At 48.9% G+C, this 52,206-nt stretch carries 49 protein-coding genes (1 of these 49 only partly in view); 16 read left to right on the top strand and 33 right to left on the bottom strand.

Going from position 1 to position 52,206, the window contains the following annotated elements:
* Nucleotides 1-404 precede the first annotated feature (404 nt).
* On the top strand, nt 405-869 hold the full coding sequence (locus BMW65_RS18710; RefSeq protein ID WP_143053928.1) for a hypothetical protein: 465 nt from the start codon (nt 405-407) through the stop codon (nt 867-869).
* 87 nt (nt 870-956) lie between these two features.
* Here the strand turns inward: BMW65_RS18710 and BMW65_RS18705 are convergent, their stop codons facing one another.
* The 5 genes from BMW65_RS18705 to BMW65_RS18685 all read right to left on the bottom strand — a co-directional run bounded on the left by BMW65_RS18705 (nt 957) and on the right by BMW65_RS18685 (nt 8,052).
* Nucleotides 957-3,017 carry an IPT/TIG domain-containing protein gene (locus BMW65_RS18705; RefSeq protein ID WP_090607709.1) on the bottom strand — a complete coding sequence of 687 codons (2,061 nt, stop codon included), beginning with the start codon at nt 3,015-3,017 and terminating at the stop codon, nt 957-959.
* A gap of 10 nt (nt 3,018-3,027) precedes the next feature.
* On the bottom strand, nt 3,028-4,818 hold the full coding sequence (locus BMW65_RS18700; protein WP_090607707.1) for a Kelch repeat-containing protein: 1,791 nt from the start codon (nt 4,816-4,818) through the stop codon (nt 3,028-3,030).
* A gap of 17 nt (nt 4,819-4,835) precedes the next feature.
* Nucleotides 4,836-6,197: a WD40/YVTN/BNR-like repeat-containing protein gene (locus tag BMW65_RS18695; RefSeq protein WP_143053927.1), complete on the bottom strand. Its 1,362-nt coding sequence runs from the start codon at nt 6,195-6,197 to the stop codon at nt 4,836-4,838.
* A gap of 6 nt (nt 6,198-6,203) precedes the next feature.
* Entirely contained in the window at nt 6,204-7,538 is a 1,335-nt protein-coding gene (locus BMW65_RS18690; RefSeq protein ID WP_090607703.1) for a WD40/YVTN/BNR-like repeat-containing protein, read from the bottom strand.
* 130 nt (nt 7,539-7,668) lie between these two features.
* Nucleotides 7,669-8,052, bottom strand: a complete 384-nt coding sequence (locus tag BMW65_RS18685) for a hypothetical protein (protein WP_143053926.1) — start codon at nt 8,050-8,052, stop codon at nt 7,669-7,671.
* Between the two features lie 73 nt (nt 8,053-8,125).
* On the opposite strand from BMW65_RS18685, the gene BMW65_RS18680 reads away from it, so the two are divergent.
* Nucleotides 8,126-8,509, top strand: a complete 384-nt coding sequence (locus BMW65_RS18680) for a DUF4260 domain-containing protein (RefSeq protein WP_218145462.1) — start codon at nt 8,126-8,128, stop codon at nt 8,507-8,509.
* Between the two features lie 9 nt (nt 8,510-8,518).
* Here BMW65_RS18680 and BMW65_RS18675 read toward each other — a convergent pair whose 3' ends face one another.
* Both BMW65_RS18675 and BMW65_RS18670 read right to left on the bottom strand, forming a co-directional pair.
* A complete protein-coding gene (locus tag BMW65_RS18675; protein ID WP_090607749.1) occupies nt 8,519-8,863 on the bottom strand; it encodes a TfoX/Sxy family protein in 345 nt (114 codons plus the stop codon).
* Between the two features lie 92 nt (nt 8,864-8,955).
* Nucleotides 8,956-9,816, bottom strand: a complete 861-nt coding sequence (locus BMW65_RS18670) for an AraC family transcriptional regulator (protein WP_090607699.1) — start codon at nt 9,814-9,816, stop codon at nt 8,956-8,958.
* Between the two features lie 131 nt (nt 9,817-9,947).
* Between BMW65_RS18670 and BMW65_RS18665 the strand changes: the two genes are divergently transcribed.
* The 4 genes from BMW65_RS18665 (at nt 9,948) to BMW65_RS18650 (ending at nt 13,159) form a co-directional block, all read left to right on the top strand.
* Entirely contained in the window at nt 9,948-10,922 is a 975-nt protein-coding gene (locus tag BMW65_RS18665; protein ID WP_177181212.1) for an AraC family transcriptional regulator, read from the top strand.
* A 60-nt stretch (nt 10,923-10,982) separates the two neighbouring features.
* Nucleotides 10,983-11,990, top strand: a complete 1,008-nt coding sequence (locus BMW65_RS18660) for a helix-turn-helix transcriptional regulator (protein ID WP_090607697.1) — start codon at nt 10,983-10,985, stop codon at nt 11,988-11,990.
* A 76-nt stretch (nt 11,991-12,066) separates the two neighbouring features.
* Nucleotides 12,067-12,651 (top strand): MauE/DoxX family redox-associated membrane protein, encoded by a 585-nt coding sequence (locus tag BMW65_RS18655; RefSeq protein WP_143053925.1) that lies wholly within the window; start codon nt 12,067-12,069, stop codon nt 12,649-12,651.
* Nucleotides 12,652-12,823: 172 nt separating this feature from the next.
* The gene (locus BMW65_RS18650) at nt 12,824-13,159 is read left to right on the top strand and encodes a hypothetical protein (protein WP_090607692.1); all 336 of its coding nucleotides are present in this window, start codon (nt 12,824-12,826) and stop codon (nt 13,157-13,159) included.
* A 62-nt stretch (nt 13,160-13,221) separates the two neighbouring features.
* On the opposite strand, the gene BMW65_RS18645 is transcribed toward BMW65_RS18650, so the two are convergent.
* Genes BMW65_RS18645 through BMW65_RS18635 form a run of 3 tightly spaced genes read right to left on the bottom strand, consistent with a single transcriptional unit; the run spans nt 13,222 to nt 19,953 of the window.
* Nucleotides 13,222-14,574 (bottom strand): RagB/SusD family nutrient uptake outer membrane protein, encoded by a 1,353-nt coding sequence (locus BMW65_RS18645; RefSeq protein ID WP_177181211.1) that lies wholly within the window; start codon nt 14,572-14,574, stop codon nt 13,222-13,224.
* 31 nt (nt 14,575-14,605) lie between these two features.
* Nucleotides 14,606-17,812: a SusC/RagA family TonB-linked outer membrane protein gene (locus BMW65_RS18640; RefSeq protein ID WP_090607688.1), complete on the bottom strand. Its 3,207-nt coding sequence runs from the start codon at nt 17,810-17,812 to the stop codon at nt 14,606-14,608.
* 29 nt (nt 17,813-17,841) lie between these two features.
* Complete coding sequence (locus BMW65_RS18635; RefSeq protein WP_090607686.1) at nt 17,842-19,953, bottom strand: TlpA family protein disulfide reductase; 2,112 nt, start codon at nt 19,951-19,953, stop codon at nt 17,842-17,844.
* A gap of 568 nt (nt 19,954-20,521) precedes the next feature.
* On the opposite strand from BMW65_RS18635, the gene BMW65_RS18630 reads away from it, so the two are divergent.
* From BMW65_RS18630 to BMW65_RS18610, 5 genes are all read left to right on the top strand, one after another.
* A complete protein-coding gene (locus tag BMW65_RS18630; RefSeq protein WP_090607684.1) occupies nt 20,522-20,932 on the top strand; it encodes a hypothetical protein in 411 nt (136 codons plus the stop codon).
* Nucleotides 20,933-21,050: 118 nt separating this feature from the next.
* A complete protein-coding gene (locus tag BMW65_RS18625; protein WP_090607682.1) occupies nt 21,051-21,299 on the top strand; it encodes a hypothetical protein in 249 nt (82 codons plus the stop codon).
* On the top strand, nt 21,289-21,621 hold the full coding sequence (locus BMW65_RS18620) for a type II toxin-antitoxin system RelE/ParE family toxin (RefSeq protein WP_090607681.1): 333 nt from the start codon (nt 21,289-21,291) through the stop codon (nt 21,619-21,621). The genes BMW65_RS18625 and BMW65_RS18620 overlap by 11 nt, the downstream gene beginning before the upstream one ends.
* Before the next feature lie 370 nt (nt 21,622-21,991).
* Complete coding sequence (locus tag BMW65_RS18615) at nt 21,992-22,540, top strand: hypothetical protein (protein WP_090607679.1); 549 nt, start codon at nt 21,992-21,994, stop codon at nt 22,538-22,540.
* 46 nt (nt 22,541-22,586) lie between these two features.
* Entirely contained in the window at nt 22,587-23,579 is a 993-nt protein-coding gene (locus tag BMW65_RS18610; RefSeq protein WP_090607678.1) for a nucleotide kinase domain-containing protein, read from the top strand.
* Nucleotides 23,580-23,598: 19 nt separating this feature from the next.
* On the opposite strand, the gene BMW65_RS18605 is transcribed toward BMW65_RS18610, so the two are convergent.
* From BMW65_RS18605 to BMW65_RS18565, 9 genes are all read right to left on the bottom strand, one after another.
* Nucleotides 23,599-23,895 carry a nucleotide modification associated domain-containing protein gene (locus tag BMW65_RS18605; protein ID WP_090607676.1) on the bottom strand — a complete coding sequence of 99 codons (297 nt, stop codon included), beginning with the start codon at nt 23,893-23,895 and terminating at the stop codon, nt 23,599-23,601.
* A gap of 12 nt (nt 23,896-23,907) precedes the next feature.
* A complete protein-coding gene (locus tag BMW65_RS18600; RefSeq protein WP_090607674.1) occupies nt 23,908-24,918 on the bottom strand; it encodes a thymidylate synthase in 1,011 nt (336 codons plus the stop codon).
* Nucleotides 24,919-24,955: 37 nt separating this feature from the next.
* The gene (locus tag BMW65_RS18595; protein ID WP_090607672.1) at nt 24,956-25,885 is read right to left on the bottom strand and encodes a hypothetical protein; all 930 of its coding nucleotides are present in this window, start codon (nt 25,883-25,885) and stop codon (nt 24,956-24,958) included.
* Nucleotides 25,886-25,893: 8 nt separating this feature from the next.
* Nucleotides 25,894-27,078, bottom strand: coding sequence for a toll/interleukin-1 receptor domain-containing protein (locus tag BMW65_RS18590; protein WP_090607670.1), 1,185 nt, complete (start codon nt 27,076-27,078; stop codon nt 25,894-25,896).
* Between the two features lie 12 nt (nt 27,079-27,090).
* Entirely contained in the window at nt 27,091-27,858 is a 768-nt protein-coding gene (locus BMW65_RS18585; RefSeq protein ID WP_218145461.1) for a TIR domain-containing protein, read from the bottom strand.
* A gap of 15 nt (nt 27,859-27,873) precedes the next feature.
* Nucleotides 27,874-28,434 carry a toll/interleukin-1 receptor domain-containing protein gene (locus BMW65_RS18580; protein ID WP_090607668.1) on the bottom strand — a complete coding sequence of 187 codons (561 nt, stop codon included), beginning with the start codon at nt 28,432-28,434 and terminating at the stop codon, nt 27,874-27,876.
* 15 nt (nt 28,435-28,449) lie between these two features.
* On the bottom strand, nt 28,450-29,058 hold the full coding sequence (locus BMW65_RS18575) for an Nmad2 family putative nucleotide modification protein (protein ID WP_218145460.1): 609 nt from the start codon (nt 29,056-29,058) through the stop codon (nt 28,450-28,452).
* Entirely contained in the window at nt 29,049-29,540 is a 492-nt protein-coding gene (locus BMW65_RS18570) for a TIR domain-containing protein (RefSeq protein ID WP_090607664.1), read from the bottom strand. The genes BMW65_RS18575 and BMW65_RS18570 overlap by 10 nt, the downstream gene beginning before the upstream one ends.
* A 66-nt stretch (nt 29,541-29,606) precedes the next feature.
* Complete coding sequence (locus tag BMW65_RS18565; protein ID WP_143053923.1) at nt 29,607-29,843, bottom strand: hypothetical protein; 237 nt, start codon at nt 29,841-29,843, stop codon at nt 29,607-29,609.
* A gap of 414 nt (nt 29,844-30,257) precedes the next feature.
* On the opposite strand from BMW65_RS18565, the gene BMW65_RS18560 reads away from it, so the two are divergent.
* The 3 genes from BMW65_RS18560 (at nt 30,258) to BMW65_RS24280 (ending at nt 30,975) form a co-directional block, all read left to right on the top strand.
* Nucleotides 30,258-30,476, top strand: a complete 219-nt coding sequence (locus tag BMW65_RS18560) for a hypothetical protein (protein ID WP_090607660.1) — start codon at nt 30,258-30,260, stop codon at nt 30,474-30,476.
* On the top strand, nt 30,458-30,691 hold the full coding sequence (locus BMW65_RS18555; protein WP_090607658.1) for a PIN domain-containing protein: 234 nt from the start codon (nt 30,458-30,460) through the stop codon (nt 30,689-30,691). The genes BMW65_RS18560 and BMW65_RS18555 overlap by 19 nt, the downstream gene beginning before the upstream one ends.
* An 83-nt stretch (nt 30,692-30,774) precedes the next feature.
* Nucleotides 30,775-30,975 carry a hypothetical protein gene (locus BMW65_RS24280; protein WP_090607657.1) on the top strand — a complete coding sequence of 67 codons (201 nt, stop codon included), beginning with the start codon at nt 30,775-30,777 and terminating at the stop codon, nt 30,973-30,975.
* A 220-nt stretch (nt 30,976-31,195) separates the two neighbouring features.
* Here the strand turns inward: BMW65_RS24280 and BMW65_RS18545 are convergent, their stop codons facing one another.
* The 14 genes from BMW65_RS18545 to BMW65_RS18480 all read right to left on the bottom strand — a co-directional run bounded on the left by BMW65_RS18545 (nt 31,196) and on the right by BMW65_RS18480 (nt 49,829).
* The gene (locus BMW65_RS18545) at nt 31,196-31,513 is read right to left on the bottom strand and encodes a thermonuclease family protein (protein WP_262497341.1); all 318 of its coding nucleotides are present in this window, start codon (nt 31,511-31,513) and stop codon (nt 31,196-31,198) included.
* A 215-nt stretch (nt 31,514-31,728) separates the two neighbouring features.
* Nucleotides 31,729-32,844 carry a lactonase family protein gene (locus tag BMW65_RS18540; RefSeq protein WP_245747687.1) on the bottom strand — a complete coding sequence of 372 codons (1,116 nt, stop codon included), beginning with the start codon at nt 32,842-32,844 and terminating at the stop codon, nt 31,729-31,731.
* Nucleotides 32,845-32,898: 54 nt separating this feature from the next.
* Nucleotides 32,899-34,047, bottom strand: coding sequence for a mannonate dehydratase (locus BMW65_RS18535; RefSeq protein WP_090607653.1), 1,149 nt, complete (start codon nt 34,045-34,047; stop codon nt 32,899-32,901).
* Between the two features lie 12 nt (nt 34,048-34,059).
* Entirely contained in the window at nt 34,060-36,261 is a 2,202-nt protein-coding gene (locus BMW65_RS18530) for an outer membrane protein assembly factor BamB family protein (RefSeq protein WP_090607651.1), read from the bottom strand.
* Entirely contained in the window at nt 36,258-37,532 is a 1,275-nt protein-coding gene (locus BMW65_RS18525; RefSeq protein WP_090607648.1) for an MFS transporter, read from the bottom strand. The genes BMW65_RS18530 and BMW65_RS18525 overlap by 4 nt, the downstream gene beginning before the upstream one ends.
* 10 nt (nt 37,533-37,542) lie before the next feature.
* Nucleotides 37,543-37,980 carry a nuclear transport factor 2 family protein gene (locus BMW65_RS18520; RefSeq protein ID WP_090607647.1) on the bottom strand — a complete coding sequence of 146 codons (438 nt, stop codon included), beginning with the start codon at nt 37,978-37,980 and terminating at the stop codon, nt 37,543-37,545.
* Between the two features lie 21 nt (nt 37,981-38,001).
* Nucleotides 38,002-39,498, bottom strand: coding sequence for a mandelate racemase/muconate lactonizing enzyme family protein (locus tag BMW65_RS18515; protein WP_090607645.1), 1,497 nt, complete (start codon nt 39,496-39,498; stop codon nt 38,002-38,004).
* A gap of 43 nt (nt 39,499-39,541) precedes the next feature.
* Complete coding sequence (locus BMW65_RS18510) at nt 39,542-40,468, bottom strand: RraA family protein (RefSeq protein WP_218145459.1); 927 nt, start codon at nt 40,466-40,468, stop codon at nt 39,542-39,544.
* A gap of 61 nt (nt 40,469-40,529) precedes the next feature.
* Entirely contained in the window at nt 40,530-42,077 is a 1,548-nt protein-coding gene (locus BMW65_RS18505; RefSeq protein WP_090607642.1) for a SusD/RagB family nutrient-binding outer membrane lipoprotein, read from the bottom strand.
* A gap of 13 nt (nt 42,078-42,090) precedes the next feature.
* Entirely contained in the window at nt 42,091-45,444 is a 3,354-nt protein-coding gene (locus BMW65_RS18500; RefSeq protein ID WP_245747686.1) for a SusC/RagA family TonB-linked outer membrane protein, read from the bottom strand.
* A 170-nt stretch (nt 45,445-45,614) separates the two neighbouring features.
* A complete protein-coding gene (locus BMW65_RS18495; RefSeq protein WP_090607640.1) occupies nt 45,615-46,703 on the bottom strand; it encodes a FecR family protein in 1,089 nt (362 codons plus the stop codon).
* Between the two features lie 197 nt (nt 46,704-46,900).
* Complete coding sequence (locus BMW65_RS18490) at nt 46,901-47,956, bottom strand: sugar phosphate isomerase/epimerase family protein (RefSeq protein WP_090607638.1); 1,056 nt, start codon at nt 47,954-47,956, stop codon at nt 46,901-46,903.
* A 27-nt stretch (nt 47,957-47,983) separates the two neighbouring features.
* On the bottom strand, nt 47,984-49,156 hold the full coding sequence (locus BMW65_RS18485; RefSeq protein ID WP_245747685.1) for a Gfo/Idh/MocA family protein: 1,173 nt from the start codon (nt 49,154-49,156) through the stop codon (nt 47,984-47,986).
* A gap of 112 nt (nt 49,157-49,268) precedes the next feature.
* A complete protein-coding gene (locus BMW65_RS18480) occupies nt 49,269-49,829 on the bottom strand; it encodes a sigma-70 family RNA polymerase sigma factor (RefSeq protein ID WP_177181210.1) in 561 nt (186 codons plus the stop codon).
* Between the two features lie 171 nt (nt 49,830-50,000).
* Here BMW65_RS18480 and BMW65_RS18475 point away from each other — a divergent pair, with 171 nt between their 5' ends.
* Nucleotides 50,001-50,843, top strand: coding sequence for a peptidylprolyl isomerase (locus tag BMW65_RS18475; RefSeq protein WP_090607631.1), 843 nt, complete (start codon nt 50,001-50,003; stop codon nt 50,841-50,843).
* A 60-nt stretch (nt 50,844-50,903) separates the two neighbouring features.
* A protein-coding gene (locus tag BMW65_RS18470) for a peptidylprolyl isomerase (protein WP_394332226.1) crosses the window boundary here: on the top strand, nt 50,904-52,206 show its 5' portion. 23 nt of this gene lie beyond the right edge of the window; 1,303 of the gene's 1,326 nt are visible here — the first part of the coding sequence; it begins with the start codon at nt 50,904-50,906; its stop codon lies off the right edge, out of view.

Genomic DNA, 52,206 nt, shown 5'->3' with positions numbered 1-52,206 from the left:
AAGTTAGGGCAGCAGATGGAGCTTTTTAGCCAAAGGTATAACTCACGGCTTATTCTCATTGCTTGTCTTTATTCTTCTGAGTACAAACTAACGATACATTTATAGCCGCTGTTTTTCCTGTAGCTTCATTCCGGCCGGATCGACCCATTTTGTGGGCCACGGCCGTCGCCTTGGGCAATTGCCCCTTTAGCTGATTGCTCCCTGTTCTTTTTATCAGGAGAATTCCCCATTCATCTATAAAATCCGGCTTTTGGTCTAAAGCATTTACCGTTGGTCGGCTCCTACCTGCCGTTCGTCTAAAACCACCTAACTGCGCTGCAACGTTTCGGCCATACCGTCGTCATATCTACAAAAAACAAGAAAAAACAGTAACAATGATTTATTCACCATTAAAAGATATCATCATGAAAACGTTCGTATTAAGCACCCTGATTAGTGTAGCAGCCCTTGGAAACAGTTTTGCCAGCACACCAAATGACCCGTCAAACGACAAGAACACCGTCACCACGCTGAAGGAAACCGCAGCCTTCCACCAGCAAAACATGGTCGTACTCTACAACCAGTATGACCTGGCTGAAGCACGCATCAAAGCCAGCCGTGGCAACCATGCCGAGCTGGAGCGCGATCACAAATTTTTCGTGGGCGTGTACGAGCAGGACATCGCGGACGGCATTCGCGTGGAGCAGAGCAAAAAAGCCATTGAGGAAATAAATGCCCGCTATGCCAAGCTGCACGCCGAGCGCGATGCCTACGAAGCCAAGGCGATTGCAAAATTGCAGAAGCACTTGCAGGTAGCCCTCAAAAAAGAGGAAAAAGCTTACGCCAAAGCAAAGGATGCGCTGGCCGAAACTGTCACTGCGGCACGCTAAGGCAACACTCCCCGTTGGGATTCAATATATCACAAGCAGCCTTCCCTCCGCCGGGGAAGGTTTTTCCTTTTTCAGGAGCGCAGCTGACTACCTTAGTTGGTCCAGCTTTATTTCATACAATCCTCCGTCGTCGCCGCCTGCATTATTGTGGATAAACACATAAGCATTCCCACCCAACACAAATGCACTGCTGACCTCACCATAGCCCTCGTAGGGATTCGTGCTTATCGGTGTAGAAAGCGGTGCCCAGGTCTGCGAGGTTGGGTCAAACTGGAAGCAGGTACGTGAACTATAATCGTAATTGAAAGATTCACCGATAATGACATAGCCCTTGCCGTTGGCTACGAAGGCACTACCCCCCTTTCCTTCGATCGGCCCCCCAGCCGCCACGGACGTCCAGCGATCTGCGATACAATCATATTTACAAAACCTGCCACTACCAGTCATCACAGCTCCTGCACCAAGGTAGATATTATTCCCAATGGCAAAGGTAATGGGATAACCGATATCGAATCCCTCAAACAATGCATGGGGTAGTCCTGATTTGGAAGTCCATTGCTTTGTCTTGGTGTGGTACGCATACAATGCGAACGTCGCTTCGCCAGCTAAGAAGTCGGCAGGCCGGCAAAGCAGGTATACCTCATCGCCGACTGTAAAGAGAGCCGATATACTGGAACTTTTTGCCGGATCGGTGGTAAGCGGAGGCAAGGTTTCCCACGTGTTATTGCCTGGATGATATGCGCAGAAATAATCGGACTGCCCACTGAAGGCACGATATTGATAAATCCGCTCCCCGGTTGCCGCATAAAGGCCTCCGGGGCGGTCAGTCTTGGTATTGACTGCTCGCCAGCTGTAATCTGCCTGGTTGAACCGGTAGATCCGTATCTTTTCGTGATCGGCTACAAGCGCGTAGGCTACACCGCCGATGGTGAATACCCCGTTGGGCGTACTGTAACCAGTGGCCGTATTGAAGCCTTTGGAAACCATGGCCCACGGATCGGCAATAGCAATATCGCGATCGTGCGAATCACTGACATCCATAAGCTTTACCTGCAGGGTGGCCTTCCGGCGGGGATATGGCCCCGGAGGCACTTTCACTTTTAGTTCCGTAGCACTGCCACTGATAATTTCTGCCTGGACACCCTCAAAAAACACCTCGTTTCGGTGATATTGAGGGTGCAGGTACCGGGCTTTGATGGTCACCTCTTCATAGGTGGTGACGACTAGGGGCGCAGACTCAATAATAGGTGTTATAAGCTTGAAAGCTTCCGCAGACTGCACCGTCTGGGATTGGGCGGTCACCGTTAGCACATTCGATGACGCGGTAAGTTCCTCAGGAACCCTCACTTGTAGTGCCTGCCGTGTGGCCGATAAGACAGGTACACTGAAATCTCCGATACGTACAATGTTTTGCGTGCTATCGGTATCGAAGTGATCACCGAAAATGGTAATCATTTCGTTGAACGTAGCTTGGGGTGTGAAGGAGCTGATAACAGGTGTATACAACGCGAATTCGTTTGTGACCGTAGCAGAAAAATCCTCATACTGCCAACGGATGATGGGTTTCACCTCCTGAAGGTCTGCTGGTACGTATACCCTCACGACGCTATCATTTAATACGTTTGACTGTGCATAGGTATCACCAAACATGACCTGGAAATACCGAGATGAAAAATACTTGCCATAGATGTGCAGGCTATCCTTCAGGTGCGCCCGAAGCGGCGCAATCGAATCAATCTTGGCTGCTTTCGACCCCGTCGAGACAAACGCTTTGACATTATACGTGCTTAGCTGCGTGCTGTCATTCACAGTGAATACGCTGAAGTAGTATTTCCGATTCTTTTCGAGCTGCGTATGGAGATCAAACCGGATGATCCCTTTGGAAAGCGGCTTGTTTTCGATATAGTGGTATTGAGTTGTATAAGGTGAAAACAAACTATCCATTGATAAGACAAATCCATATTTGAGGGTAGCCCATGGAACTTCAAGCACTTCAGCGACAAGCTGTACACCGCCATCCTGAAACACATGGGCTTCACTCGCAATGATGGCCACCTCGTCTTTCTTGGGCGGATTGACGTCGTTCTTCTTGCAGGCGACTATCGTTACGAGCAACGTCAGCAAGCCAACTGTATACAAGCTTTTCATCGTTGAATGACTATTGATTGTCCATACTAAACTCCCAGACTTCTTTGCTTGCGTAAGTGGACCATGAAGCGTTGTCCATAGCGCCGCCAATGATATAAGCCTTCTGTCCGATTACAAACGATGAAAAACCAGAGCGGGCGGCTGAAACGACTTGCTCTACCATGCGCCAGGAGTTTGTTTCCGGCGTGTATTCCCACACGTCGCCAATCTGGCCGTAATCATAATACCCGCCATAGACGTATCCTTTGCCGTTGAGCACAAATCCCGTAGAAGACCTGCGGAACGTGCCGGGGAAAGGTGCCGCTTTAGACCATTTCTTGGCCGCCGAATCATACACGTCCATGTCATTGTTGTAACCCGCGTCGTAATCATGGCCCGTGGTTAGGTAATACTTATCGCCTATCACGAATGAAACGCCTTCATGATGCGCCTTATCAAGCGTGCCACGGTACTCCCAGCGGTCGCGGTTCATTTTATAGTACTCGACGACGCGAGCCTCATTCATCGTTACACTGAAAGCTTCCCCGCCTATTGAAAACCCGCTGATAATCCGCTCTATGGGCGCTTCCAACCAGACAAATCCCTGTGACCAGCGGTTGTCCGATGGTGTATAGGTGTACCAAGCTTTTCCAATGCCGTATTCGTTACTCATCCCACCTCCGACATATATCTTGCCGTCATGAATAAAATTCAATGATGAGTACATGTCGTCATTTGGGAACGTGTGATTGAGCAGTTGCCACTGATCAGCAGCAGCGTCGTAAGACCAAATATCATCCGGAGGGGGCAATCGCTCGATATCTATACGGCCCAGCGCTCCGAGTCCGAAATATCCAACACCATCCAACGAACTGGCAAAGGTATAATAGCGGGCAGACCCAGGAAAGTCCCGAAGTTTCCGCAGGTGCTTCAATACGGCCACCTGAAATTCGGAAGTAATGGGTTCACCAATGGTAGATACCGCCAAGGGCGCTTTGGTAGACATCGGCAGGTCGCCGACGACAAATTCAAGCCGGTGGCGGTCTACGGACACCACTTCAAACGTACGCCCGTCGTGCATGACTTTATTGAATGATGCCTGAGGATTAAAATTCTTACCGTATAACACAACGCGCTCGCCTACTGCCGGATAATAGTTAGACACCGAGTCCAAGCGAGGCAACTCAAAATACCATTGCTGCACATTCGTGGAACCATTGACATTGATTTCCACATCGGGCCGCTCCAAAACAACAGCGTCGGGTATTACAAAGCGGATAGCTTCTTTATCGGAATAAACAACAGTTGCTGGCACGCCGCCCACACTAACGGAAAATTGACTCGATGAAGAAGGAATATTTTGTATATGCACGGTAACGGTGTCACCCCATGTACCGAACGATGGCGTGACCGTGCGTACGACAGGTCCCCGGCTACCTTGACCTACAAACTGAATGGCCCGGCTGAAGTGCTGCTGACCGCCAACGACAACATAGGCGACGACCTGATAGGTGACACCCGCTTCGATGCCTGTCTCGGCCTTAAGCGTAAAGTTGCCATCAAGGTTGGGGCGTTCCGTATCAACGCGAAAAGCAGCCTCAGCAGTCTGCGGGTCTGCGCTTGCTGACCATACGAACCCCACCTGATCGATTTCCTCCCAGGATAACCCACCCAGTTGAGCAAAAAAGACCGCACCGGTCTCATCGACGGTCGTAACGGAGATATCGGCAATGTATTGTGATCCCTCCGGCATTTTTTCCTTTTTACAGCCTACAAACGCCAACAAGCCAACCAGTAGGCAAAAACGGTATATTATCTTCATAGCTTATGTTGAGAAAATCAATACTTTACATAAAGCCTGTTGGCCGATTGTAAGATGAAGCTGCCGTCGGGCTTCCGGTAGTACCCTTCGATGGGTTTGTCAAATCCAAGGTCAAGCATTCCCCAATTTGCATTTTTGCTATAAATGCCGTGCTCATCGTGCCACATGACGAGATACAGAACATCATTGCCCACAAATTGGATACCCTTGACGTATTGGTGCGACGCATTCCACTTGTAAATACTATGGGCCATACCCTCATAAGTTTCGGGGGATATAACCGAAATCGTGGCATCGCCCGCACCGATGTACAGCATCCCATCCGGTCCAATCTTAAAATCTTCAACTTGGTACTGCTTGTATTTATAATCTATCGGCACAAGTTGCCAAGTATCTCCCTGATCACCGGATACATACAGGTCGCTCCAATCATCAAAAAGATAAAGTTTACCGTTGGGATGTCGATTCAGCAACCTATAACGCTGAGACCGACCATTATTAACGACCAATTTACGCCAAAACTTGCCATTGTCCGTACTTCGGTATGGACCATCAACGTAAAAACTAACAAATAACTCATCATCAAATACATTGAACATCGTCGGATCCCGGTGATCCAACAACCCATCGTTTATAGGCACCCAGGTTACGAGATCTTCCGAATAATATACCCCGTGTTCCCTGGTGACCATGTACAGCCAGCCCTTGCTATTGAACTGTGCAGCACGCACATCTACGCCAACAGGCAAGTTTGAAAGCGGTTGCCAATTGATCCCGCCATCTACTGATCGGGAGATGGTCTGATCAATAAGGTACAGCACACCGTCGCGGCTAATGATATGGGCATTGAGGTAATCATTCAGTTGGCAACCGCACGCATGCCCCCACCCTTGCGGCTTCACACCACTGGCACTGACCGTAACGGAATCATCGGCTGGCCGCTGGTCATAATAAGCAGGGTCTGCCCGATACATGGAATCAACATAAAGCAGGATATCCATCTCCTGCACCGCATTGTCGCACCCCAGTTCCCACTGTACCCTGATATAACTATCCAGATCAACGGGCACCAAATCATCCGTATAGTAATAATGCTGGTCGATAAGATTGGTCGCTCCGTTGCCTTGGCGCTTCCGGAATCTGACGAGGTACTGGTAATGGGGAGCGTTGCCCTTGCCATAAATCTTGAAAACAATGGAATCTTTTAAGTACTCACCGAAGACTCCCGACTGGTTGTTGCCACTGATCAGTTCGATGACGCCAGCACGGCCATCCTGATTCCAGTCAAGCGGTGGCCCGGCACTTTCCTTCTTGCATCCGAAAAACAGGGCACCAAAAGCTGCTAAGCACAGCCAGTGCATAATAGGTGGTTTATTCATGCATTTTTACTGATTGCTATCCGTTGTAAGTGTTTTTAGGTCATAGCGCACCAACACGCCCCCGCCGTAGGCGAATACCGTGTGCTCATCCAGAAAATGGGCGCCAGTAACCTGATTCATACCATAATTGCCAATCAAAATGGTCTTCCAAGTATTTCCCCCGTCTCTGGTCTCAATGATTTCCCCTATCGCGGAAATCGCGTAGCCGTGGTCTGTGCCGAAAAACCGGAGGGCTACAATGTCATAAAATAAACCGGTGGATAACTTCGTCCAGGTATTCCCGCCGTCCCTAGTCCGGGTGATACCACCTTGTTGTCCACCGAAATATACTGTTTGCTCACTTACCGCATGACCAACGTACCACATATTGTTCATCGGAGACTCCTGAACATGCCAGGTGGTTCCTTCGTTTGTCGTCTTCAATAAGACACCAGCCTCACCGCCGACGTAGCAGGTAGCTGGAGGGATGCATGTAATGCAATAAAATGAATGAATTAGATCCAATCCTGCATACTGCTGCCAGTTTTTCCCGCCATCGGTGGTTTTGCTGAGCTTACCATTTATACCCACTGCCAACAAGGTATTGCGATCCAAAAAACCATAGCCCTTCGTGCTCAAGTGTCCACCAATGGGCGGTGTCCAGTCCTCGAAGGTAAATGTCTGGCCCCCGTCATGCGTCGTGTATGCATAGTCATTCGTGACGAACAGGTATCCAGTAGTGCGGTCATAAAAGGTAATACCATAAATGTCATCACGATTATCATCGACTATCGGACTTTTTGATTGCCACGTATATCCGCTGTCTGGAGAGTAGAGGACACCGACACCCGGACCCACGGCATAGGCTTCGCCATTGTCAAAGAAATGAACATCCGAGATACCAGCGTGAGCATGGAGGTACACGGTGTCCCATTTCGGAATGGCGCTAGCAGCAACGACGATAGAGTCAAGCACCGTACAGCCACCGATGGCATATATCCCATCGTCACAGTTGAAATATGCTTTTAGCGTTATCCGGTGTTCAGTCTTCTCGGCAGGAAGTATCCATAGGTATTTATAATAATTACTTTGCCCGTCATTTGCTTCTCCAACCAAGCGCAGCCCCTCTTGGGGAAAAAAATGTTCGGCTGTAACCCGGAGACGGTATTTAGCCAGGTCATTGGCGTTGTTGGGCGTAACCTTGATAACCAGGGTATCGGTGAGTTGGTGGCCAGCGAATCCATGTTGATGATCTCCTGAGATAGCAGATAAATTAACGGTGAAATCGGAAACCATTTCTTCCTCTTCCTTCTCAAGGGGCGATGCCTCTTTTTTGCACGAATAAGCAAATAAAAGCGACATTATGAGCACTATACAAACAGACAGGCGATGCTCGGTCATTGGCTTTAGGTTGATAATTGACTTGCTAACTATATATTAATGTTACAAATTTGCGTGAAACTGCGCAAAGGTAAATAGTTTAAGTGTCTTTTCAAATATTTTCCCTTTTCTCATATTCGTAGAAATACTCCGACACAGACGTCAAGGCACCGTCGCCTTGATAGCTTTCTATTCGTGAGGCCTTCCGCTGCTTATAGGAATAGCGCAAGTAATTTAACAATTTCAATCCGTCTCCAGCGTTGGAAAAAAAATGGAGTGTATGCGGCAATGACGACGGCAAACCACTCTCCTCCGAATCATAAACATGGTCTGTTATTTGACGCGGTTCCTTTGCCGTGCTATTGGCGTATTCCAACGTTCTAACCAAGCGGTAGTCCCCCTGATCAGGTTTATCCACCTTGTTTTTCCTGCATCCGGTAATGCAGATTGATACAAGGAAGCAAATGGCAAAACAGCGGATACGTATGTTACACATGGCGGTTGAAGGCTTTTAACATATGGAACACAGCCATTTTAAAACTACCTTTGACATTACAAAAATTACTGTCATGAAACAGGAAAAAGCGATGGATATCATCATCAAAATTGAAGAAGCGGCTATAACAGCAATTGCAATTTATTTTTTAGCTGCCTATAACCTCGGCATATCCATTTGGGTGTGGATATTGCTATTCTTCAGTCCCGACGTTTCCATGCTGGGCTACGTGGTAAACAGCCGTGTGGGAGCCTTCACCTATAATCTATTTCATCACCGAGCGGTGGCGCTAGCCGTATTAACCGTCGGTTATTTGATGCATATGGATGTCCTGATCACTTGTGGGCTGTTGCTGTTTGCACACGCTTCGTTTGACCGCATGCTGGGTTATGGCCTGAAATTCCCAGATGATTTTAAGCATACCAACCTGGGCTGGACGAGGAAGGCTACCGGTTAATTGGCATGCTCAACGTCTTGAGCTGGCCTTGGCCTGCGCGTTATAGGCAAGACATAATTCCAGCCAATAGCTAAAGTCTTCCGGTTGGCCGTACCCCTCAGGGCCGACATAGCAATATCCCGCAAGATTTTTTCCCTTCATGACCATGGGCCGGTATCCCCTGCGCTCAACGATCTCATCAAGATTGTCCGGATCAAACCGGCACATCAAGCTGTCTCCGCTGACGTTGATGCACATCTTGCCATTGACCAAGAACGCCAAGCCGCCAAACATTTTCTTTTCCTCGATAGCCATCCTGGGAATTCCCCTGAGGTATGCCCTTACTTGTTGAACCAAATCGTTGTCGTATGCCATATCTGTCAAGCCGATCAAGACCAAAGACTGTTTTATTTATCAAACTTATGCAAAAAAAGCTGAATTTGTGTTGCTATAGCGAGTCCGATGAGCTATCCCCTTACCGGAATCCATACTTCGCTGTAGGCATAATCTTTTTTCTGCCTGTCCATTTTGGTAAACGAAAATGAAGGTGCATCGATTACCTCATAGTTGGAAGAAGGCAGCCATTCTGCGTATATGCTGGCCATGGTCTGCTGCAAGGTAGCCGGGAATGGCCCTTCGTTTGGAAACACGGCCCATAAGCCGGCTTCAACGGGCACTTTTTCCAATCGGTCGCTTAGTTGGTTTTCGGTTGTCAAGACACCGATTAAATGCGTCAAATCGCCCTCTTCTTTCATAAACTTGGCATCCGCATCATAGGACACATTGACGACTTCATACGGTGCGATGTTTTGTAGAGCATGCATTTCAGCCTTTTGCTCATCCGTGATGCTTCGCGCAAGCGTTACAATCTCGTTGTTGACGCCCTCAAATTGCATGGGGACGCGTTTGCTTACACCGACGAAGTTAAACGCCGGTTTGTTTTCTATGCTAAATTCCATAGTAGTTCCTCCTTTGACCGTGATGATAAATGAAAGTTTGGGAAATGATTTATGGGTCTTCTCTTTAATGACGTCCGAAGGCAGCATCCCGCTCCACTTTTTAAATGCCCGGGTGAAGCCGTCCATTGACTGGTACCCGTATTTGAAGGCCACATCGGTTACCCGCTCTCCAGCCAGTAAATCCTTATTGGCTTCCGACAGTTTCCTGTTTTTGACGTATTCGCTAAGCGTCAGCCCGGAAAGGTAGAAGAATACCTTCCTGAAGTGAAAGTCCGGAACTTTGGCATATTCGGCAATAGCTTCAAGTGATAGATCCTCCGTGATGTGGTCTTCAATGTAATCAATTACCCGATTCAATTCGTTTAGCATTTTTCCTTCGTTTGATGCAGCAAAATTACCATTGCTTTTTTTCCGCTGCTCGACTTCTTTGCATAAAATATGTCGAATCGTTAGGCAAAAAATCGTATCTTGCTCTCACATTTACCTATCAAGCCAGCCTAATGGAAAAGAAAAACCGCCCGATAGATGTCTGTCTTCACTTTCCGTCGCTTTCGCTTCATCGCGGCAATCTGCAAGTTTCGCACACCTCTTCCCCTGCTATACAAATCCGGTTGAAGCAGCGCCGGATTATCCACTACCTATTGATGGAATTGCATTTGCATCCAGAAACCTCCTTGCGCATGGAGATCAATATCACGGAAGTAGGGCTGTATTATTTCCTGATTTCCGAAGGTAATTTATCAATAGTGCGACAGGGAGCTGAGGATATCAGCTGGCAGGCCAATACTACGGAGTGCCAGGTATTCTACCTAAAACCCGGCCAATACTACGTTCAACTTGAATCTGGAAAACATTCGATAACTTGTTTTGCAGTGCCGGTTGCCTGGTTTGAGCTGCTAAGCCAAGTTTTGCCTGTGCTCAATAGCTACATCCAGCAAATGCATCGCCACCAAGTTGCCATTATTTTCCCAAGACACCGGCTCGCTGAGGCTATGGCTACCTGGATCGCCGATTTAAAAAACCTAAGGCTAACAAGCCGACTGGATCTTAATGACTTCCATTCACTTAACAATATCCTGGCACAGTACGACCAACATTTGCAGGAGCTGCTGGACAAATCGCCACGGAAAACGTATCAACAAATTGTTGTTGACTTTTATACCTATAGTATGCGCCATATGATCGGCGGCCCATTTCACACAGTAGCACAAATTGCAGCCGAAATCAATTGCACGCCCAAAACACTGGCAAGGGCATTTGCTGCCGTCACAAATCGTGAAATGACCCCTGCAAAATTCTATCATACGCTTCGGATGAAGACGGCCGTCCGGTTGCTGACAGCGGGCGAACCCATAGCCCAAGTCGCCGAACAACTGGGCTACGCCGATACACCTTCATTCTCCAAGGCTTATTTCAGTTGCTTCGGGCACAACCCTTCATTGGCTAAAAACAATCCAAATGCTGTCCCAAAATAACAACTCCTATTGCCGGAAAATGACAACGGGCAACGCACCATCTCCGCATAATTTAGCGAGGTGCCACAAGCCTTCCATATCACCTTTCCGTTTGAAGTCGTCGAGCGCCGGTATCGGCCTGGTATACATGCTCCGCTTTGCACCCATCCCATCCCCCTTGCGTTTACTATCGCCTACCATCGCCCTACCTTATCTGACTTCCGGTTTGTACGTCAGTATTATGCCAATACCCTTCTGACGGTAGATCTGTTGGAAGGAAAATGTCCCGATCCGTTTACACTCATTATACATCAGCAAAACACACCGACTTATGTATTTGCTGTCATGCTTGAAGGGTCGGCCCGCTATGATCATAAGGGCAGCCAAAAATCTGAAACCCTGCTCCCCGGCACGGTTTATTTCGCCAGGCTATGTGCCACAGCATATCCCATCCGTCTTCTTGAAAACACCTGCAGGATGTTGTTTATTGCTGTCCATGCCGCGCAACTGGCCGTTATCGGAGAAGATTTTGACGAGCTGGCCGACCTTCTGGGCGGTAGCGCCTTGTCTGTAGGCGACCATTTCAGCCCTCCGATACAGGCAGATAGCGTCTTCATGCGACGCCTTATCAGGCTTATCAGCCCCGAGGGTATCAAGCGCCGTAAGGATTTCAATGAGCATCTCCAACAACGGCTGTCCGGTGTCTGCTCGGCCATCAAAGGCTTATTGCGTGGCAAGGGACAACACCACTACGACGACGAAACATTGGAAAAAGTCTTGGCCCATATCAGCGAGCATGAGTACCTGCATGGGCAACCGCCCACGCTGAGGGCCGTGCTCAAACACGCGCGTGCATCGGCAGATAAACTCGAACAGCTCTTCGGCGAAAAACTGGGCACCACGCCCTCGGCATACCTTCTTGGCCGTAGGATGGAGGCCGTCCGAAAGCGATTGCTCCAAACCGATGATCCCGTATACAAAGTGGCAATGGATTTCGGCTACAGCGATGCGGCCGCACTCAATAAACCCTTCAAAAGACATTTCGGAATCAGCCCAGGGCAACTGCGTAGGCAATATCGAAATGGTTAATTTCCCGATCAAAACCCAAAATAACTATCGGTATTCTAACAACTAAGGAGGGCCAGGCCCACCCTACCTTTGGGTCATGATCACTATTAGAAAACATATCGCATTGCTCCCCATGTTCGTAATCCGGCTTTCGCTTGTGGTGTTGTGGCTGCCCGTCGCAGCGGAAAAGCTGTGGGATTTGCAAAAATTCCACGGCACCCTGCTGCGGCAGCCCTTCCCCGCCTGGTGGGCCGATACCCTGTATTGGCCGCTGCCGGTGCTGGAGCTGGCCACGGCCGTGCTCATTGCCTGGCCGGATAGCCGCAGGCGAGTGCATCACGGTATGTGGCTTTCGGCATTGCTCATGCTTGGCTTTACGCTTTTCATTCTCTTCGGTGTGCTGGGCTGGTACGAAAGGCGTCCGTGCGGTTGCGGTTCGGTCATCAGCGGATTGTCGTGGGAGGATCACCTGTGGTTCAATACGGCATTCCTGCTGCTTTCCATCTTTGGCATTTGGCTCACGCGGCCAAAGCACCCGGCAGGCCATCCACACCGTAGATACCGCAAAGCACTCCGGCTTTTCCGCCGCAGGCGCATTGCCCGCCAATTATACCGTTACCGTGCCGTTGCCATCCGGCTGCGTTTTCCAAGGAAGATGGCCGTATTCCGGCGTAGGGCCTGATGACAAACCCCTACCCTGCCTGCGTCCGTTCCAAGGCGAACGGATGAGTGCACGTGGCCGGAATCTCCACGTCAGTGACCGGACGAGTGTAACGGCTTTAACCAGCCATTAAGTTAAATCAAACCTTTTTTTGGGGTGCTTTTTTTCCAACTGCGAAAGAAAAGCCCATAACATGGTAAATAAAACCATCACATACTTTAAACAGTATTTTTTCATGCTGGCCTTAGCGGCCACATTTGTAGGGTTCTCGGCGTTTAAATACGTACATCGCACAAATAACCATCAGACAGAAAAATGGTTCATGTACGACGGTGAAGGGCCAATCAACGAACCATCCAGCTATCAATTGGGCGACGGTAACGGAGAAACAGAGCCGGACTGCGGCCCTGCAGGCCTGATCCGGTGTGCGGTATTTGTTGAATCAGATGGGGGATCTCCCGAACTTCCCGATGAAGATGCCCTTGCTACAGTTGGTTCTTCAAATATCAAAACAAGGACAGCTGGCTAAACGGAATTACTTCCAACATTAGTTCAGGGGGCGTCCGCGGAACGCCCCCTTTTTATTTTTCACTATTTATTCTGAGGAATTCCACTTGACTCAATCACTTTCAAAGGTATTGGGAAAATGTAGCCGCCATTATCGGGTGATAACCGATACGCTTGTCCATTGACCGTGCGCATGATCTCGACTGCGAATCTTGGATCATTGTTCAACCGTCTCAAATCCGTCCAACGCAAACCACGGAAAATAAGCTCTTTACGACGTTCCTGAAGCACTATATTCAACGCTTCTTCCGCATCAGCGGCATCGAAATCTATAAAGGAGCCCTCGATATACCGCTTTTCCAGCAGTTCATTCAGGTCTTCCATTGCTTCCTTCCATTGCCCCAGCCTTGCACGGCATTCTGCCCTTATCAGATACAATTCATCGGTTGCAATGCCGGTGAATAGCCCCCTCGCTCCGTTGTAACTTCCCCTGAATTCGATGTCGTCGGATGCATGAGGCTCGAAAAAGAGCGTTTTCCGTAAGTCATTGTCTGCATAGCTTCGGTATAGCAGGGTATCGACCTTGGCCGATGGGTAACTCAGTCCCGGCCACCCAAAAGCTGTACTGTGGTAAACAACTTCTTCATTGAATTGCTCAATTGGATTGGCAAGAGACACGTCCTTTGTGTTGAAATCCATCAATTCCGAATTGAGCCCCAAAAATTCATTGGCATATTCAAGCGCTTGGCCATATTCGCCCATCACCAGATAAGTTCTGGCCAATAGGCCCAACGCAGCTAATTTTGACGGCCTTGTCACGTATTCCGTATGTATGGGCAACAGTGGCACTGCCCCTTTCAGATCCCCGACAATCTGCTGATAAGTCTGCTGCAGGGAGGCCCGCACCGAAGGCTGGTCGATCGCCGGCTCCAACCGCAGTACAACGCCGAGGTCCGTCTCGGCCGCTGATGCGTCATACGGTTTGGCAAACAGTTGGGCCAATTCATAAAATGCCATTGCCCGATGGAACAAGGCTCCCCCTTTTACCGCGTCCCATTCCATTCCGTTAACTAATGTCCTGTCTACCCTGCCGATGCCATCTATAATCACATTGGTGTGCAGCAATGCCGCATAGGTATTGGTCCAGTCGTTCGTATCGAAGTCATTGAATACATCACGCTGCCATGTGTATGCATTCTTAGAAGTCACGTCGTATAAAGCGTTCCAATCCGCGTCTTCAATATACAGATTGTCTGAAGCGATCATGTGGGCTGCCGGCCGGCTTTCATTGAGGAAGCGGGTGGCGTCCAGCAACGCCTGCATATCACTTAATCCATTGGGTACGGCCAACGCCTTGTCCGGCTTCATCGCCAAATAATTTTCACAGGAAGATAATAAAAAAATGGCCGCTATGGCAATAGCTATTATGTGTTTCATCGTCATTTCTATTGAAGTTAACCTGATTTGCCTAAAATTCCATATTCAATCCCAGGGAAAAGCTTTTCCCCATAGGTATCCCCAGCCCATAATCCGGGTCTATCGCTGCATCGGTTGCTTTCCAAAGTGTCCCCAGATTCTTTGCATACAGGAACAGCCGGATGGAGGAGAAATGCCGTTGCCGTACATCGGAAATATCATAGCTAATCCGTACATCCTGTAGCCGGATGGACGAAGCACGATCCACCAGTGTTTCCGCATAGCGGTAAAATTGGTCGCGGTTATTATTCAACGGGTAAACCATGGAGGGCACATCTGTGTGCTGTTCATCACCCGGCCGTTGCCACCGATCCGCAAAATCAGCGTGCCCTTCCCAATTATTAAACAGGGCACCGTATGAGATAGACGGCCTTCTGAAATAGTGGCCGAAGCGGTAGCCGATGTTTACGGACGCCGACAGTTGCTTCCAAGAAAATGTATTCAGCAGATTTCCGAATACCGGCGACAGCGAAGGGCCGTGATATACGAGCCCTTCCAACGGGGTGTTCCGGGTGATGGCCGAATAATCTGTACTGACCACCCCGTCTACCACGCCAAGAGGATCCCCACTGGCTCCATCCAATCCCCTCCATCGGTAACTCATCAGGTTGTAAAGCGGTTTCCCCTCTATCGGGACAATCCCTATCCCTGATCCCAAATACCGGCTTCCGCTGGTTGCATCCGTGTAGTACTTCGTCAGCCTGTTGGTATTATAATTGAAAATCAACCCGGTTTCCCATCGGATATAACGGTCGATCCACTTTCCGTTCAGCTCGATATCGATTCCTTCTCCCGACATTTCCGCAATATTCCTGCGTATCAGGCCGCTGTAGATTCCAACGGTCGGATCGATCGGTGCATCACCGATCAAGTCAGTGCCCCGTTTCACATAGTATTCCAGGCTTCCGGAAACCATGCTGTTTTTCAACGCGAAATCGACCCCTAAGTTTATAATCCGCGATTTTTCCCACCGCAGGTCCGGATTCGGATAACTCCGTAATGCCGCATAGCGCCCATTATTCAGGTTGCCGTTAAAATAGGTAACGGTAGAATAAGCGGATAGGCCATTATCAACGTTTCCGCTGAAACCGTAGGTCGCACGCAGCTTCAGGTATGGTATCCGGTCACTGCGGTAAAAGGGTTCTTTATGAAGGTTCCAGCTTATCCCGGCTGACCAGAGCGGCACCCCTTTTTGATTACTGTTCACACCGAACAGGTTGGACGCATCCTTGCGTATACTGCCGGATGCCGTATATTTATCCGCATAGGTATAAGCGGCATTGGCGTAAGCCGAAATAAACCGATCCAACCGTTCGGAAAACAACGTTGACCCTGAGCCGACCGGGATGCGGGCTCGCGTATTCGGATTATGGTACTGCGGGAAATTCGTGACATAATCCACGGCTACCGACGTCAGCACATCTTCGTCGTACCCGTATGCCTGCGACGTACTGCTTTGATTGCGTATCTGCCTTATCTCAAATCCGCCCAAAGCTGTCACCTGGTGGTTGCCTTCGAGTTTCTGATAACCAAGCTGAGCCCTGCCCGAATGCGCATTCAACACACCGGAAACCGTATTGAATATACCGCCCATCGGAACCGCATATGTCAGTCCCCCTTCGCTATCGGCCTGTGTAAACCGGTTTACCATATTCCGAGTATAATACGACTCCAGGCCCGATAGCGTAGCATCCACGTCGTTTCCTGTTTCGTACCGGTATTTGAGTTGAAAAGTAAAGTTCTTCAAAAAGATTTGGTCCACACCGAAATCAGCCAAAAGATGCCGCCCGGTCTGGGACACATCGGTATGCCGGTAGTCGGAAAGTGGTCGGTACATCCAATCCAATAGCCCAGATTCTTCTGCCTGCCCGGCAAACGGAAAACGATAATCCTTCACGATGGGGAGCGCGTTGCCGTTTTCGTCCGCGAGCCTTGCGTAGGGATAGAGATTCTTTGTTCCTCCGGGTGTAATGGAAAGGTGCGACGGGCGCCCGGCGACGTTCTTATTACCCGTGTAGACCAACCCGGCCCGAATTTTCAGGTATCGCGTAGGTGAGAAAACCTGATCCATACGCAAAGTCACCCTGTCCGTTCTATCGCCGGTGAAACCCGTGTTGCGATCGTATCCGGCAGAAGCGTAATACGAAAACAGATCGCTTCCTCCCCTGTAATTGAGGGCATATTGCTGGTTTACACCCGGTTCATAAAGGTATTTCCTGAAATCCTGCCGGACATCCTGTTTGGCGAGCAGGTCGATAGCCGCATCGGTCTGCTGCTGCGTCGCCAAGCCATCCCGTTGCCGGATGAGCAGCTCCACCACGGGCGAGAGTGGCGGTCGGTTGCCGTTGTTTTCCTGGTTGTTATAAAATCCCTGTCCGAAGAGGAAGCGTTCTACTTCGATGAAGTCGGCAGACGAAATCACAGGGCTGTAAAAGACATCCGGCTCGGCTATGATAGTAGCATTTGCCGAAAAACCGAAGACAGGCCGCTGACCGGCCGCGCCCTGCTTGGTTGTAATCACGATGACACCGTTGCCCGCCTTTACGCCCCAGATGGAAGCTGCTGCGGCGTCTTTCAGTATAGAGACACTTTCCACATCATTCGGGTTGATATTGTTTATATCCCCGTAATAGGGAAAATTGTCAAGTACTACCAACGGGGCCTGGCCTGCATAAATGGTACTCCGCCCGCGCACCATCATTACGGGCTGGGTAGACCGTCTGTCAAACATCAACGAATTGGTCACCCCTTCGAGCCTTCCAAGCACGTCCATCCCGGTTGCCCGGTTGAGCCGCTCATTGTCTATCTTGGTAAACGATCCGGTTGCCCGCTCCAGCGGCAACGATTCGTATCCCGTGGTTACCACCACCTCTTCCAACAGTTGCGTGGTGTCCTGCAGATAGATCCGGATACCATCCGGAATTGGGAGATCCATTTTATGTTGCCATGGGCTGAACCCCATTGCCCTGCAGAACAATACGGTGCTGTCATTCCTTACGAACAGTTCAAAAAAACCATCTTCGTCCGTGACTGCCTCGCCCCCAGACTCCCCGTCCGTTATAACCGCCCCATCTATCGGGGTATTGCGTGATGATGAAAAAACATGCCCATGGATGCGATGGATTTGTTGAGAAAATGATAAGGGCACGCATCCAAAAATAAGCAGTATAGGTAAAGCTAAATATGTCGAAATTTTCATGATATATTAGAGGGATAAGGTTTCTATGATTATTGGTTTGCCATTTCCGAAAGCACGAACATTTCAATATCCCGTGTTTCAGCCTGCAGCCGCAAACCGTATAGTCCAAGTGCGTCCTGCAACTGGTCAATATCTGAGAATGAATCGATTGATAAGCTGATGTCGATCATTGCCGAAAATCCCGTACCGTCTACAACAGGACGGGCGGAAACATCGTTGATACAAGCTATCAGGCTTGCCATCGGACGATTCTTTATTTTCTTTACGGCCCCCTTCAAATCCACGTATCCCCTCCCTTCATTGTCCGATTCCATGGATATTTCCCCACGGCCTGTTTCCCGCAATACCCAGCATGCGCTGGTGCGTATCTCCCACCTTCCATGAAGCCCGAGAAAACGGTCAAGATCTTGTTGCATCCGCCCTTTGGCGAGTGTATCTGCCACCGCGGCCACGGACTCATAGCAATAGCCATGTTTTAAAATCCACTCATTGAAGTAGCCGTATGAAGGTCTGTAATGATAGCGGGATGAGTCGGGAACCTCCCACACCACCCGGTTTTCGGGTATCGGTCCCACGCATTCGCCATATAGTTTAATCACCGGATAGTTTGTGATGGTTATCCGCCGGGTGTTCGATAGGGTATCCTTTGTTTCGATGTATTCGGTGGCGCCACCCGGAATACAGCCGCTGACCCCGGCATATCCCCGCACGGACACCTCCTTCATCCCCGATGGCTCCACGCTGAAAAGCGGTGTGTCCCCCAGTGAACCCCTGTCATTTTTTGCCAGCCAACCGACGTTGCCGTCGTTGATGACCTGATGGACGTTTCCCATGGTGAGGTATTCCGCCGGTGTTACGGCTTTGACCGTCCCCTCTTTACCGATCCATATCACGTGAGGGATGTATTTATGGGGAAACCATTTTTTTAAAAACACATCGTTGACCACGATTGGCAATTGATTATTTTTCATCAATGCATTGCGTTTCTCAAATGCTTCCACAATTGAAGGCTGCTGGTAAGTCACATAAATCATCTTCGCTTGCCCATCAAATTCATCAGCCAATCGATTCACCTTTGGCATCCCTGCAACACAGCCACTACACCAGGTACTCCAAAAGTCCAGGATGATCAGCTTACCCTTATAATCGCCAAGCTTGACCGTATCCTTTCCTTCCGGATGATTTACTACCTGCAGGGGCAGGTGCCACAGCTCTTGGGGAATCGTATCGCCTATCTGCAATGGCTTGATGCTGTCTGTTGGAAACGGGGGCTGAGCCTGCTGCCCTGCCTGTAAGCCCATGCTTACCGCCAGCACGAGCAATGCCGATACCCCAATTGCGCGGCCCCGCCCGGGGAGGGCAAGGGCCTGCGCATGGGTCTGCACACATAGAAAGTTTTTCCGGAGACGGCTTCGGAGCTTCCGGCACCCTCCGAGCAGGTTCGTGGCACCCTCCGCCGACCTTCGCAGCCAAGAAGGTGACGCAGACCACGGTCGGTGGTGCATCCGAGCTTCCCGTATCTCCGAAGCCGACCCCAAGCGGGCTCCAACATCGCCCCGCCCCATTCCAACTCCCTCCGTATATGCCTTTCTACCACTACATAGCCGCCATACCTTCGCTAAAATGCCGCTGGCGGGTACTTTTACCGGGACATATGCGGGGAATACGCGGATAGGACCCGAAGGAAGGGTAAGGGAAGGTGGGATTTGGGGTAAGGCAAGCCCGGCTTCACCCCACGGGGATTGGCCGTTGGGATTGCCCGCTTCTGCTCTGTTTATCTTCCGCTGGAGGTCATTACCCGCGCTATACCTGCTGCGCACCTGATAGGTGTCCACACTGCTGGTTTTCCGCTTCCTGTCCGCCTGTTTTCCGTTCTTTCTCCGCTTCTCAAGCGGAGGAGCAGCGGAGAAGCACCGAAGGAGCAGCGGAGAACAAGCGGAGAACGAGCGGAGGAGCACCGAAGAAATAGCGGAGAACGAGCGGCTCAGGTACGGCTCAGGTACGGAGCGGGTATCCAGCCGCAGCGGAGAACGAGCGGAGGATGAACGAACGTCGAGCGGAGAACGGCCTGTTCGTTTATGTTTTGTATCGTTGGTTGCCAACAGGGCATAGTATTCCCCTAAGCGTAAATTTTGCTTCATTTTGTTGTTTGATTTGGGTGTAAGAAAAATGGATTAATTCAGATTGCTTACACAAAATCAAACAGGCTTTGCTATTATGTTTTTATGAAGATTTGACGTAGAGATTACCCACGCCTTGGATAAAATGGTTCCCCCCTCTCCTATCCGAGATGGAAAACTGGCGGGTTGTAGAAATAAAAAACTCGTTTTCATAGTTAGATTTGAAAACGAGTCTCCGGTTATCTAGTGGGGTCGTAAACACGAGTAGCGCTGTGAACCCTACCTACTACCGTTCCACAAGGCTCTAACCCCTTCTAAGACAGATTCAGTAGAGCCCACAGCGCTACCTTGACGCACCAAAAGTACGCAAAATATCACCATGGGCATTAACCTACCATCTCGCTTAGAATTAATTGTTAGAGTTTGTGAACGAGACTCTTGTTGTTAATACCAATGAAATAGCCACATTCGCTATCTCATTGCAATATTACGAAATCAAAATGATTTGTCCAAATATTAATCATTTAATACCCATTATTTAAGCATTAATATCAAGCATGTCATGCTTAAACTTTGGGATTTTTGTTTCATGGACGAAAACAAAGATTTAGGCCGTTACCTTCAGAAAAAATTAAGAGATAAAGGGATTGAAGATAAAGCAGTTGCCGATGCGTTAAATATTTCTTCACGATCGGTACGGAATATATATCCGCTTAAGGATATTTACACAGACCGTTTTGCAAAGTTCTGCGTGCTCCTTAATGAGGATTTGTTTTTGCAGTACTATGGGCAAAGTGAACCGCTTAAATCCATCTTGAACCGCGAAAAGGTTGCTTTGGAGCAAGAGGTTGCTCGACTACGAGAATTAGACGAGGAGAAAGAACGATTGATTAGTTTCTTAAAAGAGGAACTAGAAGAAAAGAAATCATCCATCAAAAATTTACAATCCGAGCTATTATCCAAAGTTGACGAAATCCTCAACCTACTGAAATCCAAGTAAACAGTCTATAGCCAATCTGTTTTATCCAATACTTTTCGTATTTTTGTGTGTGCCTTTACTCCTTGCTGATAGGTTGGCAATGGATGGAAACACGGAATATTAAAGGGTAAATAGAATTATGACAACGCTAACTGTAAATGTCGATAATGAAAAAGACCTACCAGTATTGAAAGAAATCCTTAATCGGTTTGGTTTGAAATATAAAGTAGACAAACAAGCGGAGCTAAACGAAGAAGGCGAAGTCCTCTATAAACGATTTAAGAAAACGTTTAAGGAGATAAAAGATTGGGAAGCGGGAAAAGTGAAATTACAACCAGCAAAGGAAGCATTAGCCGAAATCGAAGCCGAATTGAACAATGGGGTTTGAGGTATTTTTTTCTTCCGCTTTTAAAAGGGAGTTAAAGCGAATTGCTAAAAAACATCGGCAAATCCTTAAAGATATCAACCAACTGATTGACGACCTTGCCGAAAACCCAACCCTTGGCAAAGATTTAGGACAAAACGTTTACAAAATACGGGTGGCCATTTCAGGCACTTCGAAAGGGAAATCCGGTGGCGCAAGGGTTATAACCTACATTAGATTTACCAATGAATCGGTGATACTTGCTGAAATATATCTGAAAAACGAACACGACACGGTGGACGTGGATACCGTCATAAATCGTTTAAAAAATGAGGAGCTTTTGTGACTATTGCTTATAGCGTTTTTTTGCTGCGAATAACCAAGGTGTATATTTGCGTAAAAACGGACATACTCCGCCATGGGTAAACTATTATTCTGGTAAAAAGTTTCTATTAGGAGTACGCATAAACCAAGGGCACTTATATCTTTGCAAGAGACGGCCAGATTAACGTCAAATCAGTAGAAGCAATAGGATGAAATCGAGATTTCAAGATATTTCAAAGCAATAAAAAAATAATCTTTCTTCCATACACAATTATTCTGAAAACCATAATCAATAAAGGTTCGAAGTCATATACGAGATGGTGTTGTACGGAGATTCCTGAATAGGCCTACAAATTTTTAGATAGATTTGAAAAAAACTGCAACTGCAAAACATGAGTTACAAAATTCCAATTTTCTTAAGTTATCCTAAACCATACCTCAAGAAACAAGATGATTTTATTGATCAGATAAAGCTTTTGCTTGATAATAAGGGTTTTTTAGCAAGAACTCTAGGGGTTACCGATTATGACATGGAAGAACCACTAACGGCTATAAGAAGGTTAATGCTAGAATGTAACGGGATAATTACAGTAGCTTTTAAACGGACTTTAATCGTACAAGGGATAACAAAGCCAAATTCGGATAATGGCGATGCGATGATTCAGCTAGAAAACATGTGGACAACAAGCCCTTACAGCCATATTGAGCCAGCTATGGCATTTCAAATTGGGTTGCCAGTTTTAATAATTAGAGAAAATGGAGTAATTGCCGATGGTGTGTTGGAAAAAGGGGTGATTGGGACATATTTGCCAGAGTTTAATTTAGAAGGAGATATTGGAAAATATCTAAACTCAAATGAATGGCGTCAAATTTTAGGTAAGTGGGAAGGTTATGTAAGAAAAGTTGTAGACAATAAAGGTAGGCCACCAAAACTTTACTGACTATAGAATTCTTTGGTAAACAACCAATCAAATAGATCCCGAATTAATGGTTCATTATACTACTAGACGGATACAACCAAAACCTTCAAAGGTATTTGACACGTATTGGCGCTTCGCGGCTGAACGACAAGAGGTTTTTTTTAACCGCTTGGCAAAGCTACCATTTTTAACAGCAGACCCTATACTTCTGAGACATAAATTTACCAACGCATATCGGGCGTCGGATCGCGTAAGCCAATATCTTATAAAGAAGGTGATCTATAAGGGTGACCAAGAGGCTAATGAATTACTATTTAGAATATTACTATTTAAGATATTCAATAAGATTGAAACTTGGGACTTGCTGCAACACGAAATAGGGGAGTTGACTTGGAGGAACTATTCGTTTGACAGCTATAATCAAGTATTACATGGGGCGCTAAAAGCGGGTGAATCTATTTATTCCGGCGCATATATAATGGCCTCGGGTAAGAGCTCTTATGGTTTTGACCGCAAGCATGAGAATCACCTTAAATTGATTGAACAAATGCTTACCAGCAAGCTGACTGAAAAAGTAACGGCTGCGTCATCAATGGAAAATATCTATCAACTATTGCTATCTTATCCTAGTATAGGTTCATTTCTCGCTTACCAATACACAATCGATATTAACTACAGTACATTGACTAATTTCAGCGAAATGGATTTTGTCGTACCCGGACCGGGAGCTAAAGACGGTATAAAAAAGTGTTTTTTAAATCTGGGGGATTACTCGGAGGTTGATCTGATACGGTGGGTTACCGAAAAACAAGACCAAGAATTCGAGCGACTGGGTATAAAATTCAAAAATCTTTGGGGTCGTCCTTTACAATTAATCGACTGTCAAAACCTTTTTTGCGAAACTGACAAATACGCTCGTGTCGCACACCCAGATGTCAGCGGCATATCCGATCGAAAACGCATCAAACAAATTTACCGGCCTAACAAATCATTGATCGATTTTTGGTATCCTCCTAAGTGGGCGCTTAATGATCGTATCGAAACCTCACATTTTTACTAACAAATACCTTTTCATTAAATCATCTATTTTTTTCTTCGCTTAGTATAAGAAGACCGATAATTCCATAGCCTATGATATCTTTCAAGGTATCCTCTATACTTTCAAAATTAGGCACGGAATCACCATTTTTTATGCTATTTTCCACCAAAGTCCGAAACCTCCTCACTTTATCCCAAAGATGTACCATGTTTCCATTCAGCCCTAGATCAAAACTTGCATTTCCATAATCCTGGTTCTTTCTTAGGAGAAGATCAGTCACTTCTTCCAAAATTAGCCGAACTTTTTCCTCGGTCATAATTGCTTTTTCTTTTTTCATATTAATAAAGATTTACAATTTGTTAATAACCACCTTTTGTAAAACTGGGTTTTCAAAAATTATCTCCTTCTCTGGGAAATAATGAGCATACAGAACCCGAGCCCAGTCGTTAAAATAATTGCTTTCGAAATCTGGAAAATAGTTTAACTGATTTAGACGTAAACCGCGTTCAAAGTTCTCAAGCTTAGCCAATGCGGCATCAAAATCTTCAAGCGAAGTAAACGGCCTATCATAAACGTGAAATTCGTTCTCCACATTTGATATTGAAGCTAGTACTTCCAGTTTCTTCTTATGTCGGTCGTAATAATGGAAATTATTTGCAATATGATAGTATGCCCCCAACTCCATTCCTAATAAATAGCCAAAAATTTCTTGCAAATAAGTGAAATTAAAAATATTTACACCAGTTGCACCCCACATATAATCGTTCGAACGCATGTGGACATACACATCAAGCTTACCATTATTGACCATGAATTGGATATTTTGAGTACACGGATAATCTTTCGTGATTTTCACTTCTCCATTTAGGTCGAAAAGATCCTTGCTTGGGTCACCTATTGTAATGACGGCCCTCCTACTACTTGAATCGCTATTAAGAAGATTAACAATAAACTTAAACTGGTCCACATATGCACTTCTATTAAAATCAGCCCGAAAAAAACCCACGTCATAGTCCTTGCGATCCGTTTGGAAAAAACGGAACCTAGGGCCATATCCCGCGCGCATAGTTTTTCCGTCATCGGAAAAATCGCCCATTCTTTCCAAATAATATTGCACCATAGCCAGATCATTCCTGCCGGAACAAAGCCAAAGAGATTCCACATAAGGCAGTATATTTCTCCATTTCCGTTCGGGAATAGTCACTATTCTCGCCAAAGGGTTATTGAGTTTGAAAACTACGGGATACGGAATTTCGTAGCACGTATTTCCTCTAGTTTTCCGCTCTGTCCCCTCTTCTAGTAAAAATTTAGCCAATCCAATGATGGCAGAATTTATTCCTTCAAATTCGTGGACTTTCATATGCTACAGACCTATATTCTCCCCAAGTATTGACGGTTTATAGTTTCTTAAGACCCTTCATAATGTAGAAAACAATTTCATGTATATTTTTGCTTGTGAACAAAATCTCGTTCTCATCCATGGTTAAACCGTTAAGCTTGGACAATGCATCGATATTGTAGAAAAGAAGCTCTGACTTAAGGTTTTCGTAGTTGGCATAGCTACACTTATCGGCTACAAAATCTTGATATTTTTCTAGAAATTTACCTACATATTGGTAGTTGTTACTCAATTCATGAACTTTATCACCCTTCAGAAGACTTATTAGCTTTGCAGTGGCACCTCCAAACCCGCCCACCAAAAAGACCGGTTTGTCTTCTTTCAATGTCAACAACGCTTCTTCTATAACCCCCGGAATATATCCTAAAAATTTTGACACCTTACCTCCCACCAATATCCTAGCATCACTATCTTTAGCCATCTGTAGCCGCATTTCTTTAAAGCATTCACAATAAACGTATCGATCTTCAATACTTATCCAAGGATAATAGTCTCTCTCCTCTTCAACCTCAATAGAGGGCGGACTTTTTACTTCTTTGATTTCAATCTTTTTTTGATGAAATTCAATTCTTACTTCTGGTGTTATCGCCTTTGTATTGGGAAAAACAAAATAATTAACAAACCTATGCGATTTGTCACTTTCGCGTTGATATTGATTTGATAATTCAGAAAAAAAATAGGTGAAGCCACCAACTCTCAAGTCACCGCCATACATAGCTGTAGCACCATTTGCAGTAATATACCTCGCTATTTCAATTGAGACATCATTCAAATGCTGATTTGTAAAACCTAATAACTCCAAGTCTTCATTTTCAGAAACAGAAATGGCTATTTTTTTCCCTTTAAAGACGACAGATTCCTTGATTCCCTTCACTTTCTTAGCAAGAAGACCTGGCTCTACACCAGAAATGTCTATTTTTTTTTCCATAGTACTGACTACACAAGATTTATTGGCGTTAGGAATTGGACATCATCATCTAAATCACTTAATACCATCAACTCTTCTACCCCTAATGGTGGATCAGGGTATAGCATAGTCAATTTCTTTTCACCTAAAGATTCCTTGTAACGCTTGATATCGATGAAATTCAACAGTTCAGGAGGAGTTGATATTGATTTAATTATGGCGTTTTCCTTTGCGTAAAGATTACTATACTGTTCAAGAAGCATAAGTTGGTAGGCATTATTCAAAACCTGATAAAGTGTGAGATTTAATATTCTGTAAAACCCTATGACTTCCTTATCTCCAATCACTGTTGTTGGCATATTCCCCAAATACGGGAACGCTCTTTTTTCACCCTCAGAGATATTATGAACGACCACTATCGGAGATTTATGCTTTTTCGCTATTAATACCTCCCTTCGACACCATTCCCGATTAGAATATTCATCAGTATGAAAAACAACTAAAGCGGAATGTTTAACCTCTCGCTCAAATTGCTTCGCAAAGTCATACCCGTTAGCAATATCAACCGTATCAAAAAACACGTCCAACTTAAGATTTTCTTCGATGAAGCGCTTGAACCTTTTTGTTATCTCTTCTCCATCTTTCTTTGCATGGCTTAAAAAAAGCTTTACTGGAGAACCTATACGGTCACTTTCACCATCTTCCTCTCTTGGCTGAAAATTCAAAATCAATCTTGCACAGTCGTGCAACAATTCAGTCCTAATTTTTCTAATCGCCTTTGTGAGATGCTTATCCTTATCCAAGGATATTTTTTTGCCTAAAAACTTAGTCGCATCGGTAAATTGGAGGTTGCTCAAATTACAACCGATTGAATAAGCCTTGTCGAATAGTGCTATTGGGTAAACCCTATTGTTGTCATCTATTCTCGATACAATTTCCTCAGTGTACTCCCGAAAACCATCGTCTAAGTAATACTCTTGATCTATCAATAACACTACCGCATTCTTCTCAGCGTCTCTAAAATCAATTCCTAGTGGCCTATCACTTTCCAACTTCTGAAACCGAAAATAAACGGGAATTCCGATACCCCTAGACAATGGATTCTTATAATCACGACAAAAAGTAGAATACAATTCTTCGGCAACTTCCTTACCTACTTTAGATGAAGGATGCCAAACTATATACATATTTAATGGATAACTTATTCTAGTCATTGGTGTTCTTTATCATTTGGGTTCTTGAATTATATATAGATTTATAGTGGGTAATTCTTTATCAAACGCTAACTCGATATACTCTTGATTTTTGGCTCGATCTTCAGTCCAATCCCTAATAACTGCATATTCAGTCTTCAGGTTGTCTGATAAGCGGCTTGGCAAATTATTATAGTTATGTTGGCCCGAGCCAAAATTTGGGTGAGATGGTAATTTCAAGCCTAGTAGACCCGCATACCTGTCTCCAACTTTTAAATTTAATGCACCTGATATTTCCCAATCCACATGTTTTCGGTGTTTCGTATTCGGACCAAGTAATACAATTAAAACCGTAACATCTGTTAGGTAATCCTTTTGTATTAATTGCTTAATGTACCCGTCTGTATTATCCGAATCGATATCTCCATCCTCAACCGATTTATGGGTAATCAAATCCTCAAAAAGATTCTTGAAAGCTTCCTTGTACCATTGATCGTCATCATGATAATAACTGATGAAAGTTTTTCTTTTTGGTAATTCTTCTGGAAGGGTCGTGTTCCAACTAAACCCACCAGTAGTCTTGCGTTTGAATAAACACACTCTTGACCAACCTCCAATTTCTCTTTTAACACAGCAAAATGTTCGTCCTGCATTAGTTTGGTCTACCAACCACCGACGGTTCTTAATTATACCAGCACCTATATGCTCTTCAAAATCGTCATGGACAAGAACTCTATCAATTGTGTTCCCTTCTTCATTAAAGGATATTTTCGTAATTACATAATCCTCCCATTTGGCCATAATACTTCTCTTAGATTAGCTATATGAATCATTTATCAAAGCATCCATCACATTCCGAAGTGGGTTTGTTTGATTCCCATAATCACTCATCATTCTTTTTTGGAGTAAAATCTCTTTGTCTACTTTTGAAATTCTACTAATAAGGTTATTTAAATCATAAATATCTCTAATAATGGTAGCAGACCTTACGTACTCCGGTAACCCCCTATAAGGTATTCCCTTTAAGCAAAGTGCATACAAGTCCGTTTTATCATATCCATACCCAATTTCAAAAGGTACCCAAGTAGAATATAGCGTATTAGGAGAGACAACCACAAGCATGTGAGAACTGTTGTTAATCCCTGTTCTTATTGCATCAGTTACAGCTTTCGGATTATTTGACTGATGATGAATTTTCAAATCTTTATCATATTCATCAAAGTAGACATCAATACCTGCTGCAATCAAGTAATCCGTAATTTTTTTTGCGGATTCTTTGTCTTTTTGTTGATGAGAGATGAATACGCATTTAATACCTAACGCGAGAAAACTATTACGTGAGATTTGTTTTGTGCTGTAAAATCTATTTATTGCCATACTCCACTTTCTACCTTAATCATATTCCTTCCAATTGACTGGGTCTCCTATTACCCCAAGACCATAATTACCCACTGTATATTGGAAAAACTCTTCAGCTAATTCAGTATTTCGGATGGTTATATAATCTCTGTGTTTTATACTCGGACATAACTCTCGATACTTTTGAGGAACCTCCATATTTTGGTCGCCTAAATAGACAAAGCTATTGGACAACAGTATATATTCGCCACGTAAATCTTGTTTGAGATTACCTTCATTAACTTCGCCGCCTAAACGACTATGATGGGAATCCAATTGACACCAAACATCGTCGACGTTATGGTAAATATTATCACCGTGCACTTGCTTACGGCTGCCATTTAATACTGGTTTTTTATAGGCGAATCTTTTGTCTTCCCAATATTCTTGAAAAGTTAACTTTTCAGTTACCCTCATTATAAAAATGAGATGGTATAGAAGATCGTTCGCTTTTGCTCCGGTACCAATGATTAAATCGCCGGCAGCCGCTTTCTTTCTTATATTTGGTTTACAACAAGCCAAGGAACAGTACTCACCGAATGGATTTGGTGCAAATCCGTAGTCACGAGTTATTTTGTATGCATACCCTCCCATTATTGACATTCTATCCGTTTAACTACAGTAACAGGCTGTCTTGTTTCTCCGCTTGAAGTACACCAGCCTACATCCTCTCCTTCTAATGCAGAAATAATTTTTCCCGAATTCCATCCGATCAATCCATCCCCGTACTTTTCCAAATTTTCCGGAATATCTGCATCTTTTCCCCCATGCATGAATACACCGATAATCCGTTTTCCTAGATTCTTTGCCTGCTCAATTTCCCAATTCACCCATTTTCTTGAATGTGTTTGCGATCCAATGAGTACAATCATAGTACCCGCCCACCTGATTTTCATCCTCAATAACCTCTCTAAAGTTTGTCGAGGAACTTGTTTGTTCTCAAGGCGTTCCCTGTTCTTTGCATTAACCCTAATTGAACTGTTACGAAGATTGTAATCTTTTCCACTTAAAAGGGCGGTAAAATCCGAAACGGATTTATCATCTTTATGATGATGACTAATGAAAACGTTTTTTGTGGAACTCATAACTTTAATAATTAGTTTTCATCAAAATATTTGTCTCTCTTTGTTTTCTACCATTCATTATCCATATCATACTTTACACGCCCCATACCCATTCTTCACAGCCTCCTTCTTCGTCATCTTAATCCGGCTCCGCGACAGATACCGGCACCCCGCCCGATGATACTTCTCTTCCGTTTTGGTGATGTACACCACCGTGTCCTTTTGCTGCGTGGCCGCATAAGCCACTGCCCTACCCTGCACGCCCGAAGCCGCAGGCAACAAAAATCCGAAGACAAGGAATAGATAAAGGATACGCTTATGCATGGCGGTTGAATGAATGGTTAAGATTGATTTGTTTCTTTTCTTTAATCGTTTTAATCCGGTACTGGAGTTTATATTGGTCGTTGCGAAATCGAAGATAAGCCATTGTGATGAAAATTGCAAATGCCCGCTACACAAAGGTAATCGGTGCAAAACAACGGCCTTACGGTATTCCGTAAAGCGATGGCTTTTCCTGCGCTTCGCATAAGCGAAGATATCGCTCAGAAGCCACCGCTGCAATACCTATTTTGGGGTATTTTTGAGATGTGAAATTTTTAGGTAGCGTCTGTTATTTCTAATAGTTTTCGTATTTTTGTATGTATCCCTATTTTTCCATACGTCCGAAACCCTGACAGCGAAAGGGATGTGAGGGAGATTAAGGGAAGGTAAATTAAGTAAACGAGAAGAGAAAATAACATGGCTGTTATCACCATACATCCCAAGAATAAGGAAGAAATTACACTCTTCGAATACTTAGCCAAACGGTTAAATACCCCTTATGAAATCAGTAAGGAAAAGCCTGCGGATGTCAAAAAAAAACCTTCTGACTTTTTCGGCTCCATCAGTGAAAAAGAAGGAGAAAAGCTTCATACCCACGTCAACAAAGGCCGCGAAGAATGGCAACGGGATATCTGATTGACACAAATGTGCTAATCGATGCCCAAATGAATCGGCTACCACCAGACGGCAGTCAACTTTTGGCTGAGATTATTGATGAAGATTTTACGGTATCTTTCGTGACTTACATCGCTTCCACGGCCCTATCACGTAATCTCAATCTGATTACTCGCAATGTCGATGATTTCAAGAAAATTAAAGGCTTGAAGGTTATCAACCTATATGAGTTGTAGCCAATATTACAAGATCCTGCACATAGGAACGGTATAAAATATCCAAAGGATTTTTTAGAAGTTTTGTTTTAATAAGTATAGTGATGAAAGGTGGACAGCTATACAGACTAATGGATCTTATCGAAGATATCAGAAAGGTGGACGCGATGATTCTCCTGCACAAAGGAACAGCCGAGGATTCATTGCTAATAGACCAATACGAAGCCCGAAAAACCAAGCTGATGGGGCAATTGATTGATGAACTGGTTTCTCCCGAAATTCAGTCCCCCAAAGCTTTTCGTTAGTCCAGCGGATTATATCGAAATTTTATCCTTCTTCCGGCCAGCCGGATACGCTTGATGGAGATATCAAACGCTTGGCTGAGGGTATTTTTTAGTTCACTCTTATTGATTTATCGCTTCTTTTGTCGGGTCTAAACTGTCCTCTGAAAATTTTGTGCTGATTTTGGTGACACGACAGTTCGAGGCCGTCGTTCTGCTTTTATCCTCTCGCAAATGAACCCTATCATTCCGCCCAAAGACCAAGTTTTTCCTGCCTTGCTTGCTGCTGTAAATCTGCAAATAAGTCTACATATTTGACGTTTGGTGGATGAGTATCCAAGATTGCATATCCGTTGGCTACCAAATGGGCATTCAGGAAAGTGCCGTCTTCCAAATAAACGTAGGCTAATAACCGCTGATACCGGTCGCTCTCCTGCACATCCAGTTCCAATTGCACCCGTTTGTGCAGCGTTAGTTGCGTGACATACGCCTTGGCCGCTTCACCGAAAGCACCTTTCTTCTTTCGGCCTGTATTGCGCGTCTCCGGAGCATCGATACCAATGAATCGGACTTTCAGCTCTTTCGAACCATCTTTGACCCAAAAAGTGTCCCCATCAATTACTTTGGTGACATAGACATACCGCTTTTTCTGACCGATCCCTTCAGCGTCTGGACGGCGACGCCAATGACGACAAGTAAAATTGTGACAATAGAAGCTTTCTTAATCGACAGCATAACATTTGACCGCAGCGCTGGCAGATCCCCGCGAACACTTTCCTAAAACACCAAACACACCGGCGATCCCACGGCAATCCGATTCCCCGTATCCCGCAACAACCCCGTATCCGCATCCCGCGTGAAAACCACCACCTCATCGGTATTCTGGTTGGCTACCAACAAATACCTGCCATCCGGTGTAATGTTGAAATTGCGCGGACCACGGCCCAATACCGATTGGTTGCCCACCTTGGTCAGCTTGCCATCCGTTGCATTTACCCGATAAATAGCCAAAGTATTGGCATCCCCCCGGTTGGAGGCATAGAGGAACTTCCCATCGGGCGACAGCTTGATATCGGCCGCACCGTTTTTGCCGGCGAAGCCGTCTTCATTCATCTCCACTTCCTGGATAGGCTCCAGTTGGCCGTTTTGTTGCCGATAGACCATCACCTTGCCGGTCATTTCCTGCACGAGGTAAGCGAAGCTCCCATCGGCCGACTGGGCAAGGTGCCGTGGGCCGCCGCCGGGTGCGCTTTGGGCAAAGGGCTGTACTGAGGGTACCAGCGGCTTGTCTGCACTGGCGGGCTGGAAATCGTAGATATGCACCTTATCCGTCCCTAAATCTTGTATGTAGACGCGCTTTTCGTCTGGCGTGAAAAAAGCAGAGTGCACATGTGGTGCCTCCTGCCTGCTTTTATCGGGGCCGCTGCCTGTATGCTGGATAAACTGCTTGATGGGGCCAAGGCTGCCATCCGGCTTAATGGGGAATACGCTGATGCTGCCACCCATATAATTGGAGGCGATGACGTGCGTACCCCGGCTGTCCGTAGCGACGTGGCAGGGTGCATCCCCTTGCGTAAGCTGTTCGTTCAGCAGGGTAAGCTTTCCGGTAGCGCCGTCATAGGCGTAAGCACTCACCGCCCCTTTGCCGTCCACATTTTCATTGGCTGCATAGACATATTTCCTGTCGGCGCTGACCGCCAGGAAGGAGGGGTTTCCCGACTCCGTCGTGCTTTTCAATGTGGCACTGCCCGTTGCCGGATCAAAGGCATAGACGTAGATGCCCTTACTCTTTCCATTATTCGTATAGGTACCGACGAACAGATCAATCGGCTGGTGTTGTGCAAAAATCATGGCAGGCAGTGTGATTAACAGGAACGTGGCTAAAGTCTTCATCCGATAAGCAAGTTTATAATATTTGCCAATAATAAAAAAAATTATGCACATTGCCTAACCCACCCGTGCTGCTGATTTCACCACGCCCTCCATCAATCCCCGCATGTAGCCAAAGGCAAATTGGGCACCGATGGTGCTGTACCCCGGATGGTCGTTGCTATCGCCCGCCATGGTAGGTACGTGATCCGGGCGGATAGGGCCACGGAAACCGATGTCATAGTAGGCCTGCATGGCGGCATACATATCGATCATCCCCTCATCGTGGAACGTCTCCACGAACTTGGTGCTGGGCACCTGGCCACTGAGGTCCTGCACATTCCGGAAATGTACGAAGTGGATGAGGTCCCGCTGGCCGAACTCCCGTATCAGCGCCGGGATATCCACGCCCATCAGTGCAAAATTGCCCTGGCACATCGTAATGCCGTTGTAGGGGCTCTGCACGATATCCGCCATCTTCCGGAAATTATCCACGCTGTTCATAATCCGCGAAATGCCCCGGATGCTATCCACTTGGGGATCATCGGGGTGCATGGCCAACTTCATTTCGATTTTTTCGGCTTCCGGCACCACGGCTTTGAGGAAATACGCAAGGTTTTTCCATAGCGTGTCCTTGGAGACTTCACCAAATTCGGTCAGCGGCAGGTCTTTCACATCCTGGTAATCAAAGGCCGTCATCAGCGCGCCGCCCCGGCCGGGCCAGTCATTTTGTGTCCGCGCCCAACTGATCACGGGCATCCAGTTGTAGCAGATGATGTCGATACCGGTCCGTTTCAGGTTTTTCATGAAGGCGATGAAATTGTCGATTTCTTCATCGCGTCCCTCCAGGCCAAGCTTGGTCTTGTTGCCCAGTGCGGGCGGCCCCTCGACGACGTTGAAATTCAGCCCGAGCTTGGCCCAGGCAGCTTTGACGGCTTTGATGGTTTCGTACTTCCAGGGGACGGCCTGCTCCAAGCCAGCCACGCGCGGATTCACCCCGGCCACGGCCCCGAATACGTTCAGTTGCTTGGCCAGCGCTACCCGCCGCTCATCCGGCCCCCAGAAATAGGCTTCGCTCATTTCCATGCCGGCGTCTTTCACCGTTTCGGCCAGCTGCTGCCGCTCGCGGCGGGTAGCACTTCCCGTTTTGAGCAGGCCGATTCCCGCTGCCGTGGCGGTAACGAGGGCAGTACTTTTTTTAATAAAATTCCTACGGTTGTCTTTCATAACAAAACGGATTTACTCTGGTAAGGCAAAGGCAATGTACGACCCACCCGACTTGCGCCCGTATTTGGTGCCCCCGGCGGCGATGACGACGTATTGCCGCCCACTCACCTCATAGGTGGCTGGCGTGGCGAAGCCTCCTGCGGGCAGCTGGTACGCCCACAATACTTCTCCCGTGCGCTTATCAAATGCCCTGAACAGTTCGTCCTGCGTAGCCCCGATAAACAGCAGCCCACCCGCCGTCACAATGGGGCCGCCGTGGTTTTCCGTACCTGTAGGCGGTATGCCCTTGGCTTTCAGTTCGGGAAATTCACCCAATGGCACTTGCCACAGGTATTCGCCCGTATTGAGGTCAACGGCATTGAGCGTACCCCAGGGGGGCTTTACACCGGGATAGCCATCGGGCGTGCGGAACTGCACCTGCCCATTGTTTACATAGGGTGCTACGTAGGGGAAATTGCCGCTATCCTGCTGGCGCTCTTCCTGTCCGCTGTCCGGACGGTCATTGTGGGGGTCGTCCGGTTTTTCCGACTTGAGCAGAAAACTGACGATGGCTGCGCGCTGCCGTTCGGAGATGTGCTTAAAGGCGGGCATCATGCCTTTTCCCGTAAGCAGCAGCGTCCCGATTTCGTGCCTTTCCATCCGGTTTTCGATGGCGACCAAGCTTGGATAGGCTGCGCCGCTGCCTTTTCCATCGGCACCATGGCATGCTGCGCAGTGTGTCAGATACAGGGTCTCGCCCCATGAAACCTGCCGCTGGCGCTCTTCCCGCAGGCTGGTCTGCAAGTCCATCATGCGCAAGTCCCACGGCATCTCGTTGGAATTGACGTAGAAGACCCCCTCCGGGTCTGCTGCCGTACCGCCCCACTCCGCACCGCCGCCGATGTGGAAGACCAATGTGCCTTCAATGCTGGGCGGGATAAACTTATTGCCGGAACGCGTTTCCAAGAAGCGCTTTCGGACATGGTGATACGACACGGAATCCAGGTCGTTGATATCCGCTTCGGTAAAGTATTGGCGGGCAAACGGCGCGGGCTTCACGGGGTAGGGCTGCGTGGGCCACGGCGCTTCGCCGGGCACAGCACCCTCCAGCGGTACGGGGCGCTCCTCTACGGGAAACAGCGGCTCGCCGGTATCGCGGTCCAGCACATAGATGAGGCCGTCTTTGGTGGCCTGCGCTACGGCATCGATGAGTTTTCCTTGATGCCGTACTTGGATGAGGTTGGGCGGATTGGGGATATCCCGATCCCACAGGTCGTGGTGGATGGTCTGGAAATGCCATTTCCGCGCTCCGGTAAGTGCATCCAGCGCCAGGATGCAGTTGCCGAACAAGTTTTGGCCGTGCCTGCCCCCGCCATAAAAATCGGTGGATGGCGAGCCGGTGCCGAGGTACACGACGCCCCGCTTGCTGTCCAAGGTCATGCCCGACCAGTTGTTGGCCCCGCCCATGTATTTGTAGGCGTCCTCGGGCCAGGTGTCGTAGCCGTATTCACCGGGCTGGGGAATGGTGTGAAACATCCACCGCAATGCTCCCGTATGCACGTCAAATGCCCGGACATGTCCCGGGGCGGCATCGCCAAACTCCGACACGCGCGATCCCATGATCAGCACGTCCTGATAGACGATACCCGGAGTGCTGGCCGTGACCATCAGGTTGCTGATGTCGTGGTCGAGGTTGTTGTCCAACCCGACGTATAGACTCACCTTTCCGCCGTCGCCAAAGTCCGGAATCAATTGGCCGGTACGGGCATCCAGCGCAAACAGAAACGGCCCCGCTGTGTAGAAAATCCGCTGGTCATCGCCCTTGCGCCAATAGGCGACTCCACGGTTTACATGGTACCGCGGGTCCATGTCACTGAATGGATCGAATTTCCACAGTTCTTCGCCCGTATCGGCCTTCACGGCAAAGGCTTTCAATTGCGGTGTGGTGCCGTACAGGATGCCATCGACGATGATGGGTTGGCACTGGATTTCATAACCCCGCTCCGCCGGATCGGCATTCTCACCCGTATGGTACGTCCAAGCTACCTCCAGCCGATGCACATTGCCGGTATCGATCTGGATAAGCGGCGAATAGCGGTTGCCCCCGTTGTTGCCCCCGTATGCCGGCCAGTCCGCGCCGGTACGGTCGTTACGTTTTTCGATAGGCGGTGCGCATGCCGCAGCAATCCCGGCAAGTACAACCACCAAGCCGTATGGCAAAACCAACCGCCTCATAAAACCGGTACGGGTTGGGGTCGCTTCCGCTGGGGCGACTTCACTACAACGATGGTAAGCACGGCAGAAGCCAGCAAGGCAAATGCCATCAGGAGATACGAAGCGCCGAAGCCGCCGGTGGAACCATTCAGGTAACCGACGATATACGCGCCGACAAATGACCCGAGCGCTCCCATGCTGTTGATAAGCCCTAGGGCTCCTCCGGCCACATTCTTGGGCAAGACTTCCGTGATGACGGCAAAGAACGGCCCGTATGGTGCGTACATGGCGCCGCCAGCCACTACAAGCAGGATGAACGACCACCAGAAATGGTCGGAGCCTACGAGGTAGGAGCCATACAGCGCCAGTGCGCCCAGCAGCAGGAATGGCCAGATGAAGATTTTCCGATTGAGTGTTTTATCCGAAAAATAGGAAGCGCCGAGCATACCGATGATCGCCAGCAGGTACGGTACGGCCGCCAGCCAGCCAGTAGTCACGATGTCCATATCGGGTGCGGCATTGATGATCGATGGCAGCCACATCACAAAGCCGTACAGGCCCAGGCTCCACAGCAGGTATTGCAGGCACAGGAGGATAACGGCCCGCGACCGGAAGGCCTGGGCATAGTTTTTCACGGGCTTGATCTCCCGCTGCTCTGCTTCCAACTGAGCCTCAATGGCTGACTTCTCCGCTCCGCTCAACCAGCCTGCCTCCTTGGGCCGCTCGTCTACCACCTTCCACCAGATGAAAGCCCACAGGATGGCCGGCGCCCCTTGGATGATAAACATCCAGCGCCAGCCCAAGGCATCAATGAGGTATCCGGAAAGTACCGACATCCAGAGCACCGTGGCCGGATTGCCCAGTATCAAAAAGGTATTGGCCCGCGACCGCTCGGCTTTGGTAAACCATTGGCTGAGCAGGATAAGCATGGCGGGCATCACCGCACTTTCCACCACGCCCAGCATGAACCGGATGACGACGAGCCACCCGACACTGCTCACCATCCCCGTGGCCGTAGCCAATCCGCCCCAAAGCACCAGCGACCAGAATATCAGCCGCTTGGCGCTTTTATGCGCAGCATAGTGGGCACCGGGTATCTGGAAAAAGAAATACCCCAGGAAGAAGAGCGATCCCAATAACGACGACATGCCCGGCGTGATGTCCAAATCACGGGCCATGCCGCCTGCGGCGGCAAAGCCGAAGTTGGCCCGGTCCAGGTAGGCGAGGCTATACGTGATGAAAACGATGGGAATGATGCGGTACCACCGCGACTTGGCTAATTGTCTCTCCATGATGCCCCCATTATATTTTCACCGCCTGGCGGGCAAGCAACTGCCAGCCTTCGTCACCTTGCTGCCATACCTGCAACACGTGCAGGGTCACCGTGCCGGGTTCTTTTCCTTCATCGTGGGTGTGGGCAAAAAAACGGTGCCGCACAATCGCTGTATTGCCCGAAAGGGCTACCGTCTGTTCGGACAGCTCCAGGCTCAGGAACTTGTATTTGCCCGTCACCATCGAAGCTATGCAGGTTTCCCGGTCTTCTATCAGCCCATTGGAATGCCCGTAGGTCAGCTCGGGCGACGTCAGTTTGTAAAACACGGATTCGTCGGGGGCGACCATGGTCTGCCGGAATAATTCCACGGCGGCTTCCACGTCTGCTACATCGTTTGGCCCGTGTTCGTTTTCATTGCATCCTGCTACCATCATCATACACGTGATAAGCATAAATAGATTACGCATTGATATCCAGTTTAATATAAATCAACTCCAAGTCCGGTCGTGTGAACGCTTGTCGTCCCATTGCGGGGTGGGCTCAAAGTAGCTCTTATCCTTGTCGATGAGGTATTTCTTCACGACGTCATCGTTCAACTCAATACCCAGCCCCGGAGCGGTAAGCGGCACATTGGCGTATCCTTTCTCGATGAGCTTGCGCCCGTCGGTGGTGACCACCAAATCTTCCCACCAGGGCAGATCTACGGAGTGGTGCTCAAGGGCAAGGAAGTTCTCCGTGGCTGCTGCGCAATGCACGTTGGCCATGAAGGATACGGGCGTGCCTGCCTGGTGCATGGCCATGGCGATGCCGAACTCTTCGGCGTAGTCGCCGATACGCTTGGTCTCCAGCAGCCCGCCCGATGACGACAAATCCGGATGGATGATGTCTACCGCACGCTCATGGATAAGCGGTTTGAAATCCTTCAGCAAATAGATGTCCTCGCCCGTGATGGTGGGTGTTTCCAGTGCTGCTGTGATGGTCTTCCACTGCTCGGTATACTGCCAGGGCACCATGTCTTCCAGCCAGGCCAGCCGGTATTTTTCCAGTGCACGGCCCAGGCGTATGCCGTTGTTCAGATCGAAGTGGCCGTAGTGATCGGTCGAGATCGGCACCTCATAGCCCGTGAGGCTCCGGATATTGGCCACAATCTGCTCCAGGTGTTCCAGCCCTTTGTCCGTGATCTGGATTTGGGTAAACGGATGCATCCGGTTGGCATAAGACATGTAGCCATAGTTGCCCCACTGGGCCAGACGGCCCTGTTCGTTTTTCCAGAAGTCGGCATTCACCACGGCATCCGGCACATCCAGCACTTCCCCGATGGAGACGTCCATCTTCAGCCAGGTATACCCCTGATCGTTTACCCGGTAGGCAATCCGTTTTTTCTGTTCTTCGGGCGATCCGCCTTCCGGTGTGTCGGCGTAGAGCCTGATTTTATCGCGGTACATGCCGCCGAGCAGTTGCCAGGCGGGCACACCGTATGCCTTGCCGCAGATGTCCCACAGGGCCATTTCCACGGCGCAGACCCCACCGGCCTGGCGTGCTGGTCCGCCGTACTGCCGGAGCATCTTGAATATTTTCTCCACGTTGCAGGGGTTTTCGCCGATGATGCGGCTTTTCAGGAACAGGGCGTAGCGCTCATCAGCCCCATCGCGCACCTCGCCCAACCCGTAGATACCCTGGTTGGTATCGATGCGGATGATGGCCGTACGGCCCAGCACGCGGGTAACGCAATAGCGCATGTCCGTGATTTTTAAATCAGAGGGGGCCGACCGCCGATTGACCTTCGAGGTGGTATGTGCCAGCGTGTCTTCAATGGACAGGTTCATAAACCCACCCAATGCCAGGCCGCCGAATGCTGCTTTTTTCAAAAAATCACGCCGCGCAGAGGAGGTGGCCGGGTTGGCCAGCTCGGCCTGCATTTCCGCGCGTTGTTGTTGTTCTGCTTTCCTGCTTTGTGCTTTCAGTTGTTGTATGATGGTTTTCATCGTTGCTGTCGATTATCGTATGTTTAATGATAAAGTTAGTTGTCTACCAATTGCGCTGTTTCATGTAATTATCCAGTTCTTCCCGGCTCATGGGGAGGTCTTTTTTTGCTCGCAGCCATTCCAGGAAGTCTTCCCGGATGGGGGCCGTCCATCGGCTGTCTACATCACCGGCGGTATACTTCTTCTCCTTGATGCGCTGCTTCCCGAATTCGTCGCGCAGCATGATGAACTCTGCACCGAGGACAATGTCATGGAGCAGGTGAGCAGGGATGAAAATCGTCCCGTACTGGTTGGCCAGCACGGCATCTCCGGGCATCACCGTGGCCCGGCCGACGCGGATAGGCAGGTTAATCGATGTAAGCATCATCTGCTGGATGTAGGAGGGATCATAACCTTTGACCCAGCCATTGAACCCTTCTACTTCCCGAATCCCTTTCAAATCGCGTACGCTCCCGTAGAATACCACGCCCCGCTTGGAATTGGTATAGATGGCATTGGCCAGGATGTCGCCGATCAAGGTACCATCCACCACTTTGTCGTAGCCGTCGGCTACGTAGACATCCCCGTCTTGCAGCACATCGATGGGCCACGAATTGGTACCCCCGGCACTGTTTCGGCCTTCCTTGATGCCCGTAGCGCGGATGGTGCTGTCTACATCGGGCCGCAATGGCATGTACTGGGCCGTCACTGCCCGGCCGGTCATCACCTCATCGGGGTTGACGATCATCCAGTCGGCCTCGAACTGGTTGTGATAGCCCCGGGCACGCAGCCCGCCCCAGGCTTCTTCGATGGACACTTTTTTTAATCGTTCCAGCAGTTCGTCAGGCACTTTGGGGCGGCCATCGGGAAACCGCTCGCCTTTCCACAGAGGCGTGAGGCCGATGATCGTTTCACGGGATGGCGATACCTCCTGGCCGAAAACCGTGATGGCCGAAAAGAGCAACAAGAAATAGAAAATGGTCGTTTTCATTAGCATAAATATTTAATGGCATAATCTGTTTGTGGTTCAAAAACTGCATTCTCCCACCGTTTTACCGATCCCAAAATACTGGTACACCCAAATTGTCACCCCCCATGCGGCTGGCGGCCTCGCTTACGTTGGCGCTGTTGACGGAGACTTCACGCAGGGGATATACCAAGCGCCGGATAAACCCACCGCCTGCAGCGACCGACGGATCCTGCGAGGGGAAATTGATCGGCGACAACTGCGGATAGCCACTCCGGCGGAAATTGGCCCAGCCTTCCGACCAGTTCCGGAAAGAGCTCACCCAATACTGCTCATTGATCTGCTGCAGCGCATTGGCCTCATCAAAGGCTACGCCCGCCCCGCTCAAATAGTCCGTCTTCTCCGAGGCGGATATGGCGGGCATGCTCCCGTAGGTATTGGCCTGCTCCATGTGGGCTACGATAGCGCTTTCATAATATTCGGCCGCCGTACCGGTGGTGATGAATCCCCGGTAACGTGCCTCGGCCAGCAGCAATTGTGTTTGTGAATAACTGACCAGGTACTCCGGGGCGTCGATGCGCATCACGGTAGCCCGGTTGAACTGGGAATACTGGAATGCCGAACCTATCTTGCCCGGGAAACCGGGGGCATCTTCGATGGAGCTTTCGTCATACCCATAGGGCATCCCCTGCTGATCAGCTGGATTGGTGTTGGCACTGCCTGCCGTGGCCAGCGGATTGGAAGGGTTTTCGTACTTGACGGCGATATACCGCAGCCGTGGGTCATTGTGGGTTTTGAGAAAATCGACAAACGCCGCCCCGATGTAATAATTCGCGCGTTCGCCGCCGAGCAACGCATTCGAGGTGGCGTTGGTATAGGTGGCGTTGAACTGGATGAGCGCATTGTCGTCATTGGAGAGCAGCACTCCGCCACGGGCGGGGTCTACCGCCTGAGCGACCAGTGTGCGTGCCCTGCTTTCGTCTATCTTGGTATAGCGCATCCCCGCTCGCAGCAGCAGGGAATTGCCCAGGCGTTTCCACTTGGCAATGTCTCCGCCGTAAAACAAGTCGGCCGTACCGATGGAAGCCTTACTGGCATCCAATGCATTGGTGGCATCGGTATATTCCTGGATGATGGCGTCGTATATCGTCTCCGACAGGTCGTACTTGGGCAGGAAAATCCCGCTGATGTACCCCTGTCCCGCTTCGCTGTACGGCACATCGCCATACGTATCGACTAATATTTGGAAACAGTAGGCTTTCCATATCCGCGCCATGTTGTGCAGGTTGCTTTCGTCCGGGTTGTCCTGCGTCTTGTTGATGACCTCAATCAGGTACCGGATAGACTCGTTAAACAACGTGTTGAACGCCGCATTGGCGTGCTGATCGTTGATGATGTTGCGGTTACCAGCAGCAAGTATACCACCATACGGCGTGTTAATTTGCTGGACAATCTCCCCTTGGTAATGGTAAGACGGAATGGCCGAAAGCCGCTGGGCATTTGAAAATAAATAGACCGGATTCAGGTCGTTGGCCAGCGATGGATTGATGTTGATGTCCTCGAAATTCTTGTCGCAACTGTTCATTGCAAACACCAGCATCAGCATTGTGGCGATTAATAGATTTCGTTTCATGTCTGGTTTGTTGCTAAAAGTTAACGTTTAAATTCAGGCCATACGTCCGGGTTGTCGGCAGGGCATGCGTTTCGAGGCCCGACCGCAGATCCGACGCCGAATATTGCACCTCGGGATCCAGGTTGTCAATGGATTTCCGGATGATAAATGGATTGTTGACAAAGAGATTCATATTGACTCCCCTGACGAACGTCTTGCCAAAGAACCTTGAAAAATCATAGCCCACCGAAAGTGTCCGGCACCGGATAAAACCGGCATCGTAGACAAATGGGGTGGCTACGTTGGCCGAACGGTATTGGCTGTAAAACAACTCGGCTTCCACGGCCGTACTGTTGGCTGTCCCATCGGTATTCACGCCGGGGAAGACGACTCCGTTTTCCCTCCCCACCAAGCTACCTTGATGTAGCCCATGCCTCATCAAGTTGAAGTTGGAGTTGGAAATCATCTTGTGCCCTGCTTTGAAATCTACTTGGGCAAAAAACTTGATGCCTTTATAGGTCACCGTATTGAGCCAGCCGCCCGTATGCGGGGGGATAGCACTTCCGTACGTCACCAGGCTGCCCGGCAGGAACAGGCCGTTTGACGTGATGATTTCTCCCTGATCATTGCGCAGGTAATCTACGCCCCGCAGGGAAGCCATGGGCGATCCCACTTCATGGGATACAATGCCGATGTATTCGCCGGTACCGACGTCAAACCGCTGCTGGTTGTCTGCCAATTGCAGCACCTTGCTTTTATTCAGCGCATAGTTAAATGCGGTTTCCCATTGGAAATGCTCATTCCGGATGGGCACGATATTCAGCAATACCTCAACCCCACGGTTACGCAGCCTGCCCACGTTGACCAAGGTCTGGCTGTAGCCGGATGCGTTGGAAATATCCACGTTCAGGATTTCATCTTCGGTGAGCTTATTGTATACCGCGGCATCCACGGACAGCCGGTTGTCAAACAGCTTGAAATCAATCCCGATTTCCGTCTCCTTGACCGTCAGTGGCCGCAAGTTGGCGTTCGGGCTGATGGCCGATGTGATGATACCCAGCGGCACGCCATTGAACTGGTTGTTTTCGATGTTGTAATACAGCGTGTTGGTATAGGGATCGGTATCCCCGCCCACTTCGGCATAGGATGCGCGCAGCTTGCCGAAGCCAAACCATTCAGGCAGCGATTGGAAAAGCTGGCTAAATACGAAACTGGTGCTCACCGATGGGTAGAACGCGCTGTTGGATTGGGGGTTCAGCGTGGAAAACCAATCGTTCCGTCCGGTCAGGTTCAGGTACAGGTATTCGCCGAGGGAAAAGTCCACCGTACCGAACACTGAATTGACGCGTTTATGCCAGAAGGAATAATTGGGGTTTTTAATCTGGCCATTGTCTACGGTATACAGGTCGCGGATAAAAAAGTTGGTCACCGAGGTACCCATCCGCTCGGATTTCTGATCCATGGAGTTGGCACCGAAGGTGGCATCCACACCAAAGACGCCCATGGTATGGTTTACACCCAGCAGGAAGTCGACGTTGCGTTCGCGGAATGTGCCGGTATTCTGGAAATAATTACCGTTGAATCCGCTGGGTGCCACGGGTAGCATCGCCGTGCCGGTAGGCCTATTGGCATGCCGCACATTGGTGAAGAAGTCCTGGCCCACGCGCCCTTGTACCCACAGCCATGGAGCGATATCGTACCGCAGGGTCACATTGCCGAATAAGCGGTCGCGCTTCTGCGTCTCGAACCGCTCGTTGATCGTCCAATAGGGGTTTGTCCTATCGGTAAAGCGGGCCGGGTTGATTTCATTGCCCGTCTCGGGATCTTTGTAGGCATTTTCCAGCCAGCGGATGTCTACGCTATTGGCGATGGTATACACCGTTTGGTTGACGTTATACGCCTGCTGGTTCAGCGCCGGGGGATTGTCGTTAAACTCATTGGAATAGTTGGCATTTACCTGTACCGATAGTCCTTCGGTGAGCGCGTAGTTGAGTCCCATGTTGAGGATTTTCTTGTCGAAATCCGAATTGGGCACGATGCTATTGGCGTCGGTATTGGCAAAGGATACCCTGAAATTCCCTTTTTCATTCGCTCCGGATATCGCCACCGTATGGGTAAACGTGTTGCCCGTGCGGTAGAAGTTTTTTACCCGATCTTCATTGGGCAGGTAAGGCCGTTCCACGCCGTCGTGCTGCATCACCGGCAGGCCATCAAAGCGGGGGCCGAAGCTCCACACGCCCGTCCGCCGCACGTCGGCTACCGTCTCGTTGCGGATGCCGTATTCGCCCTGCCCGTATTCATACTGGAAATCCGTGTAGTCCAACGGTTGGTCGCCCTGGTAGCTCAGCCCGTAGCTGATGCCGATGCCCCGCTCCTGCTGGCTTCCCGATTTGGTGGTGATGATGATGGCACCGTCCTTTGCCCGGAAGCCGTACAGCGCGGCGGCCGCCGCGCCTTTCAATACCGTCAACGACTCGATATCGTCGGGGCTGATGCTTTGGAGGCCATCCCCCAAATCGGTATTGATCTCCCCCGTATTACCCTGTCCCGAAGCATTCGCCCCGCCCTGGGCTGCATTGTTGATGGGAATGCCATTGACCACTATCAGCGGGGAATTATTGCCACCGAACGAGGATTGCCCACGCAGCCTGATTTTGGACGAACCACCGGGGCCGCTGGGAATGCCGGATACATTCAGACCCGCCACCTTGCCCACGAGGCTGTTGCCCACGTTGGTGGTGCGGCTTTCGGTCAGCTGGTCGGTATTTACGGCAGATGCCGAATAGCCCAGCTTCCGGTTTTCACGCCGGATACCGAGGGCCGTCACAATCACTTCGCCCAATTCCTTGGTATCTTCCTGCAATACGGCATTGATGGTGCTGCGCGAATTGACGGGGATTTCCAAGGGGAGGTAACCGACATAGGAAAATACCAACACCGCATTCGGCGGCGCTACAATCACAAATTGCCCGGCCTCATTGGTTGAGCCCCCTGTGGATGACCCTTTTACGGATACACTTACACCGCTTAGCGGCTGCCCGCCCGCGCTGGTCACCCGCCCATTGATGGTGATGTCTTGCTGCACGACTTTATTGCGCACAACCACCAAGTTATTATCCAATGCCCTGTATTCCAAGCTGGTATTTGCAAGCAGCATTTCGAGTACTTCCAGTACGGGAGTATTCCGCACTTTAATGCTCACGAGTTTATCCAATGCACGGCTATCTTCGCTGTACATCAGCCGGATTTTTCCCTTTTGTTCCAACAAGGGAAATACCGTCTTCAATTTAGCATCCTGTACAACCAAATCGATTTTCTCGCCTTGGGAGTACGTCTTGGCTGCGACGTTCAACGTCAGCATCAGCGTCAAAAGGACCGTGTAGTTCAAGCGAGCGAAAATTGGTTTTAATTGGACAAAGAAATGATGATAAAGAACTCTTTTGCTTAGTTCCTTTTTTTTCATAATTTTGGCTTTTATCGTTAAAAAATCTGACCCGAGCAGTGGCTGCTGCTCATTGAAGGTTTGGATGAGAAGTGTTGGCGCACTTCTCATTTTTTTTAATAAATCGTCACGTCATGGTTTTCAATTTTATAGTTAAACGAATGAATGAATTGCAAGGCTTCCAATAATTGGTGGATGTCATCTTCCTCGGTGATGGTAGAGGTATACCGGTAAGCCATCACATTGGGATTGGTCACGTTGACATTGACATTGTACCACCGCTCAATCTTCGGTACCAGCTCCGCTAAGGTTTCGTTTCTAAACACCAGTTTATCGTCCACCCAAGAAGTTTCCTGGATATATTCCCCATCAGCCACCTGCACTTTGGAGAGGCTTCCGATAGTCAGCGTAAGGGCGCTCTTCTGGTCGCCGTCATCCGGGTTATCAACTGGCGTATAGTTGGAAATGGCGACTTTCTCATTGGGCTTCATCACGATTTTTTCATGCGGCCGATCATTGACGGACAGTTCTATCGATCCCCGGATAAGCGTGGTCTCCGTTTTATCGTCATCCGGATAGGCTTTCACGTTGAACGCCGTACCCAACACCCGGATGGAAATCTTTTCCGTGGAGATGATAAATGGCCGTTTACTATCTTTTTCGACATCGAAATAACCCTCCCCTTGTAGCTCCACGGCCCTTGTCCCGTTGGTCTGCATCTTGCTGTCGTACCATAGCCTGCTGTCTGCATTGAGCCACACCTTCGTGCCATCCGGCAATTGAAATTGCTTGCGCACGCCTTTTTCAGCCACGATTTCTATCCTATCGGGCAGTACCTCAGCCTTGTTGCCGATGAATAACCAAAGGCCTGTGGCACCTATCACCAGCACCAGCGCATAAAGCACCAGCTGTTGCCTGCCGAGGCGTCTCCAGAACGCTCCTGTTGAGGTACCGGATAGCGGCTGGGCCACAGCCTCTTCTTCTTCAAAAAATAAGGCTTTGCCGTGCCGTTGCTTATGCCAATCGAAAAACTGTTCGACGTCTGTTTCCTGTTCGGGCGCTTTCCACAGTTCCTGGACAAATTCCTCATAGTATACGGTGTCTGGATGATTTGCCAACAAATTATCCAATTCCGCTGACTCACTAACGCTGATTTCGCCAGCTGCCCTACGTGCCAACAACACGATGATTCGCTTACCATCCATAAAAATCGAAAAGACTTTATTGGTTTATAACTGTAGTCTTTGATCGTATAGACAATAATTTTCAGGAATCTCCCTAATGGGAAATGAATTTTTTTTACGGGGGGTGATTAGTGGTGGGTGATCGGTGATAAAAGGCCAGTGGTGCAACGCTCGAATTCAAACGTTGCGCCCCACTGGCCCGTTAGTTAGGGTGGTGGCTAATCAAGCCCCAGTAGCCGCCTGTTGCTGGCTTCGTCTGCCTTTCCGCCTGCAAAATCATCGAAGGTCTTCTCCGTGACGCGGATGATGTGATCCTTGATGAATACCGCGCCTTCGCGGGCCCCATCTTCCGGATGCTTCAGCGCGCACTCCCATTCCATCACCGCCCAGCCCTTGAAGTCATAGGCCGTGAGCTTGCTGAATACCGCTCCGAAATCCACCTGCCCATCGCCCAGCGAACGGAAACGGCCTGCACGTTCTACCCAGCCGGAGTAGCCGCCATAGACGCCCTGCTTGCCTGTAGGATTAAACTCAGCATCCTTCACATGGAACATCCGGATACGCTCGTGGTAATAATCGATATAAGCCAGGTAATCCAGGCACTGTAATACGAAATGCGATGGGTCATACAGCAGGCATGCCCGCGGGTGGTTGTCTACCTTCTCCAGGAAACGTTCATAGCTGACGCCATCGTGCAGGTCCTCGCCGGGGTGGATCTCGTAGCATACATCCACGCCGTTTTCGTCAAACACATCCAGTATCGGGCGCCAGCGCTTGGCCAGTTCCGTAAAGCCTGTGTCTACCAACCCTTGTGGGCGCTGCGGCCACGGATAGACGGTATGCCACAACAGGGCACCGCTGAACGTGGCATGTGCGTTCAATCCCAGGTTGGCCGAAGCTTTGGCGGCATATTTCAGTTGCTGTACAGCCCATTCCGTCCGTGCCTTCGGGTTGTTGTGATATGCCGCAGGGGCAAAGCCGTCGAACAATTGGTCATAGGCCGGGTGTACGGCCACCAGCTGGCCCTGCAGGTGCGTGGATAGCTCGGTGATTTCCAGCCCGATTTCATTCGCGAGCCCCTTGATTTCGTCGGCGTAGGTCTTGCTCTCCGCCGCTTGCTGGAGGTCAAAATAGGAGGTTGCCCATGTAGGGATTTGTATCCCTTTAAATCCCAAATCTTTGGCCCACCGGCAGATGGACTCAAATGTGTCGAATGGCGGTTGATCGCCTAAAAATTGCGCCAGGAAGATGCCTGGTCCTTTTATTGTTTGCATGGTTATGTCATTAAAATAAAATAATCATTAGACCGTAAAGGGTGTCCATTTCTCATTGCTTTCATTGCTGCGGACGACATTGTCCAGGAAAGCCATCCCGCGCACGCCATCCTCCACGGAAGGGAAGTCGTGCCCACCAGCTTCGGGCTGCCCGCCCCCCAGCTTAGCGCGCAATGCGCCGCCAAAGATTTTATACAGGTTGGCAAACGCTTCCAGATAGCCTTCCGGATGTCCTGCCGGTGTCCGGCACAGCGACGCCGCTTCTGCCGAAATCCACCCGCCGTTGTTCGACCGGTAGATCTGCGTGGGCTGATCAAGCCATTTCACCAGCAAGGTATTGGGTTCCTGTTGGTGCCATTCCAAGCCACCGTTTTCTCCATAGACGCGGATTTTCAAGGCGTTTTCCTCGCCTGCGGCCACCTGCGATGCAATCAGCACGCCACTCGCTCCACCTTCGAAGCGCAACAGTACATTGCCGTCGTCTTCCAGCTTGCGTCCCTCCACGTAGGTGTACAGTGCGGCGCAAAGGTGGGTAGTCCGCAGGCCCGAGATAAACTCAGCGAGGTGCAACGCGTGCGTACCGATGTCGCCCATGCAACCGGCCTTGCCTGATTTCGCAGGGTCCGTACGCCATGACGCCTGTTTGTTGCTGTCGTCCTGCTCCCGGCTCAGCCAGCCTTGTGGATACTCCACATAGATCTTGCGGATCTTTCCCAATGCACCGTCGCGCACCAACTTCCGAGCCTGCCGTACCATCGGGTAGCCCACGTACGTATGCGTGAGCAAAAATAGCAGCCCGGTTTCGTCCACCTTCTCCTTGAGCTGCTTGGCTTCAGCCAGATCAAACGTCATGGGCTTGTCCAATACCACATGGAATCCATGCTCCAACGCCAGCATTGCCGGCCCGAAATGGACATGGTTGGGGGTGACGATACTCACGAAATCCATGCGTTCGCCTTCGGGTAATTGCTTTTCTTGCTCAATCATCTCTTGGTAACTCCCATACACGCGATTGCTGGGCAGGAAAAGCGATTCCCCGCTTGTCTTGGACTTTTCCGCATCCGAACTGAACGCCCCGCAGACCAGCTCGATTTGATTGTCCAATTGTGCCGCTATGCGGTGTACTTCGCCGATGAAGGCGCCTTGCCCCCCGCCTACCATACCCATCCTGAGTTTACGATTGATGCTCTTGTCGACCATAATTATTTGATTTTATAAGTTTTCTAAGGAATGCTATCGTTGGCACTGCCAATACCAGCTTCGCAAAAATATTATTAATGTGGTAAAAATGTATGGGATTGTACCAATTATTTTAAGCCAGTTTAAACTCGGCTTTCAGGATCGTGGCTAATTTCTTCATGGCATTCACCAAATGGGCATCTACGGTTTTGGGAGAAACGCCGAGCATGTCGGCCACTTCTTTATAGGAGAATCCATCTTCTTTTATCAATTTGAACACCAGCTTGCACTGCTTGGGCAACGACGCGATGGCCCCCTCCAGCTTATCCCGCAATTCGCCCTGTAGAAAAATCGCTTCGGGTGACAAGGCAACGAGCCGGATATCTACTTCCACGTCATTCAGCGAGATGATTTCCCTGCCGATTTGCCTTTTAAGTAGGTTCAATGCCTGATTGCGGGCTGCTACATAGGCATAATACTGGATATTGTTTACCTCCGCGAGCCGTTCGCGTTGCTGCCAAAGCATAAAGAGTACGTCGCTCGCTATTTCTTCGGCCGCTTCCCAGGATTTGACAATGCCGTATGAAAACTTCCGGATGGGAAGGAATAGCTGGTCAAACACCTGCCTATAAGCACTTTCCGAATTCGAGGCGGCCATTTCGTCAACCAAAGCCTTTAGTTCCGCTGGTTTCATCGACATGGTTTTATAATTGGTTAAGCCAAAGGTAATCATTAAAATTTAATATTTAATCGTGTTATATAAAATGTGTTAAAATTGGTTAAATCCATGCCACATTGGCCACAAATACGTATTTTAGCCTTTTGAAAACAAGCAGGTTGGTTTTGGGCAAGCACAGAAAAACTAATGATTAGGGTATACATATTGGTAATCATCCTCCTTACGTCGTTATTTGTGTCTTGCCAGCGCGGAAAACCGGTACCCGTAGCGCGGTCGTTTGACCAATACCTCTTCCCGGAAGATCTGCAAGGTGTGGTGCCCAATGGGGTCACCGGTGATGACAGCATCCAGCTTGTGCGGGCATATATCGAGCAATGGACACGCCAGCAAGCTTTGCTGCACCATGCACAGCGAAATGTGAGCATGAATACGGAGCGCCTCCAAAGGCAAGTGGAAGAATACCAAAATGGCCTCATTGTCTATGAATATGAGCAGGCATTGATCAACCAAAAATTGGACACATTGGTCTCCGATGAAGAAATAAGTGCATATTATGACTCGCGGGAGGAGCTATTCACCCTCAAGCAGCCTATCCTTAAGACTTCTTATATCCGGCTAAAAAGGGATGCGCCCGAACTGGATAGGGTAAAACGGTTGTTTCAATCCACAGATTTCGAAGAGCAGGATCTCCTGGAAAAATATTGTGCGATGTATGCGTCGCAATATGCCCTGCACGATACGGCATGGTACTACGTGAATGATTTGATCAGGAAATTTCCGATTGCCAAAATCAACGAAGACGATTACGGCAAAACGGGGCGAATTTTTGAAATAATTGAAAATAATGAATTATATCTGATAATTTTGCAGGATTCTAAATTCAGGGATACCCGTTCACCGCTATCGTTGGTGCAAAACAATATCCGTAACCTGATTTTGAATAAACGCAAAATTGATTTGATTGATCAGATGCAAAGGCGCATCATGGATGATGCCCGCGAAAAAAATAACATTGAAATATATAACTAAATGAGTAGACATAGCTGCATTTTTCTTATTCTGGCAATAGTGGGTGCGTCCAATTTGTCCATGGCCCAGCAAGCCCAGGTCATCGATAAGGTCGCTGCGATGGTGGGATCAAACATCATCCTGCAATCGGAGATCGAAATGCAATATGCCCAGTACCTTGCCCAAGGCAATAAGGCCGACGAAGATTTCAAATGCTATATCCTCCAGCAGCAGCTGACACAGAAGCTGCTGGCCCAGCAGGCCGCCATTGATTCCATTGATGTGGGCGAAAGCGAGGTGGATGACAACATCAATTCACGCCTGCGCTACATGTCGAGCCAGGCTGGTGGGCAGGAACGGCTTGAGCGCTTCCTCAATCGCTCCCTGCTCCAATACAAAGAGGAGATGCGGCCCAGCGTATACGAGCAGCTGAAGGCCAATAAGATGCAGCAAAACATTGTGTCCGGCATCGATGTGACCCCACTGGAGGTCAAACGTTATTTTGAATCGCTGGAGAAAGACAGCCTCCCCTATTTCAATACCGAAGTGGAAGTAGGCGAGTTGGTGGTATACCCGCAGCTCACCCGTGAAGAAAAACAGCAATACCGCGACCGTGCCGAAGAATTGCGCAAGCAAATTGCTGACGGTGCCGACTTTGCCACCATAGCGCGCCTTTATTCGCAGGACGGCGGTTCGGCCCCATATGGCGGCGATCTCGGATTCAGCACGCGTGATCGGTATGTCAAGGAATTTTCTGCCGTCGCCTTCCGGCTCAAGCCCGGCGAACTTTCCCAGGTATTCGAGTCCGAGCATGGCTTCCACTTCCTGGAGGTGCTCGAACGGCGGGGTGAGGAAGCGCGGGTACGGCATATACTCATCCAAATCAAACCGACCCAAGCCAGCTTGGATCGGGCAAAAAAACACATTGACAGTATTTATGAAAACGTAGCAGCCAAAAAGCTTGACTTTTATACGGCCGCTACGCTGTATTCCGACAATAAGGAAACCAAGTACAATGGCGGCATGCTGCTGAATATGGAAAATCAGCAAAGCCGGACGACCTTGATCCCGGCAGACAAGCTCGATGCGTCCGTTTTTACAGCCATAGACACCTTGCAGCCCGGCCAATATTCAAGGCCCGCATCGTTTACGGATCAAACGAACAAAACCGGTTACCGGTTTACCTACCTCAAATCGCGCACCGCACCGCACCAGGCAAACCTTGAACAGGATTTCGCCAAGATCAAGGAAGCCGCCCTTGATGACAAAATCAACCGCAAGCTCAGCGAGTGGTTTGAAGGCCGCCGGAAAGTGACCTTCATCAACATCAATGATGCATACTACGACTGCGATGATCTGAAAATCTGGCTGAAGGATAGCGGTG

It is taken from the genome of Parapedobacter koreensis (assembly GCF_900109365.1).
GTDB classification, from domain to species: domain Bacteria; phylum Bacteroidota; class Bacteroidia; order Sphingobacteriales; family Sphingobacteriaceae; genus Parapedobacter; species Parapedobacter koreensis.
This window is presented reverse-complemented; position numbering and strand designations above follow the sequence as displayed.

What these genes read in the sequence shown, in the direction of transcription:
- BMW65_RS18710 (WP_143053928.1), top strand. Translation starts at nt 405, where the DNA reads ATGAAAACGTTCGTATTAAGCACCCTGATTAGTGTAGCAGCCCTTGGA.
- BMW65_RS18705 (WP_090607709.1), bottom strand. Translation starts at nt 3,017, where the DNA reads ATGAAAAGCTTGTATACAGTTGGCTTGCTGACGTTGCTCGTAACGATA.
- BMW65_RS18700 (WP_090607707.1), bottom strand. Translation starts at nt 4,818, where the DNA reads ATGAAGATAATATACCGTTTTTGCCTACTGGTTGGCTTGTTGGCGTTT.
- BMW65_RS18695 (WP_143053927.1), bottom strand. Translation starts at nt 6,197, where the DNA reads ATGAATAAACCACCTATTATGCACTGGCTGTGCTTAGCAGCTTTTGGT.
- BMW65_RS18690 (WP_090607703.1), bottom strand. Translation starts at nt 7,538, where the DNA reads ATGTCGCTTTTATTTGCTTATTCGTGCAAAAAAGAGGCATCGCCCCTT.
- BMW65_RS18685 (WP_143053926.1), bottom strand. Translation starts at nt 8,052, where the DNA reads ATGTGTAACATACGTATCCGCTGTTTTGCCATTTGCTTCCTTGTATCA.
- BMW65_RS18680 (WP_218145462.1), top strand. Translation starts at nt 8,126, where the DNA reads ATGAAACAGGAAAAAGCGATGGATATCATCATCAAAATTGAAGAAGCG.
- BMW65_RS18675 (WP_090607749.1), bottom strand. Translation starts at nt 8,863, where the DNA reads ATGGCATACGACAACGATTTGGTTCAACAAGTAAGGGCATACCTCAGG.
- BMW65_RS18670 (WP_090607699.1), bottom strand. Translation starts at nt 9,816, where the DNA reads ATGCTAAACGAATTGAATCGGGTAATTGATTACATTGAAGACCACATC.
- BMW65_RS18665 (WP_177181212.1), top strand. Translation starts at nt 9,948, where the DNA reads ATGGAAAAGAAAAACCGCCCGATAGATGTCTGTCTTCACTTTCCGTCG.
- BMW65_RS18655 (WP_143053925.1), top strand. Translation starts at nt 12,067, where the DNA reads ATGATCACTATTAGAAAACATATCGCATTGCTCCCCATGTTCGTAATC.
- BMW65_RS18650 (WP_090607692.1), top strand. Translation starts at nt 12,824, where the DNA reads ATGGTAAATAAAACCATCACATACTTTAAACAGTATTTTTTCATGCTG.
- BMW65_RS18645 (WP_177181211.1), bottom strand. Translation starts at nt 14,574, where the DNA reads ATGAAACACATAATAGCTATTGCCATAGCGGCCATTTTTTTATTATCT.
- BMW65_RS18640 (WP_090607688.1), bottom strand. Translation starts at nt 17,812, where the DNA reads ATGAAAATTTCGACATATTTAGCTTTACCTATACTGCTTATTTTTGGA.
- BMW65_RS18635 (WP_090607686.1), bottom strand. Translation starts at nt 19,953, where the DNA reads ATGAAGCAAAATTTACGCTTAGGGGAATACTATGCCCTGTTGGCAACC.
- BMW65_RS18630 (WP_090607684.1), top strand. Translation starts at nt 20,522, where the DNA reads ATGGACGAAAACAAAGATTTAGGCCGTTACCTTCAGAAAAAATTAAGA.
- BMW65_RS18625 (WP_090607682.1), top strand. Translation starts at nt 21,051, where the DNA reads ATGACAACGCTAACTGTAAATGTCGATAATGAAAAAGACCTACCAGTA.
- BMW65_RS18620 (WP_090607681.1), top strand. Translation starts at nt 21,289, where the DNA reads ATGGGGTTTGAGGTATTTTTTTCTTCCGCTTTTAAAAGGGAGTTAAAG.
- BMW65_RS18615 (WP_090607679.1), top strand. Translation starts at nt 21,992, where the DNA reads ATGAGTTACAAAATTCCAATTTTCTTAAGTTATCCTAAACCATACCTC.
- BMW65_RS18610 (WP_090607678.1), top strand. Translation starts at nt 22,587, where the DNA reads ATGGTTCATTATACTACTAGACGGATACAACCAAAACCTTCAAAGGTA.
- BMW65_RS18605 (WP_090607676.1), bottom strand. Translation starts at nt 23,895, where the DNA reads ATGAAAAAAGAAAAAGCAATTATGACCGAGGAAAAAGTTCGGCTAATT.
- BMW65_RS18600 (WP_090607674.1), bottom strand. Translation starts at nt 24,918, where the DNA reads ATGAAAGTCCACGAATTTGAAGGAATAAATTCTGCCATCATTGGATTG.
- BMW65_RS18595 (WP_090607672.1), bottom strand. Translation starts at nt 25,885, where the DNA reads ATGGAAAAAAAAATAGACATTTCTGGTGTAGAGCCAGGTCTTCTTGCT.
- BMW65_RS18590 (WP_090607670.1), bottom strand. Translation starts at nt 27,078, where the DNA reads ATGACTAGAATAAGTTATCCATTAAATATGTATATAGTTTGGCATCCT.
- BMW65_RS18585 (WP_218145461.1), bottom strand. Translation starts at nt 27,858, where the DNA reads ATGGCCAAATGGGAGGATTATGTAATTACGAAAATATCCTTTAATGAA.
- BMW65_RS18580 (WP_090607668.1), bottom strand. Translation starts at nt 28,434, where the DNA reads ATGGCAATAAATAGATTTTACAGCACAAAACAAATCTCACGTAATAGT.
- BMW65_RS18575 (WP_218145460.1), bottom strand. Translation starts at nt 29,058, where the DNA reads ATGTCAATAATGGGAGGGTATGCATACAAAATAACTCGTGACTACGGA.
- BMW65_RS18570 (WP_090607664.1), bottom strand. Translation starts at nt 29,540, where the DNA reads ATGAGTTCCACAAAAAACGTTTTCATTAGTCATCATCATAAAGATGAT.
- BMW65_RS18565 (WP_143053923.1), bottom strand. Translation starts at nt 29,843, where the DNA reads ATGCATAAGCGTATCCTTTATCTATTCCTTGTCTTCGGATTTTTGTTG.
- BMW65_RS18560 (WP_090607660.1), top strand. Translation starts at nt 30,258, where the DNA reads ATGGCTGTTATCACCATACATCCCAAGAATAAGGAAGAAATTACACTC.
- BMW65_RS18555 (WP_090607658.1), top strand. Translation starts at nt 30,458, where the DNA reads ATGGCAACGGGATATCTGATTGACACAAATGTGCTAATCGATGCCCAA.
- BMW65_RS24280 (WP_090607657.1), top strand. Translation starts at nt 30,775, where the DNA reads ATGAAAGGTGGACAGCTATACAGACTAATGGATCTTATCGAAGATATC.
- BMW65_RS18540 (WP_245747687.1), bottom strand. Translation starts at nt 32,844, where the DNA reads ATGAAGACTTTAGCCACGTTCCTGTTAATCACACTGCCTGCCATGATT.
- BMW65_RS18535 (WP_090607653.1), bottom strand. Translation starts at nt 34,047, where the DNA reads ATGAAAGACAACCGTAGGAATTTTATTAAAAAAAGTACTGCCCTCGTT.
- BMW65_RS18530 (WP_090607651.1), bottom strand. Translation starts at nt 36,261, where the DNA reads ATGAGGCGGTTGGTTTTGCCATACGGCTTGGTGGTTGTACTTGCCGGG.
- BMW65_RS18525 (WP_090607648.1), bottom strand. Translation starts at nt 37,532, where the DNA reads ATGGAGAGACAATTAGCCAAGTCGCGGTGGTACCGCATCATTCCCATC.
- BMW65_RS18520 (WP_090607647.1), bottom strand. Translation starts at nt 37,980, where the DNA reads ATGCGTAATCTATTTATGCTTATCACGTGTATGATGATGGTAGCAGGA.
- BMW65_RS18515 (WP_090607645.1), bottom strand. Translation starts at nt 39,498, where the DNA reads ATGAAAACCATCATACAACAACTGAAAGCACAAAGCAGGAAAGCAGAA.
- BMW65_RS18510 (WP_218145459.1), bottom strand. Translation starts at nt 40,468, where the DNA reads ATGAAAACGACCATTTTCTATTTCTTGTTGCTCTTTTCGGCCATCACG.
- BMW65_RS18505 (WP_090607642.1), bottom strand. Translation starts at nt 42,077, where the DNA reads ATGAAACGAAATCTATTAATCGCCACAATGCTGATGCTGGTGTTTGCA.
- BMW65_RS18495 (WP_090607640.1), bottom strand. Translation starts at nt 46,703, where the DNA reads ATGGATGGTAAGCGAATCATCGTGTTGTTGGCACGTAGGGCAGCTGGC.
- BMW65_RS18490 (WP_090607638.1), bottom strand. Translation starts at nt 47,956, where the DNA reads ATGCAAACAATAAAAGGACCAGGCATCTTCCTGGCGCAATTTTTAGGC.
- BMW65_RS18485 (WP_245747685.1), bottom strand. Translation starts at nt 49,156, where the DNA reads ATGGTCGACAAGAGCATCAATCGTAAACTCAGGATGGGTATGGTAGGC.
- BMW65_RS18480 (WP_177181210.1), bottom strand. Translation starts at nt 49,829, where the DNA reads ATGAAACCAGCGGAACTAAAGGCTTTGGTTGACGAAATGGCCGCCTCG.
- BMW65_RS18475 (WP_090607631.1), top strand. Translation starts at nt 50,001, where the DNA reads ATGATTAGGGTATACATATTGGTAATCATCCTCCTTACGTCGTTATTT.